This window comes from Brevundimonas sp., assembly GCF_041648615.1.
Lineage (GTDB): Bacteria > Pseudomonadota > Alphaproteobacteria > Caulobacterales > Caulobacteraceae > Brevundimonas.
Genome location: NZ_JBAZOS010000020.1, coordinates 1 through 50,826, shown reverse-complemented (window position 1 = coordinate 50,826; position 50,826 = coordinate 1). Strand labels below are relative to the sequence as shown.

Sequence of the window (50,826 nt, the reverse complement as noted above, 5' to 3'; positions counted from 1 at the left end):
TCGCCATTTAGGCCCTTTCGAAACTAAGCCCGGGCGGGCAGGAGCGGCCAGGCTCCTGGGCTCCTCCGTTTCAACCCGGAGGACAGTCCCTTCGCACGCCGAAGGGGGGAGCAACCCGTCCTCAAGCGCGGTCCGGTTCCGCCGCGCGCCGCCCGAGGGCGAGGCGCGACGTCCCGCAACGATCACACCCGCCGCACGTGATTGGCCCTGGCGCCAGACGCCCTCCCCCCGCGACGGGATGAGGGAATGATAAGGCCGTGGGGAACGGCGCCAGGAATATAGTTTGGGAAAAGCGGAAGCCGTTGATGCGGCGGGATATTGTCTCGCCAACCCGACTATAGATTCGCGGAGTAGCGTCCGTAGTCGTCTCCTCCCCATCGCAGATGGGGAGGTGGATCGGCGGCGAAGCCGACGAGACGGAGGGGGCGACGCCGGCGGGGCCGGTGGATCGCTCAAAATCCGCCAGCGAGTCGCCCCCTCCACCACCCGCGCGAAGAGCGCGGGCGGTCCCCCTCCCCACGAGGTGGGGAGGAGACGGCGGGCGCTGGTGTTATGTGATCCGCTTGGCCGACACCGGGTCGCTGGCGGGGAAGGTCTCTTCCAGGCCTTCGTCCAGCAGGGCTTCCTGGCGGTCTTCGGCGTCGCGTTCCTCTTCGCAGAGCTGGTCCGGCTTGCCGTGCTCCCGTTCCGCCTTGCGCGCATGGGGCGCGTCGTCGGCAGGGGACTGCTGATGATCGGGTTTGTGCGTCTGAGTGGTCATGGCCGCCCTCCTTGTTTCGCGGGGTGATCTTCGTCGCCGTCGGGGCCGTAGCCCAGGTCGGCGATATCGTCGTCGGAGAGGCTCTTCGCCTCCCAGTGGGCGGCGCTGGCCTGGGCGCCGCGGACGTTGCGCATCAGGCCGGTGTAGACCAGTTCGACCTCGTCCGGGCCCCGTTCTCCGGCGCTCTCGGCGTCGATCTCGGTCAGGCGTTCGCCGTCCACGCCCAGCAAGGCGTCGGCCTCGGCCTCGATGCCCGAGGCGCCCTGGATCTCGTCCAGATCGTCCTCGACGTCCTCGTCGAACTCTTCCTCGTCGGCGTCGCCGTCGACCTGGGTGACGTCCAGCACGGGATCGGCCTCGTCCAGCAGGATGTCGCCGTCGCCCTCGTCGTCGATATGGGTTTCGTCAAAGACTTCCGACTGTTCCTGATCGTCCGAATAGTCGTCGAGTTCGGGCATGAGGTCGCTCCCTGTTCGGGAGATCAACGCCCCGCCGCTATCCGGCGTTCCCGACCTTGACCGCCTCGTCGAGCGCGGCACGGACGCGGTCGATCACGCCTTCCCAGGCGTCGAATCCGTCGCGCCGGAAAAAGCGCAGGTGCGGATAGAAGGGATACTTCTGGGTCGCCAGATAGTGCCAGTCGTCGGGCGCCGTGATCATCCAGGCCGCGCCGCCGACGGCCGCCGCCAGATTGGTCCCGGCGATGCCCGGCCCGATCACCAGATCCAGGGCGACGGACAGGGCCGCCACGTCCTCGAGATCGTCCTTGAGATTGATCGGCGGGGTCCAGATCGACACGCCCGCCGCCTCGGCCGCGGCCAGGTCGTCGGCGACGTCGCCGCATTGCAGGTTGACCATCACGGCGCCCGGCGTCTCCAGCACGGGCCGCCAGCGTTCGAAGCTGGAGAAGTAGCGGGCCCGCGAACCGGTCAGGACCAGGCTCTTCCAGTGCAGGCCGACCTTCAGCCCCGGGCCCAGCTTTTCCAGCTCGGCGCGCCAATGGGCCACCTTGTCCGCGTCCGCCTTCAGATAGCCGCGGCGGTCCGGGAACCGGTCGACGGACGGGCGGTAGGCGGCCAGCAGGGAAGCCATCGGAATCCAGGCGTCGACGCCGTCCTCCATCTCCTCCACGAAGGGGACATAGCGGGTGATGCGGCCTTCCAGCTTGACCGCCCGGTGGGCGCCGAAGACGGCTTGCGGATACGCCCTCTGGAACAGGCCGATGAGGCGCGGCTCGACCGCCACCAGGACCTTGCCGTCCGGACCGACCGCCTCGATGGCGTCGCCGATGCAGGTTCCGAACACCATTTCGTCGGCGATGCCCTGTTCGCCCACGATCAGGAGCCGCTTGCCGCGGATGTCTTCGGTCTTGGGGTCCCAGCGCGGGGCCTCGACAGCCACCCGCATGGCCTCGGGAAGATGCGGGTCCAGCCGCACCTCATAGGCCTCGAACCCCTCGGGAATGCGGCCCAGGGTCATCAGCAGCATGGCCCGCGCCATGGTCATCATGGCCCGTTCATAGGGGCTTTCGGCGCCGGGCAGGGCGGCGTCCAGATCCTCCAGCGCGCCGGCCGCATCGCCCAGCGGCTGGCGCGCATTGGCCCGGTTGTAGCGCGCCTTGGCGAAGGCCGGGTCGTGCCGCAGCGCCTCCTCGAAGAAGGTCAGGGCGGTGGCCATGTCGCCCTGATCGCTCAGCACCGTGCCGAGGGTGTTCCACAGCACCGGCGATTCGGGCTCGACCCCCAGAAGGGCGCGCAGCGTCTCGACCGCGTCGCCGTAGCGTTTCTGGTCGCGCTGCACGCAGGCCAGGTTGTTGGTCGCCTCGACATGCCCGGGTTCGGCCGCCAGATATTTGACCAGCAGCTTTTCGGCGATGTCGAGATAACCCATCTGCTGCGCCAGCCGGCCCAGGTCGTGGGCCACGTCGGTCTCGTTGGGCAGCAGTTTCAGGGCGGCCTCATAGGCCAGCAGGGCCTGGCCGAAATCGCCCGACTTCTCGCGGCAGATGGCCAGGACGTGCCAGGCCAGGCCGCTGGTCTCGTCGATCTGCAGCGCGTCGAGCGCCCGTCTGGCGCCGAGGGCGAAGTCGCCGGCGCGAATCGCCATCAGGGCGGCCTTCAGCTTCTCGAGGCCCTTGCGCTGGGCCTTGACCGCCAGCTTCGGATTGGCCAGCTGCCGCGACAATTTGCGGATGGCTTCGGGCGAGGCGGAGTCTCCGACCATTCCCTGGGCGGCCAGCTGGGGCGCGTGGACGAGCTCTGGAGCCAGATCGGCTGCGGACATGGATCGATCCTGAAGTGTCCCGGAAGGATCGCCGCCGGGGTCACAAGACATGGTTAACCACGACTGTTTAGCGTGCGTTTGTTCCCGGCTTCCTAACGTCGCCGCGAGCCTGTCAGGAGATGCTCCCGCAAATGCCGCTCAAGCTGTCGCTCAAACCCGGCGAGAAATTCGTGCTCAACGGCGCGGTGGTCCAGAACGGCGACCGTCGCGGCGTGCTGATCCTTCAGAACAAGGCTTCGGTGCTGCGCGAGAAGGACATTCTCCAGCTCGAGGACGTCAACAGCCCGGCGACCCGCGTCTATTTCCCGGTCATGATGATGTACCTGGACGAGGCCCAGGCGCCGAAGGTCTATGACGAGTTCGCCTTGCGTCTGACGGAGTTCATGAGTGCGACGCGCAATCCGCAGGTGCTGGCGGACTGCGTGGCGGCGTCACGGCATGTGATGGCGCGCGAATACTACAAGGCCCTGATGGCGGCGCGAAAACTGGTGGATTACGAGGAAGGGCTGGCGAATGTCGCTGCAGGCGTACAAGACCGCGGCCACGCGGGCTGAAAACCCGCGTGAAACGGAATATCGGCTGTTCGGGCAGGTGACCCGGGCGCTGATGCAGGCCTCGACGGTGGACGCGACCGATGTCGCCACCCGGATCGACGCCCTGGACTGGAACCGCCGGCTGTGGTCGGCGCTGGCGACCGACTGCGCCAATCCGGACAATGCGATGGACAAGAGCCTGCGGGCCCAGATCATCTCGATCAGCCTTTTCGTCAGCCGCCATTCCTCGGCGATCATGCGCGGCGAGGACGATTTCGACGCCCTGATCGACATCAACAAGATGGTCATGCAGGGGCTCGCCGGTCCCGGAGCGGCCCAGGCCGCCTGAGCCGGCCCGGGTAGGCAAGACGCGCCGCGCCGGACCGGTCAGACCTGCCGGGTCGCGGCGCGGCGCGCTCCTAAAACATTGAAAAGATTGACGCAAGCATCGGCCCGGAAACCGGCCCGATGCTTGCGTGGGCGTGCGCGAACCAGAATTGGTTCGACGGCCAGAAGGCCGTTCTTCACCTCCAGAATGGAAGGACAGCCGATGGTTATGTCGGTCAACACGAACACGGGCGCGCAAGTCGCGCTCCAGAACCTGAACGCGACCAACGCCTCGCTGGCGACGGTGCAGAACCGGATCAACACCGGCAAGTCTGTCTCCAGCGCCAAGGACAACGGAGCCATCTGGGCCATCGCCCAGGGGCAACGCGCCGACATCGGGGCGCTGAGCGCGGTCAAACAGTCGCTCGATCGTGGCATCGCCGCGGTCGATGTGGCCCTGGCGGCGGGCGAGACGGTCTCCGACCTCTTGCTCCAACTGAAGGAGAAGGCACTCGCTGCGACGGATGCGTCACTCAAGACGTCGGCGCGCGCGGCTCTGAACGAGGATTTCAAGGCCCTTCGCGACCAGATCGCCACGGTCACCGGCAATGCCGAATTCAACGGGGTCAACCTGCTGAAGACGGGAGCGACGGGGTTCCAGGCCCTGGCGAACGTGACGGGCACGTCCAGCCTGACGGTTGGCGCGGAAGTCCTGGCTCTGGGCGGCGCGAATGTGACGATCGCGACCACGCAGTCGATCGACACCCTGACCAAGGCGACGGCTTCGCTTACGGCCGTCACCACCTCCATCGACAAGGTCTCGGCCTCGCTCGCGCGGCTGGGCACCAAGTCGAAGGCGCTCTCGACCCACCTGACGTTCGTCGCCAAGTTGTCGGACGCGCTGGAGGCGGGAGTGGGCAATCTGGTCGACGCCGATCTGGCGAAGGAAAGCGCCAAGCTCCAGGCCCTGCAGACGAAGCAGCAGCTGGGGGTTCAGGCCCTGGGCATCGCCAATCAGACGCCGCAACTGGTGCTGTCGCTGTTCCAGAACTGACAGCTTCAGGTTCGAACAAACGCCGGAGGGGGAGACCTCTCCGGCGTTTCGTCGTTCAGAACAGGCCGGTGAGCCAGGTCCAGAACTGCGGCAGCAGGCTGTTGGCCCATTCCCAGACCGGCAGGAGATAGGGCGAGACCCAGGTCCAGGCCAGCCAGACGACCAGGCCGGCCGTGCAGATCAGACCGACGGCGGTCCAGGCGAGGAGGATGGCCAGACCGTCGCGCTGCAGCAGGCCGAAGCCGAAGGCGGAGATGATCAGGGCCGGGATCAGGTTGCCGCCCCACAGCGGCAGGATCAGGATGCAGGCCAGAAGGAAGGTGGCGACGCCGATCAGAACCTCGGACAGCTCGCTGGTCATGATCGACAGGCGGGGCCGCGACAGCCGCTCCATCATTCTCAGCCGCGGAAGCACCCGCGCCACACCCTGCCGATAGGCCTGGCGCTCGATCGCGCGGCGCAGGGCCCAGCGCGGCAGCCACAGCTGGTCCTGGCGGATGGCCAGTTGCAGGCCCATCAACAGCAGCGGCGCGCCCAGCACGGTCGTCGTGCCCGGGATGATTCCGATGGCCACGCTCAACAGACCGAAGAACAGCATCAGGGCGCCGAAGCCGCGCTCGCCGAAGGCGTTGACCAGTTCGCCGAGGTAGAGCTTGGGATCGTCCTTGAGGCCGATGTCGTGGATCACCTGCGAGAAGGGCCGGGTGTCGCTCTGATAATCATAGTCGGGCATCGGGCGGCGTCCGGGGGGAGAGAGTCCGATCTAGGCGCGACTGTACGCGGACGCCACTTAACAAACGTCAATCCGGGGCCGGGGGCTCAGGGCTTCACGTGCCCGGGCTTGCCCTTGCGGGTGGTGTGGGCGAATTCCTCGAGCTGCTTTTCGGTCATCGACTCGACCATCTGCTTCGAGGCGCCCTTCAGTTCGGATTCGGGCGTGTCGCCGCGTTTGGCCGACAGGGCGGCTCCGGCGGCTTTCTGCTGGGCGGCGGATCTGGCGGGCATGGGGCGGCTCCTTTCGTGGAGGAGCAATCCCGAAGCGTCCGACGGGTTCCTCAGCTTCCCAGCAACTCCCGCCCGATCAGGAAGCGCCGGATCTCGTTCGTCCCCGCGCCGATGTCGTACAGCTTGGCGTCACGGACCAGCCGTTCGACGGGCCATTCCTTCGTATAGCCGGCGCCGCCCAGGGCCTGGACGGCCTCGAGGCTGACCTTCACCGCGTTCTCGCTGGCCAGCAGGATGGCCCCGGCGGCGTCGTAGCGCGTGGTCTTGCCGGCGTCGCAGGCGCGGGCCACGGCGTAGACATAGGTCCGGGCCGAGTTCAGGGCGACGTACATGTCGGCGACCTTGGCCTGCATCAGCTGGAAGCTGCCGATGGCCTTGCCGAACTGTTTGCGCTCGCGGACGTAGGGCAGGACCACGTCCATCGCCGCCTGCATGATGCCCAGCGGACCGCCTGACAGCACCGCCCGCTCATAGTCGAGGCCGCTCATCAGCACCCCGGCGCCGCCGCCGACCGGGCCCATGACATTCTCTTCCGGGACCTCGCAGTCCTCGAACACCAGTTCGGCGGTGTCCGAGCCGCGCATGCCCATCTTGTCCAGCTTCTTCGAGACGCTGAAGCCCTTCATGCCCTTTTCGATCAGGAAGGCGGTGACGCCGCCGCTGCCTTCGCCGGTGCGGGCGTAGACCACCAGGGTCTCGGCGTGCGGGGCGTTGGTGATCCAGAATTTCGTGCCGTTCAGGACGTAGCGGTCGCCGTCCTTGCGGGCCTGGGTGCGCATCGACATGACGTCCGAGCCCGAGCCGGCCTCGGACATGGCCAGGGAGCCGACGTGTTCGCCCGAGATCAGCTTCGGCAGATATTTCCGCTTCTGCTCGTCGGTGCCCCAGCGGCGGATCTGGTTGACGCAGAGGTTGGAGTGGGCCCCGTAGGCCAGGCCGATGGAGGCCGAGGCGCGCGACACCTCCTCCATGGCCACGACGTGTTCGAGGTAGCCGAGGCCGAGGCCGCCGTACTCTTCCTCGACGGTGATTCCATGCAGGCCCAGTTCGCCCATCTCGGGCCACAGCTCGCGTTTGAAGGCGTTGGTCTCGTCGATCTCGGCCGCCAGCGGGGCGAGGCGGTCGGTCGCCCAGCGGGCGGTGGTCTCACGGATCATGTCGGCGTTGTCGCCGAGGCCGAAATCCATCGATTGGGGGGCGTTGGGAATGCTCATGTCGGCGGGGGTAGCACCGCGCGCCGCCGCCGCAAAGTCGCTCAAACCCTCTCCCGGGGGAGAAGAAGCGTCAGTCCGGCTTGCCCCAGCGGACGTAGAGGTTCCACGAGGACACGCCGACGCAGATCACGCCGATCAGGGCCAGGGCCCAGGCGATGACGCTGGTCTCGCCCATGGGCGAGGGCTGTTCGACCGCCAGGCGGAAGGCCGCCGCCGAGGCCCCGCAGGCGGCCAGACCGACGCCGCCCATGATCAGGAAGGCGCCGGTTTCGCTCCAGTCGAACCGCCGCGGCGGGGTCGGCTCGACCTCGTGGCGCAGGACCGACAGCGTCGGCTCGTCCTCGAAAAGCACGGTCTCCTCGACGGCGGCCGGCGCGGCGCGGGCTTCCTCGGGCCAGGCCGGACGGTCGGCCCGAACCATGTCGGCCTGAACCATGTCGGCCTCGGTCAGGGGCGTGAGAACCAGCGGCTGGTCCATCGGCGGGAAGGGCGAGATCGCGGGCGCCGGCGAAACCAGCGGAATGACGGGCGTCAGGTCAGGCGCCCCCGTCGGGCTCGGGACCGGAGCCTCCGGCTCCGCCTCGACCGGAACCGTCTCCGGTTGAGCGGGCTCGACAGCCGCGGGTTCCGGCTCCACCGCGGGTGCGGGCGCCGCAGGCTCGAAACCGGGCAGGGGACCGATGATGGCGGCGGCGTAGGGCGAATAGCGGTTGAGATGGGCGGCGTGGACGGCCGGCGCCGGTGGCGCGGGAGCGGCCGGAGCCGGCGCCGCCTCAGGCGACAGGTCCGGCCCGGCGGCGAGGAGGGGCGTGGCCTCGGGCCCGGGCGCTTCATCCGGCAGGGCGGCGACGGCGTGGGCGTCGGTCGCCTCGGCCTGCGCCTGCGCCGGCTCAGTCGACGGGGACGGCAGGGGGGCGGCCAACAGGTCGGCCAGGGTGACGGCGGACGCCGGATCGGCGACGAACAGGGCGCGTTCGGCGGCGCGGCGGCGCAGGCGGGACTCGGGCGACGCGGCCTCCGGCCAGCCGATCAGGGCCTCGGCGGCGCGGTCCGCCTGCCCCTCGTTGAGACGCTGCAGGACGTCGGAGGCCAGGAAGCGCTCGACTCCCACGGAGATGGCGAAACTGGCCAGGGCGTCGAACTGGTGCTGGTTCAGCGTGGCCGGGGCCCGTTCGTTCAGGGCCCGCACCACTGGCAGGAGGTCGTATTGCAGCAGCAGTTCGGCGTCCTGCTCGCCCACGCCCAGACCCTCGCGGGCCGAGGCGGTGTGGCCATAGCCGATGACCCAGCGCCCGTCCTCGCCGCGCACGGCGTGCGGACGGAAGCCCTCGAAGCTCTTGATGAGGACGACCCCCTCGCGGGAGACCTTCAGACGTGGCGTGGTCGGACTGGACACGGATTGACCCAAATCGAGACGGGCTTGCTCGCCCGTTGAGGGAACGAGCAAGGGCCGGGCCGTGATCAGATCAACACAAGCGTGGCGAGACCAAGGAAGATCAGGAATCCGAAGAAGTCCGTCGTCGCCGTCACGAACACGGCCGAGGACACGGCCGGGTCGAACTTCAGTTTCGACAGGGTCAGGGGCGTCAGAACCCCCACCGTGGCCGCGACCACGAGATTCAGCACCATCGACACGGCGATCACCGCCCCGATGCGCCAGTCACCCGACCACAGGGCGGCGGCGCTGCCGATCAGCGGCGCCAGAACCAGGCCGTTGGCCAGGCCGACCGCCAGCTCGCGGCGGAAGGTTCGCGGGGCGTTGGAGCTGTTCAGCTCGCGCGTCGCCAGGGCGCGCACGGTCACGGTCAGGGCCTGGGTGCCGGCGTTGCCGCCGATGGCGGAGACGATGGGCATCAGCACCGCCAGGGCCACGATCTGCTCGATAGTCGCGCCGAAGAAGGCGATGACGCTGGCCCCGAGCATGGCGGTGGCCAGGTTGATGGCCAGCCACGGCACGCGGCCGCGCACGATCTCGGACACTGACGAGCCCCGGTCCTCGTCGGACACGCCGGCCAGGCGGAGGATGTCCTCGCGGTTCTCCTCCTGGATGATGTTGACGATGTCATCGACGGTGATCTGACCCACCAGCCGGCCCTCGGCGTCGATGACGGGGGCCGAGATCAGGTGGTATTTCTCGAAGATGTAGGCGACCTCTTCCTGGTCCTGGTCGACCGCGATCTCGTTGATCGGCTCCATGATGTCGGTCAGGGCGATCGACCGCGACGCGCGCAGCAGGCCGCTGACCGGCAGGCCGCCGACCGGCCTGTTGGACGGATCGACGATATAGATGTCGAAGAACAGCTCGGGCAGATCCTCGCCCTGCTTGCGGATGTGGTCGATGGTGTCGCCGACGTTCCAGAACGAGGGCGCGGCCATGACCTCGCGCTGCATCAGGCGGCCGGCGGAATCCTCGGCGTAGCGCAGCGAGCTCTCGATCGCGGCGCGGTCGACCTCGGGCATGGCCGCCAGCACGCGTTCGCGCTGGTCGTCCTCGAGATCCTCGACCACGGCGGCGGCGTCGTCGGAATCCAGCTCCTGCAGCGCCTCGGCCAGGATCAGGTGCGGGACGCGTTCCAGCACCTCCTCGCGGATGTTGTCGTCCAGCTCGGGCAGGGTTTCCGCCAGCAGGTCCGCCGGCAGCCACAGCACGACGACGGCGCGGTGCTCGGCGGTCAGGAAGCCCATCAGATCGGCCACGTCGGCCGGGTGCAGGTCTTCCAGCAGGGAGCGGAGCTTGAGGCCGTCGCCGGCGTCGGAGGCGTCGACGACCTTTTCGACGAAGGACGCCGTCAGGACGTAGTCGTCATCCAGGGCGTCGTGATCGATGTCGGCGTGGGAGGCAGGCGGCAGGGGGGCTTTTGCGGTGGTAGTCACGCTTGGCCTCCCTGCCATGTATCAGCGATAAGTCGTTGATTTGCCTTACAAAAAACGATGGTGCGGTCGAGAAGACTCGAACTTCCACTCCGGTTAGGGAACAGCGACCTCAACGCTGCGCGTCTACCAATTCCGCCACGACCGCTCGCATCGGAGGGGGGCTGATAGCGGAGAGATGCGGGGAAGGGAAGGGGGCTGATGAGGGATTAGGCAGTAGGCGACAGGCAGTAGGAAAGCAGCGCTCTTCAGCGTCCCGGATGGTTCTGCAGTTTAGAGATCAGGCGGTTGAGCATGCGACCGAGTTCGTCAGCCGCGCCAAGCAGTGCATCGGTCGAAGCGGAGGGCGTCACGCCGATCCTTTCCGCGAGGATCAGGTGGGTTTCGAGTTCCTTCAGGGAGCCTTGGGCGATCCGCAGGAAGTTCAGGTAGGCCGGTTTCGTGGAACGGCCGTATCCTTCGGCGATATTGGCCGCGATGGAGGAAGCCGCCCTGCGGGTTTGCGATGTCAGGCCGAACAGCTCATCACGAGGGTAGTTTCGGCTAAGCGCATAGGCACCCACTGCGAGGTCCATCGCCCGTTGCCAGACGAGCAAGTCACGATAGCTGCGCACTTCGGACACTCGTCCCTCCGTTCACACCCCCTAATGCCTACTGCCTACTGCCTGATCCCTAGGCCGCGCCGGCCATGAAATCGTAGACGTCGGCCGCGCGGGTCACGGTGATGGCGATGCGGTCCTCGCGGATCTCGATCTCGCCGCGCGCGACCGGGTGGTTGTTCGCCAGGATCCAGACCTCGTCCGATTCCGAGGCGTCGAGCGGGATGACGGCGCCGCGGCCCATGCGGAGCAACTGGCTCATGGGCAGCACGGAGCGCCCCAGAACGACCGAGATCTCGACTTCGACGGCTTCGATCTGGCTCATGGGGGACTCGGCTACTGACTCTGACTGGGCGATCTGGACTTGCATGGCGCTCCCGGGCCCCACATTGGGAGCATCATGCTTTCCCAAGCCTTAAGCTCAGCCGTCCCGAAACTGGTCCGCGCCGACGGCCGGGCGGTCGAATGGGCGGTGTCGGACGGGCGGGTCGGCTATGAGGCCGCGGTGGCGGCCATGGAGGCCCGGGCGGCGGCCATAGCCGCGGGCGAGGCGGCCGAACTGGTCTGGCTGCTGGAGCATCCGCCGCTGTACACGGCCGGGGTGTCGTCCAGGGATGGCGACCTGCTGGATGCGACGCGGTTTCCGGTGCACCGGACGGGGCGGGGCGGGCAGTTCACCTATCACGGGCCCGGCCAGCGGGTGGCCTATGTGATGCTGGACCTGACCGCGCGCGGCAGGGACGTGCGGGCCCTGGTGCGCGGGCTGGAGCAGTGGATCATCGGCGCCCTGGGCGCGTTCGGCGTGCCCGCCGACGTGCGCGAGGGCCGCGTCGGGGTCTGGGTCGAGCGCAAGGGGCTGACAAGTGAAGGCCTGGGCTGGTCGCGCGAGGACAAGATCGCCGCCATCGGCGTCAAGGTGCGCAAATGGGTCAGCTTCCACGGCGTCAGCCTGAACGTGGAGCCCGACCTGGGCCATTTCGCCGGCATCGTGCCGTGCGGAATCGCGGAGCATGGGGTGACCAGCCTCGTCGACCTGGGCGTGCCGGCGACCATGGACGAGGCCGACGCGGCGCTGAAGACCAGTTTCGGACGGGTGTTCGGCGCGACGACGGCGGGCGTTGCGCCGGTTCAGGGCGGCGGCTAGTCCTCGGCCAGCACGATGACCCGGTCCTCGGGCTCGTAGGACAGGCGTTCCGACTTGGGCGGATTGACCACCACCCCGCCCATGTTGCGGCTGTCGTCGGCGTCGTCCGGGCGGCGGCGGCGGTAGCCGATGGCGGTCTCGCCGCGGCGGCGGGCGGCCTCGACGATGGTGTAGAAGCTGACCGGCAGGTCCAGATCGACGTAGTCGCCGACGGGGCGCATGTAGATTTCCGAGCCGTCCTCATCCAGCAGGTCGTCGAAGATGGCGGACAGGTATTCGTTCTCGGACGCCTGGGCCAGCATCAGGCTGACCAGCCGGTTGGACACCACGAAGTCGTCGGCGCGGGTGACCTCGGCCAGTTCGCGGTTGCGGATGTCGATCATCTCCGAGACCACGCTGATGTGCTCGCCCAGCCGCTCGGACAGTTTTCGCAGGTGCAGCAGGGTGATCAGCGTCCGGGTGTCGGCGGACTGGGCCTCCATGTGGTCGGAATAGCCCAGCACCATGATGCTGTCGTAGGTCAGGGGCTCCAGCGCCTCCAGGGAGGCGGCGTGGCTGGTGTCGATGATCCGGACCCCGACCTTCATGTTCTTCGAGCCGAGCGGCATGGCGCGGATCTCGTCGGCCAGGCCGGGGACGTCGCCGGCCACGGTCAGGACCGAGCCCGGCTTGACGTAGCGCGACAGCTCATGGGCGATCATGGGGCCGCGCCGGTTCCAGCCGATGACCAGCACCCGTTCGGCCGAGCGGCGGACCGCCGCCGGCTTGCGGACGGCGGCGGCGTCGACGGCGTCGTCGGGCATGGGACTGAGCCGGATGGCGGCGTCGTCCTCGGCGATGATGACAGCGCGGCTGCCGGCGGTGATGACCTCGTCCATCGGCGGATTCATCCGCACCCGGCCGTCGGGATAGCTGAGGCCGATCAGGGCCGAGTCCTCATAGCCCATGACCGCGTCGCCATAGGTGACGCCGACCAGCTCCTCCAGTTCGGTGGTGTAGATTTCGCAGCCGTCGAAATCGAGCAGTTCGGAATAGACGGCCGACAGCCCGGCCTGGCGGCTGGACTGGACCACGATGCGCGAGATCAGGTCGTCGGCCAGAACCAGCTGGACCTCGTCGCCGCCGACGATGCGGGCCACCTCGGCGTTGCGGGCGTCGCGCAGTTCGGCGGCGATGCGATAGCGTTCGTCGCGGCGCTTGGGATCGTTGGTCAGGGCCAGGACGGTCTTGATCACCTGGCTGTCGGGATCCGCCGCGCCGCCGGGCGAGACGACGATGATCGAGCGGCAGGTCTGGGCGTTGACCAGGCTGAGGTCGAACAGGTCGGTGGGGTCGCCGCTGCGGCAGATGATGCGGGTGTTGCCGAGGTCTGGGACCTTGTCGGCGATCTCGTCCTCCATCTCGACCTTGTCCCGGTCGGCCATGATGACGATGCGCGGATTCTTCCGGCTGGCGTTGGCGATGACCAGTTCGGACAGGATGTCGAAGATCGACGGCGACCAGTTCAGGATGATGGTGTGGTCGCTCTCCAGCACCCGCGACCGGCCCTTGCGCAGCCCCTCCAGCGCCGAATCGAGCCCGGCCGAGATGATCGAGATCAGGGCCGAGAACACCAGGATGCCCATCAGGGTCACGAACAGGGTGACGAAGCGGAACACCCAGCCCGAATCCCCGCCCATGGTCCCGGCGTCCATGGTCCGCATCAGCGACTGCCAGGCCGCCTCGCCGAAGTCAAAGCCTCCGTCCGGCCCGATGCGGGTCAGGGCCAGAAGCGTTGCGGCCAGGGCGATGGTCACCAGCGACACCAGCGCCAGCCAGCCGGCCAGCGCCACCGGTCCCGCCGCCATGCTCTTGTCGAAGGCGTAGCGCAGCCGTTCCCCCGTCGTGACCGCCCCGGCGTGACCCTTGGTGGTCGAGACCCTGGCCGCAGTCTTCGATGCGCCGCGTGCGGCGTTGGCGCGGATAAGCGAGCCCATGGTTTCGTTCCCCCGCGCGCCCGCAGGGCGGCGTCTTGATCTCCGCCGCCCCCCAATGACCGGCGATCGCACCGGCGGCCACAGCCGCGCCTCGGGACGAACCCCGCCTTCCTACGACGGAAGCCCTGCCCCGGATACAGCCGCGATCAGGGCGCGCCCCGGCTTTTTTGTCGCGTTTTGACGGTTGCAAGGGTCGTCTTAACCTTGGCAGGTGCAACGTCGGCGCGCGCTCGCAGACCGAACAGGATCCCCGCTTGATGCCAGTCCCGCTGTCCCGCCCGGAACAGGATGTCGACGCCCTGGCGATCAGCACCTTCTTCGACGTGTCGCTGGACCTGCTGGTCATTCGTGAGCTGGACGGACGCGTGGTTCGGGTCAGTCCCTCGTGGGAGACCACCCTGGGCTGGCGGCCCGACGAGGTGGAGGGACGCCCGCTGCTTCGGCTGGCCCATCCCGACGACATGACCGCGACCCTGGAGAGCGTGGTCGAGGTCGAGAACCGCGCTCCGGACGATCCGGTCACCGGCATGATCAACCGCTATCGCCACAAGGACGGCGGCTACCGCACCCTGGAGTGGCGGGCCCGGCGCGTCGGCGACCGCATCTATGGCGTGGCCCGCGACGTCACCGACCGGGTCCTGGCCGATCGCGAGCTGATGGAGGCCAAGGCCGCCGCCGAGGTCGCCAACCAGGCCAAGACCGACTTCCTCGCCAATATGAGCCATGAGATCCGCACGCCGCTGAACGGCGTCATCGGCCTGGTCGGCGTGCTGGCCCAGAGCGAGCTGACTCCGGCCCAGCGCGAGCTGGTGGCGCTGATCGACCAGTCGGGCGTGACCCTGGAGCGGCTGGTGTCCGACATCCTGGACGTGGCCAAGATCGAGGCCGGCCATCTGGACTTCGCCATCGGCGACATGGACCTGGAGCGCGAACTGGACGGGGTCATCGACACGGCCCGGGTCAAGGCCGAACTGAAGGGGCTGGCCTTCCACGTCACGCGCGGCCCCGGCGCCCGCGGCGACTTCCTCGGCGACGCCACCCGCATCCGCCAGGTGCTGTCCAACCTGCTGTCCAACGCCGTCAAATTCACGCCCGAAGGTCATGTCTCGGTCTCGATCGAGGTGGCCGACGACACGCCCGAGCCCGGCGTCGCCCTGCTGACCCTGACGGTGCGCGACACCGGCGTGGGCTTTGACGCCGCCGCCGGCGAGGCCCTGTTCCAGCGCTTCAGCCAGGCCGACAGCACCATCACCCGCCGCTTCGGCGGCACCGGCCTGGGCCTGTCGATCTGCCGCTCGCTGGTCGAGATCATGAGCGGCGAGATCGAGGCCGAATCCACGCCCGGCGAGGGCAGCTGTTTCACCGTCGCCATCCCCCTGTCGCGCACGCGCTCGGTCGCCGCCCATGACGCGGCCAATGACGCCGCCCGGGCCGCGGCGACAGCCCGTGACGAAGGTCGCGGCGCCCTGGCTGTCGGGTCGGCGCCGTGGATCGGCGACGCGCCCCTGCGGGTGTTGCTGGCCGAGGATCACCCGGTCAACCAGCGCGTCGTTCAGGCCATCCTGGCCGGCGACGGCATGGAGGTGATCACTGTCGGCGACGGCGCCCAGGCGGTCGCGGCCTTCGCCGCCGGCCCGTTCGACCTGATCCTGATGGACATGCAGATGCCGGTCATGGACGGCCTGACCGCGACCCGCGCCATCCGCGCCATGGAACAGGCCCAGGACCGCCCGCGCACACCCCTGATCATGCTCAGCGCCAACGCCATGGCCCACCATGTCCAGGACGCGGCCGACGCCGGCGCCGACAGCCATCTGGCCAAGCCGATCACGCCCGGGGCCCTGATGCAGGCCATGGAGATGACGCTTCCGCTCGGGGTCATGCTGGCGGCGGCGAGTTAGGGCCGAACCTCGGCTCCCCCACATCCGTGCATCCCCGCGAAGGCGGGGACCCAGGCTTTAACCTCACCACCGGTGTCGGACCGAGCGCCGGTCGCCTCAGCCCGTCTGGTTGCAGCCCAGACCGGGATCCCCGCCTTGGCGGGGATGCACGGAGGATTTTGACGGTCGGAGCCGACGACGCCGACCACGGACCTGCCAAGGTTGACGCCGCCTGACGCCGGATCCGCCGGACCCTGGCCGCTCTATCCGCCGTAGCCGCGTCCGCCGCCGCCAAAGCCGCCGCGCGAGACCACGGCGGTGCGGCTCTGGGCCCGGACCGGGGCCTTGCGCGCGACGTCGACGTCGTTGCGGTTGGCGACGGTGCGGCCCGTCCGGTAGTCGCGCGACAGATAGCCGCCGCCGTAGCCGTTGGAGTACTGGCCGTCGCGGTCGCGATACAGGGCGCCGCCGCCGCGATAGCCGCCGCCGTTCATCAGCTGGCCGATGATGAAGCCGGTCGCCAGCGGGCCGAAGAAGGACCCGCCGCCGCTGTTGTTGAGCGGCCGGCATTGTTCCGGACCCCATTGGCCCTCGCACTCTTCCCGCGTCGCATAGCGCGGCGCGCCCTCGGCGGCCTGGCGCTGGGCCTCTGCGTAGGCGGTGTCGCATTCCGCGTCGGTGACGTCGTTGGCCGCCTTGCACTCGGCCGTCGAGGTGTAGGCCAGGGCCGGGTCGGGCTCCGCTACCGGTATGGAGCGTTGCGGCGAGCCGCAGGCGGCCATGGAGAAGCTGACGGTGGCCATCAGGCTGGTGACCTGCAGCGTCCGCGAGCGCTTCATCCGGCGCAGGGTGGTGGTTTCGGGAAGGGTGTGTTCGCTCATCGGATCAGGCCGTCATGCAGGCGGCGTTGAGCAGGCCCACGCCGATGGAAATCGAGGCCAGATAGACGCCCGCCGCCGTCTCGCCGGCCTCGATGCGGGAGGCCAGCGCCTTGTACAGCACCCGGCTGACGACGATGAAGGCGAGGATCTGGATGACGCCGGCCAGCAGGGCCCAGGCCGCGAACTCCGGCAGGCTGACGGTGTGCGACAGGGCCGAGGCGAGCGGCAGGACATAGCCGATCAGGGCCCCGCCGAGGGCGATGGCCGCGGCCGTATTGCCCTGACGGATCAGGTCGCGCTCATGATAGGGCGTGATCATCTGGTAGATGAATTTGAACGCCGAGAAGAAGACGATCGCCGCCACGAAGGCGATGAGGAAGGCCGTCGCCCCCGTCTGAAATGCGAACCAGTCGAACATCGTCTTCTCCCCCTCGGGCGCCGTCAGGCGCGGAACTCGGCCATGTCCAGCGGGATGCCGATCATGATCTCATGTGTGGCTTCGCCGCCCTCGGGCTCCTGCTCGAGGGCGATCATCAGTTCGCGACCGCCCGCCAGCTCCCGCGCGTACAGCATGCAGGTCTGGTAGATTTTCGCATAGGGCTCGGTCGCGGCGCGGTCGTCGTAGATGGTCTCCCACAGCTTGACCGGCGGCTGGCGGGCGTCGGTCTCGGAGAACCAGAAGCGGGGATAGTCCGGCAGGCCCTCCGGCGCGCCCCTGAACACCGGTTCGGACAGGCGATCCTGCCACGCCCTGCGCGCGCCGTCGTTGGGCGGGTAGGCCGAGGACCAGGGGGTGAACAGGGTGAAATCATAGGCCGCCGCGCCCGCGGCGTCGTCGCTCATGGCCTGCAGCATGACGTGGTCGTCAGTGTAGAAGCGGTGGACGAACGGGCCGTCGTCCAGCTGGACCACGCCCTGGGCGGTGATCTCCAGCGCGTCGCGGTCGAGGCTGAAATGCGTCTCGTCGCCCAGCCGGCGCCAGGCCAGCGGGTCCAGGGCCACGGTGCGGCCGACCGTGATATTGCGCACCACGGCCAGCTGGCTGACCGGTTCGGCGTCGCGCTGTCCGAAGAGCCGCTTGAACATTCGCCTCCCTTACGCGTCCGCGAGGTCGCCCGCGAGCGTCTGGTGGTAAAGAGATCGTCAGGCTGGAAATTCGGGCCTGGGGTCGCCAAAGTCAAGCGTACCTGTTACGCGTTACATGAAACATGCGTAATCCTGCCTCGCCCTCCTTGTCGCCGGCCAACGAGCGCATACGTGCGTGGCGCAAGGCCCGTCGCGAGGCGGGCATGGTCAAGCTGGAGTTCTGGGTTCCAAACGCCGCCCGCGACGATGTGAGGGCGGCGGTTCACGCCATCGTCACCGAGTCCACCCGCGGTCCTGATATCCTCAGACGCCCGCGTCGAAGCCTTTCAACCGATCCAACTGGAGCAAGCCCCGCCATGGACGCCGTGATCGAAACCGCCTGGACCGTCCCGTCCATCAAGGCCGCGCTGGACGCGTCCGAACTGGTCCGCGAGGGCGAGCTGACCACCCGGGTGCTGGAAGGCGCCGAGCCGGTGCTGCTGGCGACCATGCACGAGTACGGCGACCTGCCGATCTACCTCAGCGTCGGCGGAGCCCAGATCGTCTGTTCGGTGCTGCTGTGGCCGGTGGCCGAACAGGCCGACCGTCACGCCTTCAACGAATTCCTGCTCAAGGCCCAGCGCATCGTGCCGCTGTCGAATTTCGCCATCACCTCGGTGAACAACGAGGACGTCTATGAGCTGATGGGCGAACTGTCGTGCAAGACGACGCTTCAGACCATATTGATCGAACTGCGCACCCTCGCCGAGAACGCCATCGACGCGACCGACCTGCGCGAAACCTTCGGCGCCGACGCCGCCTGATCCGGGAGAGAAATCATGTCCATGCTCGCCAAACTCTCCGCCCTGTTCCGCGGCACCGCCCGCGAGGCCGGCCAGGCCGTGGTCGACGCCAACGCCCTGAAGATCCTCGACCAGGAAATCCGCGACGCCGACACCGCCCAGGGCAAGGCCCGCGACGACCTGGCCGGCCTGGTGGCGCGCCGCCGGATGGCCGAGAATGAACTCAAGAGCTTCGGCGACCAGATCGCCAAATACGAAAGCTCGGTCCGCGCCGCCCTGTCGCAGGGCAAGGAGGACCTGGCCCGCGAGGTCGCCGGCCGGATCGCCGAGCTGGAGACCGAGATCGGCACGCGCGGGCCGATGATCGAGGGCATGAAGGAGGCCGAGGCCCGGCTGCGCACCGCCATCTCGACCACCGACCAGAAGATCGAGACGCTGCGGCGCGAGATCGACATCGTGAAGGTCAATGACTCGGTGCAGAAGGCCCAGACCTCGGTCGCCCTGCAGTCGCAGGGGGCGCATTCGCGCATCGGCTCGGCCGCCGACAGCCTGCAGCGCATCAAGCAGCGCCAGGCCGTTCAGGAAGAACGCCTGCGGGCCGGTCAGGAGCTGGAGGACAAGCGCACCGGCGCCGATCTCGACGCCAAGCTGCGCGACGCCGGCATCCTGCCCGGCCACGCCTCGGCCGACGATGTCCTGGCCCGGCTGACGGCGCAGGAGATCAAGGTGGTGACGCCTCAGATCGGAACCTCGGTTCCCGCCTCCAAAGACCCGGCCTGAGGCGAGATGGAACGTCTGTCGCTGGTTCCGCGGCCCGACTGGCAGGCCCGCGCCGAGGCCGTCGGCTTCACCTGGCACCACGATTCGGGCGAACGGTACTGGGATGAAAGCGCCGCCTACGCCCTGTCCCTGACCGAGGTCGAGGAGGGTCTGGAGGCGCCGACGGCCGAGCTGCACCAGATGTGTCTCGATCTGGTCGACGAGGCTTCGGGGTCGGAGCGGTTGATGGCGCTGCTCGAGATCCCCGAGGCGTCGCGCGACTATGTCGCCGACAGCTGGGCCCGGCGCGAGCCGTCGCTCTACGGCCGGTTCGACTTCGCCTATGACGGGACGGGGCCGGCCAAGCTGTATGAATACAACGCCGACACGCCGACCAGCGTGTTCGAGACGGCGGTCTTCCAGTGGCTGTGGCTGGAGGACGGCATCGCCAGCGGCATGCTGCCGCCCGACGCCGACCAGTTCAACAGCCTGTACGAAAAGCTGGTCGACCGGTTTCGGGCGATCTTCCCCGAGGGCGGCTTCGTGCATTTCTCGTCGGACCCCGAGTTCGTCGAGGACCGCCAGACCGTGCGATTCCTCGAGGACCTGGCCCGGCAGGCGGGGCTGGACCCGAAATTCGTCGCCATCGACCAGATCGGCCTCAACGCCGACGGCCGCTTCGTCGACGACGAGAACTGGCTGATCCAGGCCATGTTCAAGCTGTATCCGTGGGAGCAGATGCTGCGCGACGACTACGCCGAGCCGCTGCCGAAGGCCGAGGTGACGGTGCTGGAGCCGGCGTGGAAGGCCCTGCTGTCGAACAAGGGGCTGCTGCCGCTGCTCTGGGAGCGGCATCAGGGCCATCCCAATCTGCTGGCCTCCTACTTCGAGAGCGACCCGGCGCATGCGACCTTGGGCGACGCCTATGTGCGCAAGCCGCTGTTCTCACGCGAGGGGGCCAATATCTCGATCGTCGAGGGGGCGTCGCGCGAAGAGGGGCTGGACGCCGGCTATGGCGAAGGCAGCCACATCCGTCAGGCCCTGCACGCGCCGCCGCTGTTCGACGGCCAGCATGTGATCGTCGGCTCCTGGCTGGTCGGCGACGAGCCGGCCGGGATCGCCCTGCGCGAGGACCCCGGCCGCATCACCCGCAACACGTCGCGGTTCGTGCCGCACTTGATTCGGGGCTGAAATCCCGCTTTCCGGCGGGTTCCACGGGGGACGGCCGGGAGGCCTGCGTCGGGCGGCCCTAGACGAACTCCACCAGCACGTCATCGGCCGCGACCGGATCGCCCGCCGCCGCGCTGACGGCCTTCACCACGCCGTCGCGTTCGGCCTTGAGGATGTTCTGCATCTTCATGGCCTCGATGATGGCGACGGTCTCGCCGGTCTTGACCTCCTGACCCACGGTCACCGGGATGGCGACGACCAGGCCGGGCATGGGCGAGGTGATCAGTTTCGAGGTGTCGGCGGCGATCTTTTCCGGCAGGCGGGCGTAGAGCTCGGCCGTGTGCGGGGTCAGGACGCGGACGCGGGCGCGGGCGGCGCGGTGGCGGATGACGAAGCCGTCGGCGACGCGGGCGACCTCGGCGGTGAAGGGCTCGCCGTCCAGCTCGGCGCGGAACTGGGCCAGGCCGGGACGCCAGTCGATCTCGGTCAGGCGGGCGTGGCCGCCGCCGGTGAAGGCCAGCAGCATGGCTTCGTCCGCGTCATAGGACAGGTCGACGCCGTGGGGCGTCTTGTCGATCAGCACGATCCAGTCGGTGCGGTCGGACGGGTCGCCGGCCTGTTCGGCGGCGATCTCGTTCATGGCCACGGCGGCGGCGATCATGATGTGGATCTGGCGCGCGTCGGGCTGGAGGCCGTGGAAGCCGTCGGGGAATTCGTCCTTGATGTAGCTGGTCGAGATGTTGCCGCTCCGGAAGCGCGGCTGGTCCATGACGGCGGACAGGAAGGGGATGTTGTGGCCCACCCCGGCGATGTGGGTGTCTTCCAGCGCGCGGGCCATGCCGGTCAGGGCGGCGTCGCGGGTCGGGCCCCAGGCGCACAGCTTGGCGATCATGGGGTCGTAGAACATGCTGATCTCGTCCCCCTCGCGGACGCCGGAGTCGTTGCGCACCACATAGCCGTCCTCATGCTCGCCCTCTTGCGGCTGCTCGTAGCGGACCAGCCGGCCGATCGAGGGGAGGAAGCCGCGATAGGGGTCTTCGGCGTAGATGCGGCTCTCGATGGCCCAACCGTTGATCTTCAGATCGTCCTGCCCGAAGGCCAGCGTCTCGCCCCAGGCCGAGCGGATCATCTGCTCGACCAGATCGACGCCGGTGATCAGCTCCGTCACCGGATGCTCGACCTGAAGTCTGGTGTTCATCTCGAGGAAGAAGAACGACTTGTCCTGCCCGGCCACGAACTCGACCGTGCCGGCGCTGTCGTAGTTCACCGCCTTCGCCAGAGCCACGGCCTGGGCCCCCATGGCGGCGCGGGTCTCGGGGTCGAGGAGGGGGGAGGGGGCTTCCTCGATGACCTTCTGGTTGCGGCGCTGGATCGAGCACTCGCGCTCGAACAGGTGGACGACATGGCCGTGCTTGTCGCCCAGCACCTGGATCTCGATGTGGCGCGGGTCGATGATGAATTTCTCGAGGAAGACGCGGTCGTCGCCGAAGGCGTTCAGCGCCTCGGCCTTCACGGCGGCGAAGCCCTCGGCCATGTCGGCGTCGGAATGGGCCACGCGGATGCCCTTGCCGCCGCCGCCGGCCGAGGCCTTGATCATGATCGGATAGCCGATCTCATTGGCGATCTTCACCGCCTCCCCGGTCGTTTCGATCAGACCCATATGGCCGGGTACGGTGGAGACGCCGGCGGCGGCGGCCAGTTTCTTGGAGCTGATCTTGTCGCCCATGGCCTCGATGGCCTCGGGATTGGGACCGATGAAGGCGATGCCCTCGTCGCGGAGGCGGCGGGCGAAGCCGGCGTTCTCGGAGAGGAAGCCGAAGCCCGGGTGGACGGCCTCGGCCCCGGTCTGGCGCACCGCTTCAACGATTTTGTCGGCCAGCAGATAGGATTGGGCCGCCGGAGCCGGGCCGATCAGCACCGCCTCGTCGGCCATTTCGACCGCAAGCGAACCGGCGTCGGCCTCGGAATAGACCTGCACCGTCCTGATGCCCATTCGGCGGCAGGTCTTGATGATGCGGACGGCGATTTCGCCGCGGTTGGCGATCAGGATTTTGGAGAACATGTGTCTTTGAATCTGAAGCGAACGTGATCGCAGCGTGAGGCGGCCGCCCCGATTAGGCCGCGATCCGGCGGGAGTAAACCAAGGTGACGCTCAACCGGTCGGCGTTCGGGCTTGGCAAAGCCTGTGCCAATGGGGTTAAACCCGTTCCAGTCCCGTTCATCGACGCCCGTTCATTTTCGTCCACTCCCCCGTCCCGCTTATTTGGCCCGGAGCCTGACCTGATGTCCCGCATGCTTACCCTTGTCGCCGCCGCAGCCCTGACACTGGCGGCGGGCGCACCCGCCACGGCCCAGGATTTCCGGGCGCTGGCGCGTCAGGATCTCCAGAAGGCGCATGACGAACTGGCCGCCAACCATCCCGCCCCGGCCGTCGGCGGCGCGGCCAGCCAGACCTTCCGCGGGTGGCTCGACGCGGGCTTGCAGGACGCGCTCGGCCGCGCGGACCAGGCCAACAGCGGCGACGCCCACGCCTATCTGATGCGCTATTACGCGGCGGGCTTCCGCGATTCCAACATCGCCATCACCCCGACCTTCGAGGGCATGGGTCCGTATTTCGGCACCAGCTGGCCGGGCTTCACCACCGGCTGGCGCGGCGGCAAATATGTCGTCACCTATGTGAAGCCGGGCACGCGCGGCGCGCCCCGGATCGGCGACACGGTCACCGAGTGCAACCTGACCCCGATCGAGGAATTCGCCCGCAAGAAGCTGGACCTGTGGGAGGGCAATCTTGAAACCGAGGCGGGTCGCGTGACCTCGGCGCCCTATCTGCTGTGGAACCGCAACAATCCGTTCGCCTCGGGCGTGCCGTCGATGTGCAGCTTCCAGTCGGGCCGCGGCCGGCCGCGCGAAATCCAGATTCGCCCCGTCCCGCTGATCGCCGGCGATCTTGAGGCCGCCTACCGCGCCACGGTCTATATGCCGCCCGCGACGCCGCTGGCCGTCGAAACCGTCAATGGCCGGCCGTGGGTGCATGTCCACTCCTTCGCCGACGGCTCGGGCTGGCAGGCGTTCAACGCCGCCGTCGAGGGCCAGGCCGCCACCCTGCGCGGACCGCAAGGCTTCGTGCTGGACCTGCGCGCCGCCTCGGGCACGGGCCTGAACTCCTCGACCGCCCGCGGCTACGGCCTGGCCAACCGCATCTGGACGCCCGAGTTCACCGTCAGCCGCCAGCCGGCGGCGGGCGAGCTGACCTACCGCGCGACCCAGGGCAACCGCGACTGGTACGCCGCCGCCCTCGGACGGATGGAGGCTGACCCGCAGTTCGTTCAGGAAGCGGGTCCTGTGATCGAGCAGACGCGCGAGATCGTGGCCGCCTTCGACGCCGCCATCGCCGCCGGCCAGCCGACCTTCACCCTGGCGGGCCGCGCCGCCGTGGCCGACACCGGCGCCGCCAACCCCGTGCAGGGTCCGGTGATCGTTCTGGTCGACGCCGGCTGCTCGGGCGGCTGCCTCGACACCCTGGACCTGCTGTCCAAGCTGCCGAACGTGCGCATCGCCGGTTCGACCACGGCCACCGATTCGATCTTCGTCGAGCCGACGGTCATGCGCCTGCCGTCGAACTATTCGGACCTCAGCTACGGCCACAAGGCCTGGACCTCGCGTCCGCGGGCCAACAACCAGCCTTACGCGCCCGCGCAGGGTCTGGTTTACACGGGCAACCCCGCCGACGAGACGGCGGTGCGGACCTGGGTGGGCGGCCTGTTCGGCGGCTGATCCGGTTCGACCCACACGAACACAAGGCCGGTCAGGGACGCCCCTGGCCGGCCTTTTTTTGCGCCCGGCCGGTCGCCTAGTCCCGCTTTCGCGCCCGGTCGGCGGCGTCCAGAAGGCGTAGCCCGGACACCTCGGCCGCGTGGGCGGTCAGGTTCATGGCCGCCTCGGGCGGATCCTTGATCTCGACCACGCCGTGTTTCGCCGTCGGCGTCAGCGGATCGACGATCAGGTCGGGCGGGAGTTTCCTGGTCATGGCCGAAGAACGGTCCGGCGCCCCGCCCGGTTCCGGGGGCGGGTTTGCGAACCGCGCGGACGCCTCCTACGTGGGCAGGATGACCGACCCAGACATGCACCCGACCCGTTCCCCGTCCGGCTACGACCTGACGCCGCCCGACGAGGGACAGCGGGCCGCGCTGGAGGCCGACCTGTCCCCGGAGGAAAGGCGGGTCCTGCTGACCCACGGCACCGAGGCGCCCTTCTGCGGCACGCTGCTGGGGGAGAAGCGGGCCGGGGTGTTCTGCTGTCGCGAATGCGGCCTGCCGCTGTTCCGCACGGCGACCAAGTTCGAAAGCGGCACGGGCTGGCCCAGCTTCACCGAGCCGGCGGACCCGACGCATGTGACCGCCATCACCGACCGATCGTACGGCATGACGCGGGTCGAAACCCGCTGCGCCCGGTGCGACAGCCATCAGGGCCACGTCTTCCCGGACGGTCCGGGGCCGACCGGCCTGCGCTACTGCATCAATTCGGTCGCCCTGACCTTCGTGCCCGAGGGGGCCCCGCTGCCGGACCCTCTGGGCCGCGGCGACGGCGCCGCCTGACCTTGGCCGCAATTGGGGCTAGTCTGCTGCCGGTACTGGAGTCTGGCCTATGCTGATCACCGCACTGCTGATGGCCGGAGCCCTGACGACCGGAGATCCGGACGGCGTGGTGGCGACCGCGCCCGCCACCTCCGTCGATCTGGGGGCGACGACCCGGCCCGTCGCGCCGTCGGTCGAGGGCGCGGCCCAGGCCAGCGTGCCCCACAATCTGACCACGGACGAACAGATCGACCGCTGGATCGCGACGCGGTCCGTGGATGATCGGCCCTATGCCCGGGACCCGGGCGAGCCGCGGGACGACGGCCTGCCGCACGGCGAGGTCAGCGTCAGCGTCGGCACGGGCGGGTATCGGGACTATGGAGCCACGGTGTCCATGCCCATCGGGGAGAACGGTCGGCTGAGCCTGAGCTACCGCCAGACCGAGAACGGCTATCCCTATGGCGGATATGGGTATGGCTACGGGGACGGCTATGGCTATGGCGGGGCGGCGTTCGACGACGGCGGCTATGTCTTTCCGGGCTATCGCCCCGGTGCGGCGGCCCAGTTCGAGAGCCGGGTCATGCGGCCCGACGGTCCGCCGAACCGGAGACCGCCGGTCCAGCCGGCCCGGGTCGAACCCTGACCGGAATCCGGTGAGCCCGGATCGCCACGGTAAAGCTTAATTTGGTAAACGGGTCGCAATCCCGCCGGTTGTGTGGCATGACACGCGCTGATGCACCCCATGGTGTGTCGCCTGCCTCATAACCACGGCTACCGGAGTCCTCCCATGAAGAAAACCATCGCCGCCGTTACGGCGGGTCTGCTGCTCGTCGCCGGCCAGGCGGCCGCCGCCAACAATGTCTCGACCGTTCGCGTCGGCGACCGCGTCGGCGCCCCGGCCGGTGAGTCGAGCGAGTTCGCCGGCGTTCCGCTGGCTGTTCTCATCGTCGGCGCCGCCGTGATCATCGCCGCGGTCGTCACGATTTCGGACGACGATTCCGAAAGCGACTAAGCGTCGTTTCAAGACCAGTGAAAGCCCCGTCGGCTTCGTCGGCGGGGCTTTTTTGCGCCTTGTCCAGCGCGCCCGGGCCTGAAACGCCAAACGGGGCCTGACTGTGAAAGTCAGGCCCCGTCAGGGTTTCAGAGTGGTGCCGCCGGGGGGAATCGAACCCACGACCTCAGCCTTACCAAGGATGCGCTCTACCACTGAGCTACGGCGGCCTGTTCTGAGGAAGCGGCCCTATAGCCAACCGGGGACAAAGGGGGAAGCCCCGAATGCGCCCGCTTGCGGAAAAGTTCGGCGCGGGCTCTCTTCGACCCATGGATGAGTCGAAGAACGCGAGCCTCCAGCCTGAGCTGCCGACGAGCCTGCCTGACCCGCTGGCGCCGGCGAAAACGCCCGCCACGGCGCGGGCGCAAAGGCTGGCCACCGCCCTTCGGGACAATCTGAGACGCCGCAAGGCGGCCGGACGATCGACGAAGCCCGCGCCCTCACGCAACTGAATGTCATCGCCGGCGCCGCCGCCGGCCTTTCGCAATCGCAACGGTCCGCGCTAGATAGCCGATCCCCCCTTGCGCCCTGCACGGGGCCGCAAGAGACGACATGGACAGCATCGCCATCACCGGCGGCGCCCGGCTGAACGGAAGCATTCCGATCAGCGGCGCCAAGAACTCCGCCCTCAAGCTGATGGCTGCCTCGATCCTGACCGATCAGCCGCTGCTGCTGACCAACATGCCGCGTCTGGCGGACACGAAATTCCTCGGGCGACTGTTGCGCGAGCTGGGCGTCGAGGTGACCGAGCGCGACGGCGCCGACGGCCAGGAGACGCTGTTCCACGCCGGACGCATCAGCTCGACCTTCGCCCCCTATGATCTGGTCCGGCAGATGCGGGCCTCGTTCAATGTGCTGGGGCCGCTGCTGGCGCGCACGGGCGAGGCCAAGGTGTCGCTGCCCGGCGGCTGCACCATCGGCGCCCGGCCCGTCGATCTGCACCTGCAGGCGCTGACGGCGCTGGGGGCCGAGATCGAGCTGGACGAAGGCTACGTCACGGCCCGGGCCCCGAACGGTCTGAAGGGCGCCGAGATCGAATTTCCGATCGTCTCGGTCGGCGCGACCGAGCACGCCCTGCTGGCCGCCGTGCTGGCCGACGGGGTGACGGTGCTGAAGCGCGCCGCGCGCGAGCCGGAGATCGGCGATCTGGCGCGCTGTCTGACGGCGATGGGCGCCCGGGTGGAGGGAATCGACACCGACGAGCTGGTCATCACCGGCGTCTCGTCGCTGGGCGGGGCGACCTGGTCGGTGATCCCCGACCGGATCGAGATGGGCTCCTACGCCGTGGCCGCGGCCATGGCGGGCGGCGAGGTGCGGCTGACGAAGGCGCGACCCGAACTGATGACGGCGCTCAGCGAGAAGATGATCGAGGCCGGGGTCGAGATCACGCCGACCGCCGACGGGGTGATCGTCAAACGCGATCCGGCCGTGCGGCTGAAGGCCGTCGATGTGGCGACCGAGGTCTATCCGGGCTTCGCCACCGATCTGCAGGCCCAGTTCATGGCCCTGATGACCACGGCCGAGGGCGACAGCGTCATCCACGAGAACATCTTCGAGAACCGCTTCATGCACGCGCCCGAGCTGGCGCGGCTGGGGGCGGACATTCACGTCCACGCCGGCGAGGCGGTGGTGCGGGGCGTGCCCGTGCTGCACGGGGCGCCGGTCATGGCCACCGACCTGCGCGCCTCGGTGAGCCTTGTGATCGCGGGCCTGGCGGCCGAGGGTGAAACCACGGTCGGCCGCGTCTATCATCTGGACCGCGGCTTCGAACGGCTGGAAGAGAAGCTGAGCGCCTGCGGGGCGGAGATACGGCGCATCAAGGGCGACGGGAATGACCACTGAGGCGCAGGAGTACGAGGCCGAAGCGGCGGCGACGCAGGTCGAGCCGCTGCGCCTGCTGGCCGAGGACGCCGACGACCTGCACATCATCTCGGCGGCGCTGCAGGACGCCATCCTGCGCCCGGTCGACATCGTGTGGGAGCCGGCGGCGCGGCGGGTGACGCTGAAGCTGAGCCGGTTCTGCTGGGAGTGCGGCGGCACGCGGGTGATGGCGGCGATGCAGTTCGGCGATGTGGTCGCGGTCAAGAGCCGGCGCCTGCCGCGCCTGCCGGAGAGCGCCCTGGAGCTGCTGGCCATGGAGTTCGCGCCGGACGAGGCGCCGGGCGGGCGCGTCATCCTGATGTTCGCGGGCGGCGGCGACCTGCGGATCGACGTCGAATGTCTCGACGCCGTGCTGGCGGATCTGTCGGAACGCTGGCCGGCCCGGGTCGCGCCGACGCATCTCTCGCCAGAGGCGGACCCCGCGTGAGCGAGCACCGGCTGGTCTCGGTCGATCTGGACGCCGCGACCCTTCCCGCCGCGACGGCCGAGATCGAGCACGAGCGGCGGGTCGCCATCTTCGACCTGGTCGAGAAGAACAGTTTCGAGCCGTCGGGCGCCGCGGGCGGCCCCTATGCGCTGAAGCTGTCGCTGCTGGACACCAAGCTGGTGTTCGACATCACCGGGCCGGGCTTCAACCGCGCCCACGGCCTGTCGCTGACGCCGCTGAAGGGCGTGATCCGCGACTATATCCTGATCTGCGACAGCTATTACGAGGCCCTGCGCGGGACCTCGCCGGCGCAGATCGAGGCCGTCGACATGGGCCGGCGCGGCCTGCACAACGAAGGCGCCGAGCTGCTCAAGGCGCGGCTGGACGGCAAGATCGCCATCGACCACGAGACGGCGCGGCGACTGTTCACCCTGGTGACGGCGCTGTACCGGCGAGGTTAGGGGTTAGGGATTAGGGATTAGGTGCTGGGGGCTACCCCCCGTCGACGCCGTCGTTCGCAGAGCGGCCTTACCAATCCCTAATCCCTAATCCCTACCTGCCTCGACTATCCCGCCGTTTTCAGGCATACGCCCGCTCCTTAACGACGCGCGCTTTCGCCCGGCGCGTGTTCGGACTCCTGTTCACAGGGCGCGAGAGGCCGCATGGCTAAGGAAGAACTGCTCGAGTTTCCCGGCGTCGTCAGCGAACTGCTGCCGAACGCGACGTTCCGCGTGCTGCTCGAGGGGAACGACCACGAGATCATCGCCCACACCGCCGGCAAGATGCGCAAGAACCGCATCCGCGTGCTGGCCGGGGACAAGGTCCTGGTCGAGATGACGCCCTATGACCTGACCAAGGGCCGCATCACCTATCGCTTCAAGTAAGGGCGGGCTCGCGTGAGCCGTCCCGAACTCGTGCTGGCCTCGGCCAGCCCGCGCCGCATCGAACTGCTGGCGCTGGTCGGGATCACGCCCGACCGGATCGAACCCGCCGACATCGACGAAACCCCGCTGAGGGACGAGACGCCGACGCGCCTCGCCGCGCGCCTGGCCGTGACCAAGGCCGAAGCCGTGGCGGCCGGGGCGCCGGACGCCGTGGTGCTGGCCGCCGACACCGTGGTGGCCGTGGGCCGCCGGCTGCTGGAGAAACCGGCCGACGAGGCCGAGGCCGTCCGCTTCCTGAAACTGCTGTCGGGCCGCAACCACCGGGTCTTCACCGGGGTGGCGGTGACGGCGGGGGTGCGGACCACGCACCGGGTGGTGGACACCCGGGTCAGCTTCAAGGTCCTGTCCGATCCCGAGATCGCCGCCTATGTCGCCTCGGGCGAATGGCGCGGCAAGGCGGGCGGCTACGGCATCCAGGGCCGGGCAGGGGCCTTCGTCACCCGTCTGGTCGGCAGCTACCCCGCCGTCATGGGCCTGCCGCTGTTCGAGACGGTCAATCTGCTGAGCGGCGCGGGCTGGCGGGCGTGAGCGTCGAGGTCTTCCTCGACGACACGCCGGGCGAAGTCCGGGGGGTGATCACGCGGGACGGCCGGTATCATCATCTTTTCATCCAGCGCGACGACGGCGTCAGCGCCCATCGGCTGGGCGCGCGCTCCGTCGGCCGGATCATCGACGTGCAGCCCGGACTGAAGGGCGCCTTCGTCGAACTGGGCGGGGGGGCGACGCCGGGCTTCCTGCCGTTCCGGGGGCCGAAGCCGCTGACGGTCGGCCAGAAGGTCGAGGTCGAGGTCACAGCCGAGCCGCGTGAGCGCAAGGGTCCGACGTTGCGCCTGACCGGGCCGGGCGAGGGCGAGCCACGCCTGCTGTCGGCCGGGCCGACGGTGGCGGAGATGCTGGCGGCCCTGGCGCCGGGCGTCGAGCCGACGACCGGTCTGGCCGCCATCCGGGCCGGCGTCGAGGCGGAGGAGGAGGCGATGTCGCCCGGGCAGGTCTTCGCCGACACGGGGCTGGACGTCCGGGTCGAGCGGACACGGGCGCTGATCGCGGTGGATCTGGACCTCGCGCCCGGCCCGGGCGTCTCGTTCGGCCCGCCGGCGCGGGCGAGGGCGAACCGGCAGGGACTGATGGAAGCGGCGCGGCTCATAGGGCTGAAACGCTGGGCCGGGCTGGTGGCCATCGATCTGATCGGCGTGGGGCACGACGGGGATGCGGCGTCGGGGGCGGCGCGACAGGCGTTCGGGGCCGATCCGGATGTGGTGTTCGGGCCGGTCAGCCGGTTCGGGGTGCTGCAACTGTCCCTGCCCTGGCGGCTGACGCCGCTGGACGAGGTGCTGAACGGTCCGGACGGCCGCCGGCGCCCCGAACAGCGGGCGCAGGATGTCGTCCGGGCCCTCAGGGCCAGGCTGCTGTCCGATACGGCCGCGCCCCGGGTGCGGGCGCGTTGCGCCCCGGAAGAGGCCGCGCTGGCCGCGCCGGGGGTGGCGAAACTGGGTCCGCGCGCCGATCTGGCCCCGGACGCGACGCTCGCGCCGGGCGCGTTCGTGCTGGAGGAGTTCTGACCATGGCGACCTGTCCCATCTGCCGCCGCCACCCGGCGGACGCCAAATACACGCCGTTCTGCTCGAAGCGTTGCGCCGACGTCGATCTGCAGCGCTGGTTCACCGGCGGATACGTCCTGCCGGACAGCGGCGGCGACGTGCCGATGGATGACCCGGAAGAAGACTGATCTGACGGCTGGACACCCCGGAACCGCTCGCCTATAGACGCCGCCTCCGCGCCGCGGTCGTGTGCGCCTGGGTAGCTCAGTTGGTAGAGCAGTGGATTGAAAATCCACGTGTCGGTGGTTCGAATCCGCCCCCAGGCACCATCGCCCCCTTGTCGACGCCGGGGCGGCGCCCGCCGCCATCATGAAATTGTCGCTTTCGGCCCTGATCTTCAGTGATCGGGGCGTTGGCTCCCCCGCGAGGGGAAAAGCGCCGTCCCGCACTTGACGCTCTGGTATGCGTTCGCCAAAGGAGCTTGACCGCTTTCCTTTGCGGGCGGTCGGCGGGGAGGGGAAAACAGTTTCCCGGTCCGTCGACGCCGCGCCGGAAGCCATTTGGCAACCGGAAGCGTCAGCAGGCGTTCCGCAGTCCGGGGTTCCTTAACCCTGTCGCTGCGAGCGAGAATTTCATCGAGAGCGGTCGTCGTCTGCGGCCGTTTCTTTTGGGTTCCACAGTCAGACCAACACAGCAGGAACTGGCGAACTATGTTCGATATCAAGAAAACCAACATCCTCCTGGCCATGGCCGGCGCCGCCGTCCTTATGGCTGGTACGCCGGTTCTCGCGCAGGATGCCCCCGCAGCCGACCCCGCCGCCGCCGCAGCTGCTTCGGCCGCTGACGCCGCCGCCGTCCCGGCCGCTCCCGCCGCCGCTCCGGCGGCTGACGCCGAACCCGCCGTCGTCGGTGGTGAAAACCACGGCAAGATGACGCCGGCCAGCATGTTCATGGACGCCGACCCGGTCGTTAAGACCGTGATGGTGGGCCTTCTGCTCGCCTCGGTCTTCACCTGGGTCCTGCTGCTCATCAAGATCTTCGAGTTCGGCTCGCTGAACCGCAAGACCGACCAGTTCCTGGAATCCTTCCGCCAGACCCGCACCATCGCCGACATGCGTCGCGTGGCCACGGCTGACGAGTTCGACGGCAACCCGCTGGCCGACATGGCCGCCGCGGCGACCGACGAAATCGAGCTGTCGCGTCAGGCGGGCCTTTCGGTCACCGGCGATCACGCCGACTCGGCCCTGATGCGCTCGCAACAAGCCGTCGCCGCCGTTCAGGCCGGCCTGGCCAAGCGCCTTTCGGGCGGCCAGCAGTTCCTCGCCTCGGTGGGTTCGACCGGTCCGTTCATCGGTCTGTTCGGCACCGTTTACGGCATCATGAACTCGTTCATCGGCATCGCGAACACCAACACGACCAACCTGGCCGTCGTCGCCCCCGGCATCGCCGAGGCGCTGCTGGCCACGGGTATCGGCCTGTTCGCCGCCATCCCGGCCGTTATCTTCTACAACTACTTCAACACCCGCATCTCGGCGTACGGCACCCGCTCGGACGGCTTCTCGGCCGAGCTGACCAACGCCATCTCGCGTAACCTCGACAAGGGAGCGTAAGCCAGATGGCCGCCAAACTCTCCGGCGGCGGCGGCGGCAAGTACAACGTCGAGCAGAACAGCGAGATCAACGTCACGCCGTTCGTGGACATCATGCTTGTTCTGCTCATCATCTTCATGGTGGCGGCGCCCCTGGCGACCCCCTCCGTGGAAGTGAAGTTGCCAACGGCAGTCGCTCCGCCTCAGACGAACCCGCCGGTCCCGATCTACATCTCGATCACGAGCAACGGTCGGGCCTATCTCGGCGACTTCCCGGTCGAATTGGAACAGATCGGTCCCGAACTGACGGGGCAGATCGGTCGACGCAATCCTGCGGACGAGCGGATCTTCATCCGCGCCGACCGCGGCACCCGCTACGGCGATTTCATGCAGGTCATGAACTCGCTGCAGGACAACGGCTTCTACAGCGTTGCCCTGGTGGGTGAAGACAATGCGCCGCAGTGAGGCTGGTGAACCATGACAGACATTGAATATCACCGCTCAAGGTACGACGCGCCGAAGCCGAAGGGTTTGTTCGGGGTGCCGCCAGGGGTCCTGCTGATCAGCCTGCTGATCGTCGCCCTGCTGTTCGCCGTGCTGGCCTTCTACTTCATCAATGCGCGGTTCAAGCTGAAGGAAATCAACTACTCCGACGACGCCGTCGACGTTGAGATCATCGAGCCGATCCCGCCGCCGCCGCCGCCGCCTCCGCCGCCTCCGCCGGACACGCCCCCGCCGCCCAAGCTGCAGGTGCGTCCCCCGGTCATCGTTCCGAACGCGCCGCCGCCTCCGGTGACGCTGCCGGTCGAGCCGACGAAGAAGGAGGACCGGGTCGAATATACGGGTCCGCCCGTGATCGTCCCCGGACCGCCGCCGCCTCCGGCTCCGCCGGCTCCGCCGCGGCCGTCGGTGATCACCAACCCGAGCTGGGCCCGTCAGGTCACCGGCGAGTTCCCGGAACGCGCTATGTCGCGCGGCATCGAGAGCGGAACGGTTCGTGTGAGCTGTGTGGTTCAACCGAACGGCAGCCTGACCGATTGTCAGGTGAAGTCGGAAGACCCGGCCGGCGCAGGCTTCGGCCAGGCCGCTCTGGCCGCAGCCCGCAGATCGCGCGTTTCACCGCGTACGGTCGATGGTGCGGCGGTCGGCGCCCGGGTCGAATGGGTGCAGCGTTACCGCGCAGCGGAGTGACGCTCGAAGACACGACAAGAGAACGCCCCGGAGGTCAGCCTCCGGGGCGTTTTTCGTTGCGCGCGCCTTTGCGAGGCGGCCGCGCGTGAATAATCCCGTCCGGTCGCTTGATCGGGCGGGGCTGTCCCGGTAGATACGCCCCTCGCGCTGATTGCGCCGCCTTAGCTCAGTTGGTTAGAGCGCCGGTTTGTGGAACCGGAGGTCCTCAGTTCAAGCCTGAGAGGCGGTACCATCCTCACCTGGTGGAGGCGTTCGCGGCATGACCGGCCCGTCCCGCCAGCCCCCCGGCCCCGGCTGGGATCCCCTGCAGTACCAACGGTTCGAGGCCGAGCGCGACCGCGCCGCCCGGGACCTGCTGGCGCGTCTTCCGCCCGACCTTGCGCCGCGCGAGATATGGGACCTGGGCTGCGGCGCCGGTCAGCACGCCATCCAGCTGAAGCGCCGCCATCCGGAGGCCGCCGTCCACGGACTGGATTCCAGCGCGGCCATGCTGGAGCAGGCCCGGGCGAAGGACCCGGACATCGACTGGCGGCCGGGCGATCTTTCGGTGTGGACCCCCGAGGTCGCGCCGGACCTGATCTTCGCCAACGCCTCGCTGCAATGGCTTCCGGACCACGCGGCGCTGTTTCCGCGTCTGGCGCAGGCCCTCGCCCCGGGCGGGGTCCTCGCCGTGCAGATGCCGATGGCGCACGGGACGCGCCATCACACCCTGATGCGGGAGGTGGCGGGGCAGGGGCCGTGGACCGACCGTCTGGCGGGTGTCGGGACGATCGCGCCCCTGCTGTCGGCGGAGGCCTACCATGCCCTGCTGGCCGCGGACTGCGCCGGAATCGACATCTGGTCGACGACGTATCTGCACGTCTTGGGCGGGCCGGACGCGGTGCTGGAATGGATGAAGGGCACGGCCCTGCGGCCGTATCTGTCGGTCCTGGCGGAGGACGCGGTCAGGCGCGAGGCTTTTCTTTCCGCCCTCGGCGCGCGCCTCGCCGAAGCCTTTCCAGCAGGTCCGGACGGGGCGACGCTGTTGCCGTTTCCACGGCTGTTTCTGGTGGCGCGACGTCGCTGATCGAGCGGCGGCGGCGCAGGGCGGTGACCGGCCGGTCCAGCAGGGCCAGGACCTCGTGGGTGGCGTCGTAGCCGGCGGAGACCCCGGCGTCGAACCCCTTCCAGTCGCGGATATCCAGCCCGTCCGGGGTGGGCTGGATCAGGATGTCGGTCGCCGCGCGCGAGCTCTCGATATCCGCGTCCGTGGTCAGGGTCGCCGAGCGCATCAGGATGGAGACGATGGGCGGGCCGCGACGCCAGGCGCCGGTGGCGATCAGCCGCCAGATCGACGGCGGATGCTCGATCAGGGCCGGATCGACGCCGCGCGCTTCCGACATGTCGATGCCGATGATCGGGCCGCTGTGCATCTGGCGCATGACCTCGGTCGGCAGGTTCTTGAGCACCGCGCCGTCAACCAGCACCTGGCCGTCCATGACGATCGGCGGCAGCAGGCCCGGAATGGCGATCGAGGCCCGGATGGCCCGGCGCATCAGCCCGCGCCGGTGCACCTCGATCTTGCCGCTGGTCAGATTGGTCGAGACGGCGAAGAACGGCCGGACGAGGTCGGCGAGGTCGACGTCGCCATAGGCTTCGAGCAGCAGCCGGTCGACCTTGTGCGCCCGGGTCATGGCCAGCATGGGGAAGGCGAGGTCCGACAGGGGGTCGCTCTCGACGAAGGCCTTGTGGATGCGCGCCTCCAGCTCTTCCTGCGTCCACCCCATGGCGGGACCCGCGGCGATCACCGCGCCCATCGAGGATCCGCCGACGAAGTCGATCGGCACGCGCGCCTCTTTCAGCGCCCTGAGCGCGCCGATGTGGGAATAGGCCCGGGCGCCGCCGCCCGACATGACCACCCCGACCGCCGAGCCGGTGACGACGCGGGCCATGCGGTCGGCGTCGGCCTGGTCGCCCTCGACGCACTGGAACCAGCGTCCCGGCTGGACGGCGTCCAGCCAGACGGCGGTGTTGGCGGGCCGGGGCATGCGCGGGTCGCGCAGCAGGATCAGGTCGGTGCGGCGCTGGGCGTCCAGCACGCCGGCGTGGGGCATGGGCCGGTTGGGCGGGGCCAGCAGGCCGTTGCCGACCACGAACACCCGGTCGACCTGACGGGCGCACAGGGCGGCCCAGGCGGGCTCGTCCTGCTCGGCGACATAGAGGACGAAGTCATGGGCGTCCTCGACGCGGCTGAACCATTCGGCGGCCGAGGCGAGGGCGGAATGGTCGATGACCTGGCAGGTGAAGCCGTCGGCCTCGATGGCCGCGGCGATGCGTTCGACGAAGGCGCGGATCGGGCGGGGGCGGGCGGAGACGAAGCCGAACACGCTGGGCTCGCCGCCACCGGAGCGGCGGTCCCGCGCCCGCTGGATCATCAGCCGCGACAGCTCGACCATCAGGTCGGGCTCGGTGCGGGCGGCCTCGAAGAAGGCGTCGCGGGGCAGGGCCAGGACCTCGCAGTCGCGCAGGGCGACGACGTCGGCGGTGTGGGCCGTGCCGGCCAGCATGGCCATCTCGCCCGCGGGCTCGCCGGGGCGGATGACGCCGACGAACTGGGGCGGACGATCCTCGTCGTGATCGCGCCGGAAGACGCCGAGGCGGCCGCTGCGCAGCAGATACAGGGTGTCCGCCGCGTCGCCCTCGGCGAACAGGATCTCGCCGCCGGTCAGGGCGAACCAACTGGCGCGCGTGGTCTTGCCGCCCTCGAAGATGCGGTGCAGGGCGTCTTCCAGCCGGTCGGAGCGCGGAGCGGGCATGCAGGTTCTAGGGGCTAGGTTCCAGGGGGTAGGGAATCGACAAAGGCCATGGTCGCAGTATCCGCCCCTAATCCCTAGAACCTAGCCCCTACAACCTACCACGCCCCCATCTCGCGCAACTGCTTCGCCAGCTCCGGCGGCACTTCGCCGGCGTCGAGGGTCGACAGGTCCATCGGCGCGTCCTTCGGCTCGAGGTATCGCCAGCCCTGGAAGGGCCTGCGGGCCTGGGGCGCGGTGCGGATGACGTCGGGCGACAGTTTGATCAGGCAACGGGAGTCCTTGCCCTCGCCCTTCGTGGTGATGTCCAGGATCGGCATGCGGCAGGTGACCGAGCCCTTCATGACCCAGAACAGCGAGCCGCCGTCCTCCAGTTCGGCCGCGCGCTTGGGCGTCATCCGGGTGTTGACCGTCAGCCACTGGCCCTTGGCGGCGCGGCGCTCCAGCGTCTCGACCTTGGCGACGCCGACACACAGTTTGATCATGTGGAGAGGCATGCGGGGGCTTTAGCATCATCCGGGCGACGCGGGAGACCTGGCCGCGAATCCGGCGTAGATTTATCGCCATGCGAAGGGATCGACGGATCGTTTTGGCGGGGGCGGCCGGACTGGCCTGTCCCGGCCTCGCGCCTCCGGTCCTGGCCAGGGGAAAAGTGACTTCGATGTATGGACTGATCGGCAAGATGACGGCCCTGGCGGGCCAGCGCGACGCCCTGACCGCGATCCTGCTGGAGAGCCTGGGAACGATGCCGGGCTGTCTCAGCTACATCGTCGCCCATGATCCGGCGGACGAGACGGCCATCTGGGTCACCGAGGTCTGGACCGACGTGGCCGCGCACCGGGCCTCGCTGCAGGTCCCGACGGTGAAGGAGGCGATCCGCCGGGGGATGCCGCTGATCGCGACGTTCGAGGACGCTGTCGTGACCGCGCCGGTGGGCGGTGTGGGGCTGGTTCAGGGCTGAACTCCAGCCGCGGAATTATGTCGGGTCGCTTGCCGTCACTCTCGCCAGCACCGTTCCGTCCGTGACCTGATCGCCGACCGTGACGGCGACCTCGGCCACGACGCCGTCGAACGGGGCGACGAGGGCGTGCTCCATCTTCATGGCCTCAAGCACGACGACGGGCTGGCCCTTGGTCACGGCATCACCGGCCCTGGCGGGCGTGGCGACGATCTTGCCGGGCATGGGCGCGCGGAGTGATCCGTCGGAGGCGGCTCCGCCCCCGGCGCCGGCGGGGGTGAAGGCGCGGATTTCAAAGGCCGAACCGTTCTCGAAGACGACGCCCTTGCCCGCCGACAGCGCGACATAGCTGGTGACGGGCTGTTCGTTGGTCAGCAGGGGGACGTCGTGCGGCCGGCCGTTGACGATGACGCGCTGGGTGGTGGTGGCGGGGGCGTTGGCGCGGAAACCGACGACGCCGTTCCAGCCGTCCCAGGGGCTGGCGTGATCGTCGCCGGCGGAGGGGGCGTCGGCGGCGCGCAGGAAGCGGGCGGCGTCCTCGAGGCCCAGGGCCGAGAGGGACGAGGCGGCCAGATCGGCTTCCTCGGCCGCGATGAAGCCGGTGTCGACGTCGCCGGCGATGAAGCGCGGATGATCCAGGCATTTCATCACGAAGGCGGCGTTGGTCTTCACCGGCCAGACCTCGACCTCGCCGGCGGCGATGGCGAGAGCGTCGGCGGCTTCCTCGCGGGTGTCGGCGTGGACGATCAGCTTGGCGATCATCGGGTCGTAGAACTGGCTGACCTCGCCGCCTTCCTCGACGCCCGTGTCGACGCGAATTCCCTCGGGCATGACGAAATGGTCGAGCCGGCCGATGCTCGGCAGGAAGCCGTGCGCGGGGTCCTCGGCGTAGAGGCGCGCCTCCATGGCCCAGCCGTTCAGGGGGATGTCGGCCTGCTTCAGCGGGATCGGCTCGCCGGCGGCGACGCGGAACTGCCATTCGACCAGGTCGACGCCGGTGACGGCCTCGGTGACCGGGTGTTCGACCTGCAGCCGGGTGTTCATCTCCATGAACCAGATGCGGTCGGCCTTGAGCCCGTCCGAGGCGTCGGCGATGAATTCGATGGTGCCGGCGCCCTCATAGTTCACGGCGCGGGCGGCGCGGACGGCGGCGTCGGTGACGGCCTTGCGGGTCGCGGCGTCCATGCCGGGGGCGGGCGCCTCCTCGATCACCTTCTGGTGGCGGCGCTGCAGGGAGCAGTCGCGTTCGTAGAGGTGGACGGCGTTTCCGTGCCGGTCGCCGAAGACCTGCACCTCGATGTGGCGGGGGCGGGTGATGTAGCTCTCGATCAGCACGCGCGGATCGCTGAAGGACGACTGGCCCTCGCGCTGGGCGGAGGCGAGGCCGGCGGCGAAGTCCTCAGGCCGGTCGACGCGCTTCATGCCCTTGCCGCCGCCGCCGGCGACGGCCTTGATCAGGACGGGATAGCCGATGCGGGCGGCCTCGGCGGTCAGGGTCGCTTCTGACTGGTCCTCGCCCTGGTAGCCGGGGGTGACGGGGACGCCGGCGGCGATCATCAGGGTCTTGGCCGCGTCCTTCAGGCCCATGGCGCGGATGGCGGCGGGCGGCGGGCCGATCCAGACCAGGCCGGCGGCGGTCACGGCCTCGGCGAAGTCGGCGTTCTCGGACAGGAAGCCGTAGCCGGGGTGAATGGCCTCGGCCCCCGTGGCTTTCGCGGCAGCGAGAACCTTCGCGGCGTCGAGATAGGATTCGCGCGCCGGGGCGGGGCCGATCAGGACGGCCTCGTCGGCCTCACGGACGTGCAGGGCCTTCGCATCGGCTTCGGAATAGACGGCGATGGTCCGGATGCCCATGCGGCGGGCGGTGCGGAAGACGCGACAGGCGATCTCGCCGCGATTGGCGACCAGGACGGATTTGAACATGGGGTCTCTCTAGCCGCTGTCGCGCGACGGGGCCACTCAATGCCCGCCGGACATCTCATTGAAGCCGAGGTAGAGCCAGAGAACCGCCAGCAGGCTGAAGGTGATGGTGGTCAGGTTGAAGAGCACAAACATCCGCGCCAGCGTGCCGATCGTGCTGCGCTGATAGGCGCCCTTCATGTGCAGGAACAAATGCACGGGCGAGGCCACCAAAAGCCACCACGCCGCACCCCCGATGAGCATCGACAGCAGGAAGATGACGATCAGCAACAGCATCTGGAACGATAGGGAGTGCATCGAAAACACAAGGTGATCAAAGACATAAAAGCGGCGATTGAAGGCGAACAACAGCGTCAGCATCAGGGCTGACACGGGCAGGGCCAGGATGGCGATGCGGTGGCCCCAGATCTCCAGCAGGAGCGCGAACCGCTCGGGGTCGTCCTTGACGGCGTCGTAGCGGGTCTGGGCCCAGTGCTGCATGGCCGACAGCTGGGTGTCGTTGGCGACGGCGGATGTCACCCGGATCCGGTCTTCCTCCAGCGTTCCGGACCGGGCGGCGACGTCTCCGGCGGCGGCGTCGCTGACGGAGCGGCTGAATTTGATCCAGTCGCGGTCGAGCGCGGCGAGGGCCATGGCCTTCTCGCCGTCGCTCATGGTCGTGTCGGCGGCGATCCGGGCCCTGGCCTCGGCGCGGGCGGCGGGGTCGTCGGCCCGCCCGCCGGGGCCCACGATGTTCAGCTGGGTGTTCGTCGTGTCGCCGCGCGCTTCTGCGCGGTGGGCGTTGGTGGTGGTCGCCCAGTGCCCGGCGAAGATCACCACCAGCAGGATGACGAGGAACATCCGGAACGGCTGAACCTGGTAGGCGCGCTTGCCGTCCAGATAGTCGCGGGTCAGCCGGCCGGGCCGCTTGAACAAGGCGGGCAGGGTCTTGAACAGACGGCCGTCGAGGTGAAGCAGGCTCTCGACCGCCTCGACCGTCAGCTTCCAGACCGACTTATGGAAGTCCTCGGCCAGCTGGCCGCAGACGTGGCAATACGTCCCCTGAAGCGGCGTCTCGCAGTTGGCGCAGGGCGTGCCCGGCGGGATGTCGGCGTGCTCACGCTTCCACTTCAGCCAGCCGCCGCCCGACGCCAGCGCCGCCGTTTCCAGTTCGCCCGACATCGATCCCCCGCCTGATTCCTACTGAGCCCAGGCCGGTTTACGTTTTTCGAGGAAGGCGCGCACCCCCTCCTGACCCTCGGCCGAGACGCGGGCGCGGGCGATGCGTTTGGCGGTCTCTTCCATCAGGCCGTGGTCGATCTTCTGGCCGACGACGTCGTTGACCAGCCGCTTGGCCTCGCCCATGGCGCCGGGGGCGTTCTCGCTGATGCTGTCGGTCAGCATGGAGACGAACTCGTCGACCGAGCCCTCGGGCAGGACCATGTCGATCAGGCCGGCGTGGGCCGCATAGTCGGCGTCGAAGATATTGGCCGACAGGAACAGCTGGCGCGCGCGGCGGGCGCCGACGGCCTCGACGACATAGGGGGCGATGGTCGCGGGGATCAGGCCCAGCTTGACCTCGGTGAAGCCGAAGCGGGTTCCCTCGACGGCCACGGCCATGTCGCAGGCGGCGACGATTCCGGCCCCGCCGCCCATGGCCGCGCCCTCGACGATGGCGCAGGTCAGGGCCGGGACTTCGTGCAGGGCCTTCAGCATCTTCGCCAGACCCATGGCGTCGTCGCGGTTGTCCCCCTCCGACCAGCCCGCCGCATCGCGCATCCAGCCCAGGTCGGCGCCGGCGCTGAAGGTGCCGCCCGCGCCGCGCACGAAGACCAGACGCACATTGTCGGCCCCCTGCAGGGTCTCGAAGGCCTCGTACAGGGCGGCGACGGTCGGGGCGTCGAAGGCGTTGCGCTTGTCCGGCCGGTTGATGGTGACGAAGACGACGCCGTCGGCGGTGGAATCGATCTGGACCAGATCGTCATTGGCGTCGGGGGCGGGATCGGCCAGCAGCGGATGGGCGATGGCGTTGATCTCGGCCGCCTCGGCGTCGGTGATGTCGAGGGCGTTGAGGTCGGCTTCGGTGGGCTTGTCGGTCATGGGTCGCGTCCTTGGGGATATTCGACTGTAACGCATCGCTCGCCGATTGGCAGCGAAGCCGCGTTCCTTGACAGCCCCATCGCACGGGACTTGATTGTGGAAAAGCCAAACGCAAGCCAGCGGGGATTGAGATGGCGCAGGCGCCGCGAAACCGCAGACCGTCGCGCCTGACGCCCGCGAAGGCGAAGCTGGCCGCCGAAATCCGGCAGCAGCTGGTGGATCAGGGCGGAGCCGCCCACCGCGACGTGGTCATCGGCCGGATCCTGCAGCGCAAGGGGCTGAACGGCCTCGCCGCCGACCGGGCCCGCCGCGCCCTGCTGTCGGCCTTCGAACTGCACGTCCATCCCGATCCCGACAGCGGCGCCCCGCATCTGTTCGACCTGCCGTTCGGGCCGGACTCGCATCGCTGGGCGGTGGACGAGCGGACGGGATCGACCCGATTCTGATCGCCGAAGGTTGGGAGTCAGGATGATGGCGACCAGCGCGGCCGACCGCATCCGCCGGACGAGCGTGGCGAGCGTCCATGTCCACTATGTCGCCAAGGCGGAGCGGAAAGGGCGCACGCGGGCCGAGGTGGACGCGGTGATCCGCTGGCTGACCGGCTATTCGCAGGATCAGCTGGAGGCGCTGCTGGCGGCGAAGACCGATTTCGAGACCTTTTTCGCCGAGGCGCCGGCGATGAACCCCAACCGTTTCCTGATCACCGGCGTGATCTGCGGCTATCGGGTCGAGGAGATCGAGGACCCGTTCATGCGCGAGCTGCGCCAGCTCGACAAACTGGTCGACGAGGTGAGCAAGGGGAAGGCGATGGAGAAGGTGTTGCGGAAGGAGTGATGGGTCCTTGTCATCCCGGAAAGCGCGCAGCGCTTATCCGGGACCGAGTGCGCCGCTTTGTGGCGGGCTCCCGGAAATCGCCTGCGATTATCCGGGAGACAGGCGGCCATCGCACCGACCTGTGGCCCGGATAGCCGCTGCGCAGCTTCCGGGCCGATCATGTTCCATGCGAAGCCGTCCCGGCTCTCCGCTTCGCTTCGGCCGGGATGACAAGGCACTACATCCTGAACACGCCGAAGGTCGTCTCGGGGATCGGGGCGTTCAGCGAGGCGCTGATGGCCAGGCCCAGCACGTCGCGGGTCTGGACCGGATCGATGATCCCGTCGTCCCACAGGCGGGCGGTGGCGTGGTACGGATTGCCTTCGTCCTCATACTTCTGGCGCACCGGCGCCTTGAAGGCTTCCGCCTGTTCCGGGGTCCAGCTGTCGGCGTCGCGGTGGACGGTGGCCAGGACGGCGGCGGCCTGTTCGCCGCCCATGACGCTGATCCGGCTGTTGGGCCAGGTGAACAGGAAGCGGGGCCCGAAGGCGCGGCCGCACATGCCGTAGTTGCCCGCGCCGAAGCTGCCGCCGATCAGGACGGTGAATTTGGGAACCTCGGCCGAGGCCACGGCGGTGACCAGTTTGGCCCCGTTCCTGGCGATGCCCTCGGCCTCGTATTTGCCGCCGACCATGAAGCCCGAGATATTCTGCAGGAAGACCAGCGGGATCTTCCGCTTGCAGGCCAGTTCGATGAAATGGGCGCCCTTGAGCGCGCTTTCCGAGAACAGCACGCCGTTGTTGGCGAGGATGGCGACAGGATAGCCCCAGATGCGGGCGAAGCCGCACACCAGCGTGGTCCCGTACAGGGCCTTGAACTCGTCGAACTCGGAGCCGTCGACCAGACGGGCGATGACCTCGCGCACGTCATAGGGGGCGCGGACATCGTCGGGGATGATACCGTACAATTCCTCGGCGTCGAAGGCGGGGGCGCGCGGTTCGCGCACGTCCATGTCGACGCGTTTCACCGTGTTCAGGCTGTCGACGATGGTGCGGACCATCTCCAGCGCGTGCTCGTCGTTCTCGGCCACATAGTCGACGACGCCGGACCGGCGGCCGTGGGTCTCGGCCCCGCCCAGCTCCTCGGCCGAGATGACCTCGCCCGTGGCGGCCTTCACCAGCGGCGGGCCGGCCAGGAAGATGGTGCCCTGGTTGCGGACGATGACGCTCTCGTCCGACATGGCGGGGACATAGGCGCCGCCGGCGGTGCAACTGCCCATGACGCAGGCGATCTGGGGGATCGACTTCGCGCTCATCCGGGCCTGGTTGAAGAAGATGCGGCCGAAATGGTCGCGGTCGGGGAAGACCTCGGCCTGGTGGGGCAGGTTGGCCCCGCCGGAATCGACCAGATAGACGCAGGGCAGGCGGTTCTGCTCGGCGATCTCCTGGGCCCGCAGGTGCTTCTTCACCGTCATCGGGAAATAGGCGCCGCCCTTCACCGTCGGGTCGTTGGCGACGATCATGACCTCGCGGCCCGAGACCCGGCCGACGCCGCAGATCATGCCCGCGCCGGGCGCGCCGTCGCCATACATGCCGTCCGCCGCCAGCTGGCCGATCTCGAGGAAGGGCGAGCCGGGGTCCAGCAGCCGGTCGACGCGGTCGCGGGGCAGCAGCTTGCCGCGCGACACGTGGCGATCGCGGGAGGCGTCGGATCCGCCGCGGGCCGCCTTGGCGACCCTGGCGCGGAGCTCGTCGCGGAGGGCCCGGTTGTGGGCGTCCAGCGCCTTGAAGGCGGGGCTGTGCGGATCGATGGCGGACGTCAGCTTGGGCATGGGGCTGGTTTAGGGTGGTTCATGGCGGTGGGGAAGAAGCGTTCTCCCTCCCCTTCATGGGGAGGGACGACCGCGCAGCGGTCCGGGTGGGGAAGTTCAGCGACAGGCGCGGACCGCGGCAGGTTCGCACTTCCCCACCCGGGCTCGCCCCGGGGGCTCGCCGTCCCTCCCCCCGAGGGGAGGGAGAGGCGGGCGCGCTTATGGCTTGATCGATTTTCCTTGGTTGACCTTCAACCGCCGCCGTGGCCTGTCGCCCGTCCCATGATCGGCTTCAACACCCAGACCCGGACGACCCTGCGCGAGCTGCTGCACCTGGCGTGGCCGGTGGTGCTGGCGCGCATCGGCATCATGACCATGGGGCTGACCGACGTGATCGTGGTCGGCAATTACTCAAGCCTGGAGCTGGCCTGGAGCTCGCTGGCGCTGGCTCCGACCGCCATCATCGTCACCACCGCCGTCGGCCTGATGATGGGGGTGCAGGTGATGACCGCCCGCCTGATCGGTCAGGGCCGGCGCGGCGAGGTCGGCGGCGTGCTGCGGCGGGGCGTGACCTATTCGTTGCAGCTGGGCGTGATCTCGATGATCGGCCTGATCCTGATCGGCCCCTGGGCGCTTCAGCACATGGGTCTGGCTCCGGGCCTGGGCGAGGGCGCCTCGCCGGTGCTGGTGGTCTTCGCCCTGTCGATGCCCGGCTATCTGGTCAGCGTGGCGGCGCAGTTCTTCCTCGAGGCCCTGCACCGGCCGCGCGCGGGCATGTGGGCCATGTGGATCGCCAACGGGTTGAACCTGGCCCTGAACCTGCTGCTGGTGCCTGACATCCTCGGTCTGGGGATCGACGGCGCCGTGGCGTCGGCGTGGGCGACCTTTGTCGCGCGGACGTCGCTGGCGGTGTTCCTGATCGTCTACATCGTCCGTCTGCCCGAGGCGCGGGCGCTGGGCGTGTTCCGCCGCCCGGCGCGCAACCGGGCCGACGAGCGCGAGCAGCGCAAGGTCGGCTACGGCGCGGGCAGTTCCTACTTCATCGAGGTCGGCGCCTTCGCCGCCATGACCTTCATCGCCGGCCAGCTGGGCGCGATCGAGACCTCGGCCTGGGCCATCGTGCTGAACGTCTCGGCCATCGTCTTCATGGTCCCGATGGGCCTGTCGTCGGCGACGGCGGTGCTGGTCGGCCGCGCCTACGGGGCGCGGGACGGGCGCGGCGTGCTGAGGGCCGGGCTGGTGGGGATCGGCGTGGTCATCGCCCTGACGCTGGCGGTGGCCCTGGTCGTCTGGCCCGGCGCGCCGCTGATCGCCCGCGCCTACAACCGCGATCCGGCGCTGCTGGCGGTGGTGATCCCGGCGCTCGTGCTGACCACCCTGTTCTTCGTCGCCGACGGCATCCAGGTGGTCTCGGCCTCGGCCAACCGCGCGGCGGGCGACGTCTGGTGGCCGACAATCATGCATTTCGCGGCCTACAGCCTGATCATGATGCCGCTGGGCTGGTGGTTCGCGCACGAGATCGGCGTCAACGGCCTCGTCTGGGCCGTGATCATCGCCAGCCTGGTGTCGTCGGCGCTGCTGACGGGGCGGTTCGTCAGGGTGGCGCGGCGGCTGCCCGTAGGGACGAGGGATGAGGGATGAGGGATTAGGGATTAGGGATTGGGAGGCGCCGGGGTTGCGATGTCCGCCCGCACTCGCCACTAACCGTGATCTATTCCTGATCCCTAATCCCTAATCCCTAATCCCTAATCCCTGGCCCCCGGCTTCCATGTCCCGCATCCTCATCACCTCGGCCCTGCCGTACATCAACGGCATCAAGCATCTGGGGAATCTGGCGGGCTCGATGCTGCCGGCGGACGTCTACGCCCGCTTCAAGCGGGCCCAGGGCCATGAGGTGCTCTACATCTGCGCCACCGACGAGCACGGGACGCCGGCCGAGCTGGCCGCCGCCGCGGCGGGGCAGGACGTGCGGACCTATTGCGACGAGCAGCACGAGGTCCAGAGGGCGGCGGGTCAGGCCTTCGGCCTCAGCTACGACTGGTTCGGCCGCTCCTCGAACGCGCCCAACCAGCGCCTGACCCAGCATTTCGCGGCGGCCCTGGAGAAGAACGGGCTGATCGAGGAGCGGGTCGACCGGATGATCTATTCCGTCGACGACGCCCGCTTCCTGCCCGACCGCTATGTCGAGGGCACCTGTCCGCACTGCGGCCATGTCGGGGCGCGCGGCGACCAGTGCGACAACTGCGGCCGGCTGCTGGACCCGACCGACCTGATCGATCCCTATTCGGCGGTGTCGGGTTCGCGGAACCTCGAGGTGCGCGACACCCGCCACCTGTATCTGCTGCAGACGAAACTGGCCGACCGCATCCGGACGTGGATCAACTCGAAGACCGACTGGCAGACGCTGGCGAAATCCATCGCGCTGAAACACCTCGACGAGGGGCTGATCGACCGGGGCATCACCCGCGATCTGAAGTGGGGCGTGCCGGTGGTCGGCCCCGACGGCGGCCCGCGCCCCGGCATGGAGGGCAAGGTCTTCTATGTCTGGTTCGACGCCCCGATCGAATACATCGGCGCGACCGAGGAATGGGCCGATGCGACGGGCGGGACCTGGCGCGACTGGTGGCGGACGGACGAGGGCGCCGACGACGTCCGCTACGTCCAGTTCATGGGCAAGGACAATGTCGCCTTCCACACGGTCAGCTTCCCGGCGACCATTCTGGGATCGGGCGAGCCGTGGAAGACGGTCGACACGCTGAAGGCCTTCAACTGGCTGAACTGGTACGGCGGCAAATTCTCCACCAGCCAGAAGCGCGGCGTCTTCATGGACCAGGCGCTGGAGCTGCTGCCCGCCGACTACTGGCGCTGGCACCTGACGGCCTATGGCCCCGAGCATTCGGACGCGGCCTTCACCTGGGAGCAGTTCCAGTCGACGACCAACAAGGACCTGGCCGACGTGCTGGGCAATTTCGTCAACCGCATCGTCAAATTCGCGGAGAGCAAGTTCGAGGGCGTCGTGCCCGAGGCCGGGGAGCCCGGACCGCTGGAGGCGAAGCTGGAGGCCGACCTGCGCGCCGGCATCGCCGAGGCGACGGCGCAGTTCGAGGCCATGGAGTTCCGCAAGGCGGCCGTGGCCCTGCGCGCCGTCTGGGTGCTGGGCAATGAATATCTGCAGGAGGCGGCGCCCTGGACCGCCTTCAAGACCGATGTGGATCGGGCCGCCGTGGGCGTGCGCACGGGGCTGAACCTGGTGGCCCTGTTCGCCCGTCTGGCCGCGCCGGTGATGCCGAACTCGGCGGTGAGGATCGGCGCGGCCGTGGGCGCCACGGACTTGAGCTGGCCGACGGCGGACGAGCCGCTGCTGGACGCCCTGCCGCGCGGCCAGACGGTGGCGGCGGCCGGGGTGCTGTTCACCAAGATCGAGGACGCCCAGGTCGCCGAATGGTCGGAGCGGTTCGGCGGGGCCTGAGCCGGCGCGCCGAACGGACGACGAGAAGCAAAAGGCCCCGGATCGCTCCGGGGCCTTTTTCGGATCAGGACGCCGGCGGGACCACCGCGGCGGGCGGCGGCGCATCCGCCGGGCCGGCCGGCAGCCCCGTCGGGGGCGCCGATGTCTCTTCGCCGCTGACGCCCTTCAGATATTTGGCCTTCTCTTCCTCGCTGATGTCGAGGAAGGCCGGGGCGGAGGCGTTGAACGCATCCATCCGCTCGGTCCGCACGATCACCGACCGGGCGCCGTCCCAGACCATGTGCACGGCGACATAGAGGACGATGACCAGGCCGACGTAGCCGATCCAGCGGTGCTTCGTCAGCAGCTTGGCGATGAAGGTGGCGGCGACGCCCATCAGGGCGATCGACAGGATCAGGCCGAAGACCATGATCCACGGATGCTCATGCGCGGCGCCGGCGACGGCCAGGACGTTGTCCAGCGACATGGTGACGTCGGCGATCATGATCTGCAGCAGGGCGGCGCCGAAGGATTTGCGCTTGAGGCCCAGGGCCTCGGGGGGCGGGCCGCCGCCGTGGTGGGCGGACAGGGCGGTCTCCAGCTCGGCCTCGGCCTCGGCCTGGTCGTGGGTGCGCTGCTCCTGCAGTTCGCGCCACATCTTCCAGCAGACCCACAGCAGCAGGATGCCGCCCGCCAGCAGCAGGCCGATGATGGCCAGCAGTTGCACGGTGATCAGGGCGAAGCCGATGCGCAGCACGACGGCGGCGGCGAGACCGATCAGGATCGCCTTCTTGCGCTGCTCGGGCGCGAGGGCGGCGGCGGCGAGGCCGACCGCGACGGCGTTGTCGCCGGCCAGCACCAGGTCGATCATCAGCACCTGGCCGAGGGCGGTGGCCTGGCTGGCGAGTTCGGGAGACGAGAGGAATTCCATGGGCGGGGCTCTAGGACAGGATCAGCCGGGCATCAATGCCGGATCAGCCGGTCTGCTTCCGGTTGGCCTCGTAAAGCGCCACGGCCGCCGCGTTGGAGACGTTCAGGCTTTCGAAGCCGCCCGGCATGGGGATCTTCGCCAGCACGTCGCAATGCTCGGCCACCAGACGGCGGATGCCGTCGCCTTCCGAACCCATGACCAGCACGGTCGGACGATTGTCCAGCGCCTGTTCCAGCGTCAGCTCGGCCGACCCGTCCAGTCCCACGGCGCGCCAGCCCATATCGGCCAGCGTCTCCAGCGCGCGGCTGAGGTTGGTGACGCGGGCGCAGGGCAGGCGTTCGGTCGCGCCGGCCGAGGCCTTGGCCAGGGCGCCGGCGAGGGCGGGGGAGTGGCGGTCCTGGACCACGATGCCTTTCGCCCCGAAGGCGAGGGCCGAGCGGAAGATGGCGCCGACGTTCTGGGGGTCGGTCAACTGGTCCAGCATGACGATGACGCCGCCGTCTCCGGCGATGTCCTCCAGCGTCACGCCTTCCAGCGGCTGGACCTTGAAGGCCAGGCCCTGGTGCACGGCGCCGGGCGGCAGCATGCGGTCGAGGGCCTGGACCTCGATGATCTCGATCTTGTGGCCGTGGGCCGCCTGATCGCGCTCAAGCTCGGCGGCGCGGTCGGCGGTCGCGAGCAGCCGACCCATGCCCTTGCGGGCCGGATTGGCCAGGGCCGCGAGCACCGGATGACGGCCCCAGACGAAATTGTCGGCGTCCGCCTTGGCCCGTGACGGGCGCGGCGCGGAATCATTGAAGCTCTTCGGCTTGGGGTTGGGGTTCCAGCCGCCGCGGTCGGGGCCGCTCGCGGAGGGTCCCTTGGCGCCCGCTCCGGGCCCGCCGGAGCGGGGCGCGGACTTGTCGCCGAAGACCGGTTTTTTGCCCGATTTCCGGTCGTTGCGTTCTGGATTTCTCGACACTATAAGACGCCCTCCGATTTGGAGCCCTGAGGGCTTTCGGGTCTGGCGCCCCTCCTAAACCAGGCGACGCAGGACACCGAGAGCTTTTGTTGTTTCGACGACCGAAAGGTCGGCGAGGCATCGGTCCAACGGTTCGAAAACGCGCTGGGGGAATGTCCCGAGTGGCAAAGGGGGGGGACTGTAAATCCCCTGCGTAAGCTTCGCAGGTTCGAGTCCTGCTTCCCCCACCACGCGGTTTCGAAACGAAGGTCCGGACCCCATATCGGGTCGGCGGTCAAAGGCTTCCGGGCCCGAGGCCGTCTCCGTGCGGGTATAGTACAATGGTAGTACAGCAGCCTTCCAAGCTGAATATGTCGGTTCGATTCCGTCTACCCGCTCCAGAATTCTTAAGCTGACCAATCGCCCCTTCCCGGGCCACAGGAGTTTTGGCCATGGCCAAGGAAAAGTTCGAACGTAACAAGCCGCACTGCAACATCGGCACGATTGGTCACGTTGACCACGGCAAGACGACGCTGACGGCGGCGATCACGATGGTTCTGGCCAAGGCCAGCGGCGGCAAGGCGATGAACTACGCCGACATCGACGCGGCTCCGGAAGAGAAGGCGCGCGGCATCACGATCAACACGGCGCACGTCGAGTATGAGACGGCGGCCCGTCACTATGCGCACGTCGACTGCCCCGGCCACGCCGACTATGTGAAGAACATGATCACGGGCGCGGCGCAGATGGACGGCGCCATCCTGGTGGTTTCGGCCGCCGACGGCCCGATGCCGCAGACGCGCGAGCACATCCTGCTGGCCCGTCAGGTCGGCGTGCCGGCGCTGGTGGTGTTCCTGAACAAGGTCGACCTGGTCGACGACGCCGAGCTGCTTGAGCTGGTCGAGATGGAAGTGCGCGAGCTGCTTTCGTCGTACCAGTTCCCGGGCGACGACATTCCGATCACGGCGGGTTCGGCCAAGGCCGCGACCGACGGCGTGAACCCGGAGATCGGCGAGCAGGCGGTGCTGAAGCTGATGCAGACGGTCGACGACTACATTCCGCAGCCGGCGCGTCCGCTGGACCTGCCGTTCCTGATGCCGGTCGAGGACGTGTTCTCGATCTCGGGCCGCGGCACCGTGGTCACGGGCCGGATCGAAAAGGGCATCGTCAAGGTCGGCGAGGAAGTCGAGATCGTCGGCATCCGCCCCGTCCAGAAGACGACCTGCACGGGCGTGGAAATGTTCCGCAAGCTGCTGGACCAGGGCCAGGCGGGCGACAACGTCGGTGTGCTGCTGCGCGGCACCAAGCGTGAGGACGTCGAGCGCGGTCAGGTTCTGTGCAAGCCGGGTTCGATCACCCCGCACACGAAATTCCTGGCGGAGGCCTATATCCTGACCAAGGAAGAGGGCGGCCGTCACACCCCGTTCTTCACCAACTACCGCCCGCAGTTCTACTTCCGCACCACGGACGTGACCGGCATCGTGCACCTCAAGGAAGGTGTCGAGATGATCATGCCCGGCGACAACGCCGAGCTGAACGTCGAGCTGATCACCCCGATCGCCATGGACCAGGGCCTGCGCTTCGCCATCCGCGAAGGCGGCCGCACCGTCGGCGCCG

Annotated in this window: 52 protein-coding genes, 6 tRNA genes and 1 pseudogene; 33 read left to right on the top strand and 26 right to left on the bottom strand. The window is 68.8% G+C overall.

All coding sequences use genetic code 11. The features are described from left to right. Positions 1 to 550: 550 nt before the first annotated feature. Genes WC555_RS09370 through WC555_RS09360 form a run of 3 tightly spaced genes read right to left on the bottom strand, consistent with a single transcriptional unit; the run spans position 551 to position 3,043 of the window. A complete protein-coding gene (locus tag WC555_RS09370; RefSeq protein ID WP_373253068.1) occupies positions 551 to 760 on the bottom strand; it encodes a hypothetical protein in 210 nt (69 codons plus the stop codon). Then, the gene (locus WC555_RS09365) at positions 757 to 1,218 is read right to left on the bottom strand and encodes a hypothetical protein (RefSeq protein ID WP_373253066.1); all 462 of its coding nucleotides are present in this window, start codon (positions 1,216 to 1,218) and stop codon (positions 757 to 759) included. The genes WC555_RS09370 and WC555_RS09365 overlap by 4 nt, the downstream gene beginning before the upstream one ends. Positions 1,219 to 1,255: 37 nt before the next feature. Beyond that, the gene (locus tag WC555_RS09360; RefSeq protein ID WP_373253065.1) at positions 1,256 to 3,043 is read right to left on the bottom strand and encodes a tetratricopeptide repeat protein; all 1,788 of its coding nucleotides are present in this window, start codon (positions 3,041 to 3,043) and stop codon (positions 1,256 to 1,258) included. Between the two features lie 131 nt (positions 3,044 to 3,174). On the opposite strand from WC555_RS09360, the gene flbT reads away from it, so the two are divergent. The 3 genes from flbT (at position 3,175) to WC555_RS09345 (ending at position 4,957) form a co-directional block, all read left to right on the top strand. Beyond that, positions 3,175 to 3,597: a flagellar biosynthesis repressor FlbT gene (gene flbT, locus WC555_RS09355; RefSeq protein WP_373253064.1), complete on the top strand. Its 423-nt coding sequence runs from the start codon at positions 3,175 to 3,177 to the stop codon at positions 3,595 to 3,597. Then, a complete protein-coding gene (gene flaF / locus WC555_RS09350; protein ID WP_373253063.1) occupies positions 3,557 to 3,925 on the top strand; it encodes a flagellar biosynthesis regulator FlaF in 369 nt (122 codons plus the stop codon). Before flbT ends, flaF begins: the two co-directional genes overlap by 41 nt. A gap of 201 nt (positions 3,926 to 4,126) precedes the next feature. After that, positions 4,127 to 4,957: a flagellin gene (locus tag WC555_RS09345; protein ID WP_373253061.1), complete on the top strand. Its 831-nt coding sequence runs from the start codon at positions 4,127 to 4,129 to the stop codon at positions 4,955 to 4,957. Between the two features lie 55 nt (positions 4,958 to 5,012). Here the strand turns inward: WC555_RS09345 and WC555_RS09340 are convergent, their stop codons facing one another. The 8 genes from WC555_RS09340 to WC555_RS09305 all read right to left on the bottom strand — a co-directional run bounded on the left by WC555_RS09340 (position 5,013) and on the right by WC555_RS09305 (position 11,016). After that, on the bottom strand, positions 5,013 to 5,690 hold the full coding sequence (locus tag WC555_RS09340) for an exopolysaccharide biosynthesis protein (RefSeq protein ID WP_373253060.1): 678 nt from the start codon (positions 5,688 to 5,690) through the stop codon (positions 5,013 to 5,015). 86 nt (positions 5,691 to 5,776) lie between these two features. After that, positions 5,777 to 5,962, bottom strand: coding sequence for a DUF3008 family protein (locus WC555_RS09335; protein ID WP_373253059.1), 186 nt, complete (start codon positions 5,960 to 5,962; stop codon positions 5,777 to 5,779). Between the two features lie 50 nt (positions 5,963 to 6,012). Beyond that, on the bottom strand, positions 6,013 to 7,176 hold the full coding sequence (locus WC555_RS09330; RefSeq protein ID WP_373253070.1) for an isovaleryl-CoA dehydrogenase: 1,164 nt from the start codon (positions 7,174 to 7,176) through the stop codon (positions 6,013 to 6,015). 70 nt (positions 7,177 to 7,246) lie between these two features. Beyond that, positions 7,247 to 8,572 carry a lysozyme gene (locus tag WC555_RS09325; protein ID WP_373253058.1) on the bottom strand — a complete coding sequence of 442 codons (1,326 nt, stop codon included), beginning with the start codon at positions 8,570 to 8,572 and terminating at the stop codon, positions 7,247 to 7,249. A 65-nt stretch (positions 8,573 to 8,637) separates the two neighbouring features. Beyond that, positions 8,638 to 10,050, bottom strand: a complete 1,413-nt coding sequence (gene mgtE, locus WC555_RS09320; protein ID WP_373253057.1) for a magnesium transporter — start codon at positions 10,048 to 10,050, stop codon at positions 8,638 to 8,640. Positions 10,051 to 10,108: 58 nt separating this feature from the next. Further along, positions 10,109 to 10,195, bottom strand: a tRNA-Leu gene (locus WC555_RS09315). Between the two features lie 100 nt (positions 10,196 to 10,295). Then, the gene (locus WC555_RS09310; protein ID WP_373253056.1) at positions 10,296 to 10,670 is read right to left on the bottom strand and encodes a four helix bundle protein; all 375 of its coding nucleotides are present in this window, start codon (positions 10,668 to 10,670) and stop codon (positions 10,296 to 10,298) included. 49 nt (positions 10,671 to 10,719) lie between these two features. Beyond that, entirely contained in the window at positions 10,720 to 11,016 is a 297-nt protein-coding gene (locus WC555_RS09305; RefSeq protein WP_373253055.1) for a FliM/FliN family flagellar motor switch protein, read from the bottom strand. A gap of 30 nt (positions 11,017 to 11,046) precedes the next feature. Between WC555_RS09305 and lipB the strand changes: the two genes are divergently transcribed. After that, positions 11,047 to 11,790: a lipoyl(octanoyl) transferase LipB gene (lipB, locus tag WC555_RS09300; RefSeq protein WP_373253054.1), complete on the top strand. Its 744-nt coding sequence runs from the start codon at positions 11,047 to 11,049 to the stop codon at positions 11,788 to 11,790. Here the strand turns inward: lipB and WC555_RS09295 are convergent. Continuing rightward, positions 11,787 to 13,766, bottom strand: coding sequence for a hypothetical protein (locus WC555_RS09295; protein ID WP_373253052.1), 1,980 nt, complete (start codon positions 13,764 to 13,766; stop codon positions 11,787 to 11,789). The genes lipB and WC555_RS09295 overlap by 4 nt on opposite strands. Before the next feature lie 257 nt (positions 13,767 to 14,023). Here WC555_RS09295 and WC555_RS09290 point away from each other — a divergent pair, with 257 nt between their 5' ends. Next, a complete protein-coding gene (locus WC555_RS09290) occupies positions 14,024 to 15,667 on the top strand; it encodes an ATP-binding protein (protein ID WP_373253069.1) in 1,644 nt (547 codons plus the stop codon). Positions 15,668 to 15,909: 242 nt separating this feature from the next. Here WC555_RS09290 and WC555_RS09285 read toward each other — a convergent pair whose 3' ends face one another. Genes WC555_RS09285 through WC555_RS09275 form a run of 3 tightly spaced genes read right to left on the bottom strand, consistent with a single transcriptional unit; the run spans position 15,910 to position 17,613 of the window. Further along, on the bottom strand, positions 15,910 to 16,527 hold the full coding sequence (locus WC555_RS09285) for a DUF1190 domain-containing protein (protein WP_373253050.1): 618 nt from the start codon (positions 16,525 to 16,527) through the stop codon (positions 15,910 to 15,912). A gap of 4 nt (positions 16,528 to 16,531) precedes the next feature. Beyond that, positions 16,532 to 16,945: a DUF350 domain-containing protein gene (locus WC555_RS09280; protein ID WP_373253049.1), complete on the bottom strand. Its 414-nt coding sequence runs from the start codon at positions 16,943 to 16,945 to the stop codon at positions 16,532 to 16,534. Between the two features lie 23 nt (positions 16,946 to 16,968). Continuing rightward, positions 16,969 to 17,613 (bottom strand): DUF2491 family protein, encoded by a 645-nt coding sequence (locus tag WC555_RS09275; protein WP_373253047.1) that lies wholly within the window; start codon positions 17,611 to 17,613, stop codon positions 16,969 to 16,971. 122 nt (positions 17,614 to 17,735) lie between these two features. Between WC555_RS09275 and WC555_RS09270 the strand changes: the two genes are divergently transcribed. Genes WC555_RS09270 through WC555_RS09260 form a run of 3 tightly spaced genes read left to right on the top strand, consistent with a single transcriptional unit; the run spans position 17,736 to position 20,345 of the window. Then, on the top strand, positions 17,736 to 18,416 hold the full coding sequence (locus tag WC555_RS09270; protein ID WP_373253045.1) for a YjfI family protein: 681 nt from the start codon (positions 17,736 to 17,738) through the stop codon (positions 18,414 to 18,416). A gap of 15 nt (positions 18,417 to 18,431) precedes the next feature. Continuing rightward, positions 18,432 to 19,175, top strand: coding sequence for a PspA/IM30 family protein (locus WC555_RS09265; RefSeq protein ID WP_373253044.1), 744 nt, complete (start codon positions 18,432 to 18,434; stop codon positions 19,173 to 19,175). Positions 19,176 to 19,181: 6 nt separating this feature from the next. Beyond that, positions 19,182 to 20,345 carry a glutathionylspermidine synthase family protein gene (locus WC555_RS09260; RefSeq protein ID WP_373253043.1) on the top strand — a complete coding sequence of 388 codons (1,164 nt, stop codon included), beginning with the start codon at positions 19,182 to 19,184 and terminating at the stop codon, positions 20,343 to 20,345. A gap of 58 nt (positions 20,346 to 20,403) precedes the next feature. On the opposite strand, the gene WC555_RS09255 is transcribed toward WC555_RS09260, so the two are convergent. After that, positions 20,404 to 22,386 carry an acetyl-CoA carboxylase biotin carboxylase subunit gene (locus WC555_RS09255; protein ID WP_373253042.1) on the bottom strand — a complete coding sequence of 661 codons (1,983 nt, stop codon included), beginning with the start codon at positions 22,384 to 22,386 and terminating at the stop codon, positions 20,404 to 20,406. Positions 22,387 to 22,607: 221 nt separating this feature from the next. Here WC555_RS09255 and WC555_RS09250 point away from each other — a divergent pair, with 221 nt between their 5' ends. Then, the gene (locus WC555_RS09250; RefSeq protein WP_373253041.1) at positions 22,608 to 24,098 is read left to right on the top strand and encodes a hypothetical protein; all 1,491 of its coding nucleotides are present in this window, start codon (positions 22,608 to 22,610) and stop codon (positions 24,096 to 24,098) included. A gap of 76 nt (positions 24,099 to 24,174) precedes the next feature. Here the strand turns inward: WC555_RS09250 and WC555_RS09245 are convergent, their stop codons facing one another. Further along, entirely contained in the window at positions 24,175 to 24,351 is a 177-nt protein-coding gene (locus WC555_RS09245) for a hypothetical protein (RefSeq protein ID WP_373253040.1), read from the bottom strand. A 94-nt stretch (positions 24,352 to 24,445) separates the two neighbouring features. On the opposite strand from WC555_RS09245, the gene msrB reads away from it, so the two are divergent. The 3 genes from msrB to WC555_RS09230 all read left to right on the top strand — a co-directional run bounded on the left by msrB (position 24,446) and on the right by WC555_RS09230 (position 25,910). Beyond that, the gene (gene msrB / locus WC555_RS09240; protein ID WP_373253039.1) at positions 24,446 to 24,919 is read left to right on the top strand and encodes a peptide-methionine (R)-S-oxide reductase MsrB; all 474 of its coding nucleotides are present in this window, start codon (positions 24,446 to 24,448) and stop codon (positions 24,917 to 24,919) included. Positions 24,920 to 24,968: 49 nt separating this feature from the next. Continuing rightward, positions 24,969 to 25,541 carry a hypothetical protein gene (locus WC555_RS09235; protein WP_373253038.1) on the top strand — a complete coding sequence of 191 codons (573 nt, stop codon included), beginning with the start codon at positions 24,969 to 24,971 and terminating at the stop codon, positions 25,539 to 25,541. Positions 25,542 to 25,685: 144 nt separating this feature from the next. After that, the gene (locus WC555_RS09230) at positions 25,686 to 25,910 is read left to right on the top strand and encodes a hypothetical protein (RefSeq protein WP_373253036.1); all 225 of its coding nucleotides are present in this window, start codon (positions 25,686 to 25,688) and stop codon (positions 25,908 to 25,910) included. A 134-nt stretch (positions 25,911 to 26,044) separates the two neighbouring features. Here WC555_RS09230 and WC555_RS09225 read toward each other — a convergent pair. Then, a tRNA-Thr gene (locus WC555_RS09225) sits at positions 26,045 to 26,119 on the bottom strand. A gap of 382 nt (positions 26,120 to 26,501) precedes the next feature. Here WC555_RS09225 and murA point away from each other — a divergent pair. The 13 genes and pseudogenes from murA to WC555_RS09160 form a co-directional block, all read left to right on the top strand. Then, positions 26,502 to 27,791, top strand: a complete 1,290-nt coding sequence (gene murA, locus WC555_RS09220; protein ID WP_373253035.1) for a UDP-N-acetylglucosamine 1-carboxyvinyltransferase — start codon at positions 26,502 to 26,504, stop codon at positions 27,789 to 27,791. Continuing rightward, on the top strand, positions 27,781 to 28,257 hold the full coding sequence (locus tag WC555_RS09215) for a DUF2948 family protein (RefSeq protein WP_373253033.1): 477 nt from the start codon (positions 27,781 to 27,783) through the stop codon (positions 28,255 to 28,257). Before murA ends, WC555_RS09215 begins: the two co-directional genes overlap by 11 nt. Continuing rightward, positions 28,254 to 28,718: a UPF0262 family protein gene (locus WC555_RS09210; RefSeq protein WP_373253032.1), complete on the top strand. Its 465-nt coding sequence runs from the start codon at positions 28,254 to 28,256 to the stop codon at positions 28,716 to 28,718. The genes WC555_RS09215 and WC555_RS09210 overlap by 4 nt, the downstream gene beginning before the upstream one ends. A 201-nt stretch (positions 28,719 to 28,919) precedes the next feature. Continuing rightward, positions 28,920 to 29,141, top strand: a complete 222-nt coding sequence (gene infA, locus WC555_RS09205; protein ID WP_013269122.1) for a translation initiation factor IF-1 — start codon at positions 28,920 to 28,922, stop codon at positions 29,139 to 29,141. A gap of 12 nt (positions 29,142 to 29,153) precedes the next feature. Next, positions 29,154 to 29,729: a nucleoside triphosphate pyrophosphatase gene (locus tag WC555_RS09200; protein ID WP_373253030.1), complete on the top strand. Its 576-nt coding sequence runs from the start codon at positions 29,154 to 29,156 to the stop codon at positions 29,727 to 29,729. Then, entirely contained in the window at positions 29,726 to 30,760 is a 1,035-nt protein-coding gene (locus WC555_RS09195) for an RNA-binding protein (RefSeq protein ID WP_373253029.1), read from the top strand. The genes WC555_RS09200 and WC555_RS09195 overlap by 4 nt, the downstream gene beginning before the upstream one ends. A gap of 2 nt (positions 30,761 to 30,762) precedes the next feature. Continuing rightward, positions 30,763 to 30,927 (top strand): DNA gyrase inhibitor YacG, encoded by a 165-nt coding sequence (locus tag WC555_RS09190; RefSeq protein ID WP_373253028.1) that lies wholly within the window; start codon positions 30,763 to 30,765, stop codon positions 30,925 to 30,927. 65 nt (positions 30,928 to 30,992) lie between these two features. Further along, positions 30,993 to 31,068 (top strand) — tRNA-Phe (locus WC555_RS09185). A 381-nt stretch (positions 31,069 to 31,449) separates the two neighbouring features. Next, positions 31,450 to 32,349 carry a tonB-system energizer ExbB gene (gene exbB, locus WC555_RS09180; RefSeq protein ID WP_373253026.1) on the top strand — a complete coding sequence of 300 codons (900 nt, stop codon included), beginning with the start codon at positions 31,450 to 31,452 and terminating at the stop codon, positions 32,347 to 32,349. Positions 32,350 to 32,354: 5 nt separating this feature from the next. Next, positions 32,355 to 32,792, top strand: coding sequence for a biopolymer transporter ExbD (locus WC555_RS09175; RefSeq protein ID WP_300465670.1), 438 nt, complete (start codon positions 32,355 to 32,357; stop codon positions 32,790 to 32,792). A 12-nt stretch (positions 32,793 to 32,804) separates the two neighbouring features. Then, positions 32,805 to 33,518, top strand: a complete 714-nt coding sequence (locus WC555_RS09170; protein WP_373253025.1) for a TonB family protein — start codon at positions 32,805 to 32,807, stop codon at positions 33,516 to 33,518. Positions 33,519 to 33,673: 155 nt separating this feature from the next. Next, positions 33,674 to 33,750 (top strand) — tRNA-His (locus WC555_RS09165). A gap of 27 nt (positions 33,751 to 33,777) precedes the next feature. Then, positions 33,778 to 34,317: pseudogene (locus WC555_RS09160) on the top strand (methyltransferase domain-containing protein); the annotation flags it as partial. Between the two features lie 145 nt (positions 34,318 to 34,462). Here WC555_RS09160 and WC555_RS09155 read toward each other — a convergent pair. Then, positions 34,463 to 36,313 (bottom strand): patatin-like phospholipase family protein, encoded by a 1,851-nt coding sequence (locus WC555_RS09155; RefSeq protein WP_373253024.1) that lies wholly within the window; start codon positions 36,311 to 36,313, stop codon positions 34,463 to 34,465. Positions 36,314 to 36,408: 95 nt separating this feature from the next. Continuing rightward, positions 36,409 to 36,807, bottom strand: coding sequence for a DUF1489 family protein (locus WC555_RS09150; RefSeq protein ID WP_373253022.1), 399 nt, complete (start codon positions 36,805 to 36,807; stop codon positions 36,409 to 36,411). 164 nt (positions 36,808 to 36,971) lie between these two features. On the opposite strand from WC555_RS09150, the gene WC555_RS09145 reads away from it, so the two are divergent. Next, positions 36,972 to 37,271, top strand: coding sequence for a putative quinol monooxygenase (locus WC555_RS09145; RefSeq protein WP_373253020.1), 300 nt, complete (start codon positions 36,972 to 36,974; stop codon positions 37,269 to 37,271). A gap of 15 nt (positions 37,272 to 37,286) precedes the next feature. Here the strand turns inward: WC555_RS09145 and WC555_RS09140 are convergent, their stop codons facing one another. From WC555_RS09140 to WC555_RS09130, 3 genes are read right to left on the bottom strand one after another with little or no spacing between them, the layout of a single operon-like run. Next, the gene (locus tag WC555_RS09140) at positions 37,287 to 39,191 is read right to left on the bottom strand and encodes a biotin carboxylase N-terminal domain-containing protein (RefSeq protein WP_373253019.1); all 1,905 of its coding nucleotides are present in this window, start codon (positions 39,189 to 39,191) and stop codon (positions 37,287 to 37,289) included. A gap of 36 nt (positions 39,192 to 39,227) precedes the next feature. Next, positions 39,228 to 40,349 carry a DUF3667 domain-containing protein gene (locus WC555_RS09135; RefSeq protein ID WP_373253017.1) on the bottom strand — a complete coding sequence of 374 codons (1,122 nt, stop codon included), beginning with the start codon at positions 40,347 to 40,349 and terminating at the stop codon, positions 39,228 to 39,230. An 18-nt stretch (positions 40,350 to 40,367) separates the two neighbouring features. Further along, positions 40,368 to 41,267 carry an enoyl-CoA hydratase-related protein gene (locus WC555_RS09130; RefSeq protein WP_373253015.1) on the bottom strand — a complete coding sequence of 300 codons (900 nt, stop codon included), beginning with the start codon at positions 41,265 to 41,267 and terminating at the stop codon, positions 40,368 to 40,370. 131 nt (positions 41,268 to 41,398) lie between these two features. Between WC555_RS09130 and WC555_RS09125 the strand changes: the two genes are divergently transcribed. Beyond that, positions 41,399 to 41,713: a hypothetical protein gene (locus WC555_RS09125; protein ID WP_373253013.1), complete on the top strand. Its 315-nt coding sequence runs from the start codon at positions 41,399 to 41,401 to the stop codon at positions 41,711 to 41,713. A gap of 25 nt (positions 41,714 to 41,738) precedes the next feature. Beyond that, positions 41,739 to 42,101: a DUF2200 domain-containing protein gene (locus tag WC555_RS09120; RefSeq protein WP_373253011.1), complete on the top strand. Its 363-nt coding sequence runs from the start codon at positions 41,739 to 41,741 to the stop codon at positions 42,099 to 42,101. Positions 42,102 to 42,318: 217 nt separating this feature from the next. Here the strand turns inward: WC555_RS09120 and WC555_RS09115 are convergent, their stop codons facing one another. Continuing rightward, a complete protein-coding gene (locus WC555_RS09115) occupies positions 42,319 to 43,911 on the bottom strand; it encodes a carboxyl transferase domain-containing protein (protein ID WP_373253010.1) in 1,593 nt (530 codons plus the stop codon). A 219-nt stretch (positions 43,912 to 44,130) separates the two neighbouring features. On the opposite strand from WC555_RS09115, the gene WC555_RS09110 reads away from it, so the two are divergent. Together WC555_RS09110 and metG are read left to right on the top strand one after the other, a co-directional pair. Next, positions 44,131 to 45,531: an MATE family efflux transporter gene (locus tag WC555_RS09110; protein WP_373253009.1), complete on the top strand. Its 1,401-nt coding sequence runs from the start codon at positions 44,131 to 44,133 to the stop codon at positions 45,529 to 45,531. A gap of 127 nt (positions 45,532 to 45,658) precedes the next feature. Then, on the top strand, positions 45,659 to 47,359 hold the full coding sequence (gene metG, locus WC555_RS09105) for a methionine--tRNA ligase (RefSeq protein ID WP_373253007.1): 1,701 nt from the start codon (positions 45,659 to 45,661) through the stop codon (positions 47,357 to 47,359). Between the two features lie 64 nt (positions 47,360 to 47,423). On the opposite strand, the gene WC555_RS09100 is transcribed toward metG, so the two are convergent. Together WC555_RS09100 and rlmB are read right to left on the bottom strand one after the other, a co-directional pair. Further along, positions 47,424 to 48,269: a TerC family protein gene (locus WC555_RS09100; RefSeq protein ID WP_373253005.1), complete on the bottom strand. Its 846-nt coding sequence runs from the start codon at positions 48,267 to 48,269 to the stop codon at positions 47,424 to 47,426. A gap of 43 nt (positions 48,270 to 48,312) precedes the next feature. Continuing rightward, positions 48,313 to 49,230 (bottom strand): 23S rRNA (guanosine(2251)-2'-O)-methyltransferase RlmB, encoded by a 918-nt coding sequence (rlmB, locus tag WC555_RS09095; protein WP_373253003.1) that lies wholly within the window; start codon positions 49,228 to 49,230, stop codon positions 48,313 to 48,315. Positions 49,231 to 49,376: 146 nt separating this feature from the next. Here rlmB and WC555_RS09090 point away from each other — a divergent pair. The 3 genes from WC555_RS09090 to tuf all read left to right on the top strand — a co-directional run. After that, a tRNA-Tyr gene (locus WC555_RS09090) sits at positions 49,377 to 49,460 on the top strand. 76 nt (positions 49,461 to 49,536) lie between these two features. Next, positions 49,537 to 49,610: transfer RNA gene (locus tag WC555_RS09085), tRNA-Gly, on the top strand. Between the two features lie 51 nt (positions 49,611 to 49,661). Continuing rightward, a partial coding sequence (gene tuf / locus WC555_RS09080) for an elongation factor Tu (RefSeq protein WP_373253001.1) occupies positions 49,662 to 50,826 on the top strand: 1,165 nt, incomplete at its 3' end.

Excerpts from the sequence above, each read along its gene's own strand:
- WC555_RS09370 (WP_373253068.1), bottom strand. The coding sequence starts at position 760 with ATGACCACTCAGACGCACAAACCCGATCATCAGCAGTCCCCTGCCGAC.
- WC555_RS09365 (WP_373253066.1), bottom strand. The coding sequence starts at position 1,218 with ATGCCCGAACTCGACGACTATTCGGACGATCAGGAACAGTCGGAAGTC.
- WC555_RS09360 (WP_373253065.1), bottom strand. The coding sequence starts at position 3,043 with ATGTCCGCAGCCGATCTGGCTCCAGAGCTCGTCCACGCGCCCCAGCTG.
- flbT (WP_373253064.1), top strand. The coding sequence starts at position 3,175 with ATGCCGCTCAAGCTGTCGCTCAAACCCGGCGAGAAATTCGTGCTCAAC.
- flaF (WP_373253063.1), top strand. The coding sequence starts at position 3,557 with ATGTCGCTGCAGGCGTACAAGACCGCGGCCACGCGGGCTGAAAACCCG.
- WC555_RS09345 (WP_373253061.1), top strand. The coding sequence starts at position 4,127 with ATGGTTATGTCGGTCAACACGAACACGGGCGCGCAAGTCGCGCTCCAG.
- WC555_RS09340 (WP_373253060.1), bottom strand. The coding sequence starts at position 5,690 with ATGCCCGACTATGATTATCAGAGCGACACCCGGCCCTTCTCGCAGGTG.
- WC555_RS09335 (WP_373253059.1), bottom strand. The coding sequence starts at position 5,962 with ATGCCCGCCAGATCCGCCGCCCAGCAGAAAGCCGCCGGAGCCGCCCTG.
- WC555_RS09330 (WP_373253070.1), bottom strand. The coding sequence starts at position 7,176 with ATGAGCATTCCCAACGCCCCCCAATCGATGGATTTCGGCCTCGGCGAC.
- WC555_RS09305 (WP_373253055.1), bottom strand. The coding sequence starts at position 11,016 with ATGCAAGTCCAGATCGCCCAGTCAGAGTCAGTAGCCGAGTCCCCCATG.
- lipB (WP_373253054.1), top strand. The coding sequence starts at position 11,047 with ATGCTTTCCCAAGCCTTAAGCTCAGCCGTCCCGAAACTGGTCCGCGCC.
- WC555_RS09295 (WP_373253052.1), bottom strand. The coding sequence starts at position 13,766 with ATGGGCTCGCTTATCCGCGCCAACGCCGCACGCGGCGCATCGAAGACT.
- WC555_RS09290 (WP_373253069.1), top strand. The coding sequence starts at position 14,024 with ATGCCAGTCCCGCTGTCCCGCCCGGAACAGGATGTCGACGCCCTGGCG.
- WC555_RS09285 (WP_373253050.1), bottom strand. The coding sequence starts at position 16,527 with ATGAGCGAACACACCCTTCCCGAAACCACCACCCTGCGCCGGATGAAG.
- WC555_RS09280 (WP_373253049.1), bottom strand. The coding sequence starts at position 16,945 with ATGTTCGACTGGTTCGCATTTCAGACGGGGGCGACGGCCTTCCTCATC.
- WC555_RS09275 (WP_373253047.1), bottom strand. The coding sequence starts at position 17,613 with ATGTTCAAGCGGCTCTTCGGACAGCGCGACGCCGAACCGGTCAGCCAG.
- WC555_RS09270 (WP_373253045.1), top strand. The coding sequence starts at position 17,736 with ATGCGTAATCCTGCCTCGCCCTCCTTGTCGCCGGCCAACGAGCGCATA.
- WC555_RS09265 (WP_373253044.1), top strand. The coding sequence starts at position 18,432 with ATGTCCATGCTCGCCAAACTCTCCGCCCTGTTCCGCGGCACCGCCCGC.
- WC555_RS09260 (WP_373253043.1), top strand. The coding sequence starts at position 19,182 with ATGGAACGTCTGTCGCTGGTTCCGCGGCCCGACTGGCAGGCCCGCGCC.
- WC555_RS09255 (WP_373253042.1), bottom strand. The coding sequence starts at position 22,386 with ATGTTCTCCAAAATCCTGATCGCCAACCGCGGCGAAATCGCCGTCCGC.
- WC555_RS09250 (WP_373253041.1), top strand. The coding sequence starts at position 22,608 with ATGTCCCGCATGCTTACCCTTGTCGCCGCCGCAGCCCTGACACTGGCG.
- WC555_RS09245 (WP_373253040.1), bottom strand. The coding sequence starts at position 24,351 with ATGACCAGGAAACTCCCGCCCGACCTGATCGTCGATCCGCTGACGCCG.
- msrB (WP_373253039.1), top strand. The coding sequence starts at position 24,446 with ATGCACCCGACCCGTTCCCCGTCCGGCTACGACCTGACGCCGCCCGAC.
- WC555_RS09235 (WP_373253038.1), top strand. The coding sequence starts at position 24,969 with ATGCTGATCACCGCACTGCTGATGGCCGGAGCCCTGACGACCGGAGAT.
- WC555_RS09230 (WP_373253036.1), top strand. The coding sequence starts at position 25,686 with ATGAAGAAAACCATCGCCGCCGTTACGGCGGGTCTGCTGCTCGTCGCC.
- murA (WP_373253035.1), top strand. The coding sequence starts at position 26,502 with ATGGACAGCATCGCCATCACCGGCGGCGCCCGGCTGAACGGAAGCATT.
- WC555_RS09215 (WP_373253033.1), top strand. The coding sequence starts at position 27,781 with ATGACCACTGAGGCGCAGGAGTACGAGGCCGAAGCGGCGGCGACGCAG.
- infA (WP_013269122.1), top strand. The coding sequence starts at position 28,920 with ATGGCTAAGGAAGAACTGCTCGAGTTTCCCGGCGTCGTCAGCGAACTG.
- WC555_RS09190 (WP_373253028.1), top strand. The coding sequence starts at position 30,763 with ATGGCGACCTGTCCCATCTGCCGCCGCCACCCGGCGGACGCCAAATAC.
- exbB (WP_373253026.1), top strand. The coding sequence starts at position 31,450 with ATGTTCGATATCAAGAAAACCAACATCCTCCTGGCCATGGCCGGCGCC.
- WC555_RS09175 (WP_300465670.1), top strand. The coding sequence starts at position 32,355 with ATGGCCGCCAAACTCTCCGGCGGCGGCGGCGGCAAGTACAACGTCGAG.
- WC555_RS09170 (WP_373253025.1), top strand. The coding sequence starts at position 32,805 with ATGACAGACATTGAATATCACCGCTCAAGGTACGACGCGCCGAAGCCG.
- WC555_RS09155 (WP_373253024.1), bottom strand. The coding sequence starts at position 36,313 with ATGCCCGCTCCGCGCTCCGACCGGCTGGAAGACGCCCTGCACCGCATC.
- WC555_RS09150 (WP_373253022.1), bottom strand. The coding sequence starts at position 36,807 with ATGCCTCTCCACATGATCAAACTGTGTGTCGGCGTCGCCAAGGTCGAG.
- WC555_RS09145 (WP_373253020.1), top strand. The coding sequence starts at position 36,972 with ATGTATGGACTGATCGGCAAGATGACGGCCCTGGCGGGCCAGCGCGAC.
- WC555_RS09140 (WP_373253019.1), bottom strand. The coding sequence starts at position 39,191 with ATGTTCAAATCCGTCCTGGTCGCCAATCGCGGCGAGATCGCCTGTCGC.
- WC555_RS09135 (WP_373253017.1), bottom strand. The coding sequence starts at position 40,349 with ATGTCGGGCGAACTGGAAACGGCGGCGCTGGCGTCGGGCGGCGGCTGG.
- WC555_RS09130 (WP_373253015.1), bottom strand. The coding sequence starts at position 41,267 with ATGACCGACAAGCCCACCGAAGCCGACCTCAACGCCCTCGACATCACC.
- WC555_RS09125 (WP_373253013.1), top strand. The coding sequence starts at position 41,399 with ATGGCGCAGGCGCCGCGAAACCGCAGACCGTCGCGCCTGACGCCCGCG.
- WC555_RS09120 (WP_373253011.1), top strand. The coding sequence starts at position 41,739 with ATGGCGACCAGCGCGGCCGACCGCATCCGCCGGACGAGCGTGGCGAGC.
- WC555_RS09115 (WP_373253010.1), bottom strand. The coding sequence starts at position 43,911 with ATGCCCAAGCTGACGTCCGCCATCGATCCGCACAGCCCCGCCTTCAAG.
- metG (WP_373253007.1), top strand. The coding sequence starts at position 45,659 with ATGTCCCGCATCCTCATCACCTCGGCCCTGCCGTACATCAACGGCATC.
- WC555_RS09100 (WP_373253005.1), bottom strand. The coding sequence starts at position 48,269 with ATGGAATTCCTCTCGTCTCCCGAACTCGCCAGCCAGGCCACCGCCCTC.